Origin of the sequence: Aquabacterium sp. (assembly GCF_035476535.1) — a bacterium.
Classification (GTDB): Bacteria; Pseudomonadota; Gammaproteobacteria; order Burkholderiales; family Burkholderiaceae_C; genus Pseudaquabacterium.
Map to the genome: position 1 here is coordinate 1 of NZ_DATILJ010000240.1, position 48,820 is coordinate 48,820.

Here is a 48,820-nt window from a genome sequence, read left to right on the forward strand (position 1 = left end):
TGCCGCCACTGGCGCTGCAGGACTGCGCGTGCGGAGGCACAAATGAACGTTTGGTTTTCTGGCTCTCTTTCTTGGTGACTTCTTTCTGAGCCAGCAGAAAGAAGTTACCCGCCCGCCGGGGCGGAATCCCGGCCACTCCGCGGGACTCAACAATTGAATGTCGGCTCTCAGAACAACAACCAAACGACCGCAACGGGCCGATTGCAGACCCCGACGGCACGCCTCCAGGCGCGAGTCCAAGCCGCCGCGCCGAGAGGGCGGGGTTCATCCGAACGCCTGTCATGCATCAGGCCCCACGGTTTCAATGCCCGCGCGCACCACGCGCAAGCAGGGGTTGCGGCCGAACCAGTAGGCCAGCTCGTTCGGTGCGTCCAGGTCCCAGGCCACGAAATCGGCCCGGCGGCCGGCTTGCAGCTGGCCATGCGTGGCGCCCAGGCCCAGCGCCTGCGCGGCATGCACCGTGACGCCGCGCAAGGCTTCTTCCGGCGTCAGGCGGAAGAAGGTGCAGGCCATGTTCAGCATCAGCAGCAAGGACAGGCCGGGTGAGGAGCCGGGGTTGTGGTCGCTGGCGATGGCGATGGGCACACCGGCATCACGCAAACCCGGGATCGGCGGCACCCGGGTTTCGCGCAGGAAGTAGAACGCGCCCGGCAAGAGCACCGCCACGCTGCCGGCCGCGGCCATGGCGCGGATGCCGTCGCTATCCAGGTGCTCCAGGTGGTCGCAGGACAGCGCACCGAACTCGGCTGCCAGCGCGGCGCCATGCTGGTTGCTCAGCTGCTCGGCATGCAGCTTGACCGGCAGGCCCAGGCCGCGTGCGGCCTCGAACATGCGGCGGGTCTGGGCCGGGGTGAAGGCGATGCTGTCGCAGAACGCGTCCACCGCATCGACCAGCCCTTCGGCCTGCAGCTCGGGCAACCAGGCGCAGGCCGCGGCGATGTAGTCGTCGGGGCGGTCGGAGAACTCATGCGGCAGCGCATGGGCGGCCAGGCTGGTGCAGCGCACGGTGAGCGGCAGTTCGCGGCCGATGCGGCGCGCCACGCGCAGGCAGCGCGCTTCATGCTCGGCCGACAGGCCATAGCCGGACTTGATCTCGATCGTCGTGACGCCTTCGCCCATCAGCACCGCGGCGCGTTCCGACGCCTGCTTGAACAGCTGGCCATCGGTGGCCACCCGCGTGGCCGACACGGTGGAGCGGATGCCGCCGCCGGCGCGGGCGATCTGGTCGTAGGTCGCCCCTTCGAGCCGCATCTCGAATTCACGTGCGCGGTGGCCGCCGTAGACCAGGTGGGTGTGGCAGTCGATCAGGCCGGGGGTCACCAACGCGCCGTCCAGCGAGATGCTGTGCTCGGCGCGTCGCGCCAGGGCGGTGGGCAGGGCGCTTTCCGGGCCGACCCAGCGCAGCAGCTCGCCTTCGACCAGCAGGGCGCCGGCGTCGATCAGGCCCCAGGGCGCGCCGGGGCACATCGTCGCCAGGCGGGCGTTGCGCCACAGCGTGACCGGGCCGCTCATGGGGCTTCCCTGCGCGCTACGCGTTGCGGAATCAGCGCATTGAAGCGACCCTGCACGCTCATGCCGACCTCCCCAGCTCGATCGCCAGCCACCAGGCGGCGGGGGTATCCGACTCGGCCTGCACACGCCAGCGCTGATGGGCCGCGTGCTGGCTGACCACCAGCGACATCGCCGGCAGGCGCGCCGCATCGGCGTCGTCGATCTGCAGCCGCATCGGCTCGGCCGCGAACAGCGCGCGCGTGGCCAGCGGGCTGAACCACTCATCGTCGGCCGTCGCGCGCTGCATCGTGCCGCGGCAGACGCCGTCACGCGTCATCAGGTTCAGGTCGCGCGTGCTGCCGTGCTGCAGGTGGCAGTCGGGCTGCAGCGCGCCGTCGAACTGCAGCGGCGCGCTGTGGCTGTCCAGCACCTGGCGGGCAGCGTCGAACTGCAGCACCACGCCGGCGCCCTGGACCACGGTGAACCAGCGCGTGATGCCGGGGTAGGCGGAAAACGGGCCGTCCTGTTCCACATCGGCCAGGCTGACGCGCCAGGCCCACGCGTCAGTCGCCGGCGCGCTGAACAGGTCGCGCGTGATGCCGCCGCCATTGCGCCAGCGGCGCGGCGCTGTGTGCTCGGCCTGGATGACTTCGAGGGTCACGGTGACAACGATCCTTCCAAGCTTAGGGCGCGAACGCGCCTTCCAACATGTACAGCGAACCGGGATGCACCAGTCGCGCGATGGTGATCGGCGTGTCGCGCTGCTGCGTGCGGCGCACCACCACCAGGCAGGGCGCGGCAGGGCTGATGCCGAGCAGCCGCGCTTCTTCGGCACTGGGCAGCGCGGCTTCGATCGAATACTGCGCCTGCCACACCGGTGCCACCTGCAGCAGGTAGTGCGTGGGCGTGGTGCGCGTGAAGTCGACGCCCAGGTAGTCGGGTGCGGCGGCGGGGTTGACGTAGCGGTCTTCGCACTGGATGGGCACGCCGTTTTCGCGGTGCACGATGAGGGTGTGGAAGACCGCATCGCCGGTGTGCAGGCCCAGCCGGGCGGCCAGTGCGGCGGGCGCGCGTTCGCGGCGGGCCAGCTGCACCAGCGCGTCGTGGCGGTGGCCGCGCGCGGCAATCTCGTCGTGCAGGTCGCGGATCGTCAGCTGCGAGGACACGCGGTGCAGCTGGGCCGCGAAGGTGCCGACACCTTGCACGCGGTCGACCAGGCCTTCGGTCTGCAGTTCGCGCAGTGCGCGGTTCACCGTCATGCGGCTGACGCCGAACTGCGCCACCAGCTCGGCTTCCGAGGGCATCAAGGCCCCGGGCGGGTACTGGCCATGGGACAGCGCCTCCTTCAGGAACTGCTTGACCTGCGCATACGGAGCCAGAGTGGGCGGGGGCAGAGAGCGGCGCGGCATGGTGGCAGATCCTACTTGCATTGACTTGTCTAGACAAGTACAGTGCGCGGCGTTGCACAGCCTTTCCGGAGCACGAGATGACCGATCTGTCCGCCGTTCACCACATCGCCCAGCCGCACCCGGTGAAGGCGCCCACCGGCACCGAACTCAGCTGCCGCAACTGGCTGATCGAGGCGGCGTACCGCATGCTGCAGAACAACCTGGATCCGGCGGTGGCCGAAAACCCCGATGCGCTGGTGGTCTACGGCGGCATCGGCAAGGCGGCACGCAACTGGGACTGTTACGAGGCCATCCTGAAGGCGCTGCGTGAGTTGAAGGAAGACGAAACGCTGCTGGTGCAATCCGGCAAGCCGGTGGGCGTGTTCCGCACGCATGCCGATGCGCCGCGGGTCTTGATTGCCAACTCGAACCTGGTGCCCAAGTGGGCCACCTGGGAGCACTTCCACGAACTGGACCGCAAGGGCCTGATGATGTACGGCCAGATGACGGCTGGCAGCTGGATCTACATCGGCAGCCAGGGCATCGTGCAGGGCACCTACGAGACCTTCGTCGAAGCCGGCCGGCAGCACTACGGCGGATCGCTCAAGGGGCGCTGGATCCTCACCGCCGGGCTGGGCGGCATGGGCGGTGCGCAGCCGCTGGCGGCATCGTTTGCCGGGGCCTGCTCGCTGACCATCGAGTGCCAGCAGTCGCGCATCGACTTCCGGCTGCGTTCCCGCTACCTGGACGAACAGGCGCGCAGCCTGGACGATGCGCTGGAGCGGATCAAGCGCTACACCACCGAGGGCAGGGCGGTGTCGATCGGCCTGCTGGGCAATGCGGCGGAGTTGCTGCCGGCGTTGGTGCACCGTGCCAGGCGCGGTGACATCCGGCCTGACCTGGTGACCGACCAGACCTCGGCCCACGACCTGGTGCATGGCTACCTGCCGCCGGGCTGGACGGTCGAGCGCTGGCAAGCCGCGCAGGCCGATGCCGGCCAGCACGCCGCGTTGCGCGACGCCGCGGCACAAGGCTGCGCGCAGCACGTGCAAGCGATGCTGGACTTCCAGGCGATGGGGGTGCCGACGGTGGACTATGGCAACAACATCCGCCAGGTCGCGTTCGACACCGGCGTGAAGAACGCTTTCGACTTCCCCGGCTTCGTGCCGGCCTACATCCGCCCGCTGTTCTGCCGCGGCAAGGGGCCGTTCCGCTGGGTGGCCTTGTCGGGCGACCCGGAAGACATCCGCAAGACCGACGCGAAGATGAAGGAACTCTTCCCGGAAGATGCCCACCTGCACCGCTGGCTGGACATGGCCGGTGAGCGCATCGCCTTCCAGGGCTTACCGGCGCGCATCTGCTGGATCGGCTTGGGCGAGCGCCACCGCGCGGGCCTGGCCTTCAACGAGATGGTGAAGTCCGGCGAGCTGAAGGCGCCGATCGTCATTGGCCGCGATCACCTGGATGCCGGCTCGGTGGCGTCGCCGAACCGCGAAACCGAAAGCATGCGCGATGGTTCGGACGCGGTGTCCGATTGGCCGCTGCTGAACGCGCTGCTGAACACCGCGGGCGGCGCCACCTGGGTCAGCCTGCACCACGGTGGGGGCGTCGGCATGGGCTATTCGCAGCATGCCGGCGTGGTGGTCGTCTGCGACGGCGGCGAGGCCGCGGCCCGGCGCATCGAGCGCGTGCTGTGGAACGACCCCGGCACCGGCGTGATGCGCCATGCCGATGCGGGTTACGACGAAGCCATCGCCTGCGCGAAAGAGCAGGGATTGAACATGCCGATGTTGGGGGCCTGAGTTGAACCTGATCCTTGAACCGGGCGGTTTGACGCTCGACAGCCTGCTCGCCATCCACCGCGGCGGCGTGCACTTGGAACTGCATGCTTCGGCCTTGCCCGTCATTGCCGCCAGCGCGGCCGTGGTGCAACGCGCGGCCGAGGGCGATGCGCCGGTCTATGGCGTCAACACCGGCTTCGGCAAGCTGGCCAACCAGCGCATCAGTGAATCCGATCTGGCGCTGCTGCAGCTGAACCTGATCCGCTCGCACTCGGTGGGTGTCGGTGAACCGTTGCAGCCAGCAGTGCTTCGGCTGATGCTGGCGATGAAGGCGGCCTCGTTGGCGCGGGGTGCGTCAGGCGTGCGGCAGATCGTGATCGACAAGCTGCTGCAGCTCTTCAACGCCGGCCTGGTGCCGTATGTGCCCAGCCAGGGCTCGGTGGGTGCGTCGGGCGACCTGGCGCCGCTGGCGCACATGACGCTGGCGCTGATCGGCGAGGGCGAATTCCTGGTCAGCGATGAGAGCCGGCCCGGGGCCGGCGTGAGCCAGCGCCGGCCCGCGGCCCAGGTGCTGGCCGAAGCCGGCATCGAGCCGCTGCGGCTGGCCGCCAAGGAAGGCCTGGCGCTGATCAATGGCACGCAGACTTCCACCGCGCTGGCGCTGCATGCGCTGCTGAGCTTCGAGCCGGTGCTCGAAGCGGCACTGGTGATCGGCGCGCTGACCCTCGACGCCGCGCGTGGCAGCGATGGCCCGTTCGACCCGCGCATCCACGCCTTGCGCGGCCAGCCCGGCCAGATCGACGTGGCCCAGTACTACCGTGCCTTGCTGGCCGGCAGCGCGATCCGGCGCTCACATGAATCCGATGACGACCGCGTGCAGGATCCCTACTGCCTGCGCTGCCAACCGCAGGTGGTGGGGGCCTGCCTCGATCAACTGCGCCATGCCGCGCTGGTGCTGCTGCGCGAGGCGAATGCGGTGACCGACAACCCGCTGGTGTTTGCAGACACCGGGGACATGATCAGCGGCGGGAACTTCCACGCCGAGCCGGTGGCGCTGGCCGCCGATGGCATGGCGTTGGCGATCGCCGAGGTCGGCGCGATTGCCGAGCGCCGCATTGCGATGCTGATCGATGCCGGCGTCTCGCGCCTGCCGCCCTTCCTCACGGCCAACGCCGGGCTGAATTCCGGCTTCATGATCGCCCATGTCACGGCAGCGGCCCTGGCCTCCGAGAACAAGTCATTGGCGCACCCGGCCAGCGTCGATTCACTGCCGACGTCGGCGAACCAGGAAGACCATGTGTCGATGGCCACCTTCGCGGCGCGGCGCCTGCAGGCGATGATCCGCAACACCGCACACATCCTCGGCATCGAGCTGCTGGCCGCCGCGCAAGGCGTGCAGTTCCTGCGGCCGCTGACCAGCAGCACGGCGCTGGAACAGGCCCATGCGCTGCTGCGCGAGGCCTGCCCGTCGGTGGACGAAGACCGCTACCTGGCGCCGGACATCGAACGGGCCACTGCGCTGGTCACCGGGGGCGCGCTGTCCCGCGTGTTCCGCACGCTGCCGGGCCTGCCGGCCCTGTGGGTCGCTGCCTGAAGCGACTCGATGCCGCGATGCCGCGATGGCGCGATGGCGCGAGACTTGCTGGGTCGGCCTGCGGGCTTGCCCGCGTTGTGAAACCCGGCCCGCGAACGCAACATCGCGGGTCCCCAAGACAGCACTGGAGAGCGCATGAAGTCGTTGATCACCCTGGCCGCCATTGCCCTCGTGAGCACGGGCGCGCTGGCCCAGGACACCAAGGTCGCCATCGGCATGTCCGGCTGGACCGGCTTCGCGCCGCTGACGCTGGCCAGGGAGGCCGGCCTGTTCAAGAAGCACGGGCTGGACGTGTCGATCAAGAAGATCCCGCAGAAAGACCGCCATCTGGCGATCGCTTCGGGCGATATCCAGTGCGCCGCGACGACGGTGGAGACCTGGGTGGTGTGGAACGCCAACGGCGTGGCTACGACGCAGATCTTCCAGCTCGACAAGAGCTACGGCGCCGATGGCATGGTGGTCAAGCCCAATATCACGAAGATCAGCGACCTGAAGGGCAAGACCGTGGCCGCCAGCGCGCCCGGCACGGCGCCGTACTTCACGCTGGCCTGGATGCTGAAGAAGAACGGCCTGTCGGTGAAGGACGTGAAGGTGGTGAACCTGGAGCCGCAGGCCGCGGCCAACGCGATGATCGCCGGCACCGACGGCATCGACGCCGCGATGACCTACGAGCCCTACCTGGGCGCCGTGCGCGCCAAGCCTGAAGCCGGCAAGATCATCGCGACGACGCTGGACTACCCGATGATCATGGACACCTTCGGCTGCACACCGAAGTTCCTGGCCGACAACCCCAAGGCCGCCAAGGCGCTGGCCGACGGCTACTTCGACGCGGTGGCGATGATCAAGGCCGACGCCAAGAAGAGCTTCGAGATCATGGGCGCCGACGTCAAGCAGACCGGCGAAGCCTTCGAGAAGAGCCAGGCCTACCTGCGCTGGCAGGACCGCGATGCGAACCAGAAATTCTTCGCTGGCGAGCACGCCGCGTTCAGCAAGGAAGCCGCTGACCTGCTGCTGGAGATCGGCATCATCAAGACCGCGCCGGACATGAGCAAGCTGGCCGACACCCGCTTCTTGAAGTGACCCCCCCGAAGCGGCCTGCGGCCGCCTCCCCCCAGGGGGCAACGCCAGCGGCCCGGCAGAGCCGGTTCCGCGGCGTTCGCTTGTGTGCACCGTGCCGTGCAAAGTCACGGCGCGAAATCGGGCCGTTGGTGGCATGAAGCCTCTCGTACCAGTCCAGCCGGGCGCGCGCATCGCGCTCGGCGTGGCCTTCTTCGTCGTCTTCGTTGCGCTGTGGTCGCTGGCCACCTTCGGCGGCTTCGTGCAGAAGACCTTCCTGGCCGACCCCGTCACGATGCTGCGCAGCGGCTACACGCTGCTGGCCGAGATGGGCTTCATCGGCGACATCGGCATGACGGTGTGGCGCGTGCTGGGCGGCTTCCTCATCGCCGCAGCGCTTGCGCTGCCGCTGGGCGTGTTGATGGGCGCCTACAAGCCGGTGGAGGCCTTTTTCGAGCCCTTCATCTCCTTTGCGCGTTATCTGCCGGCCTCGGCCTTCATCCCGCTGCTGATCCTGTGGGCCGGCATCGGCGAGGCGCAGAAACTCTCGGTCATCTTCATCGGCAGCTTCTTCAACCTGGTGCTGATGATCGCGGTGACGGTGGGCAACACCCGGCGCGACCTGGTCGAGGCGGCCTACACGCTGGGCGTCAGCGACCGCGGCCTGATCCGGCGTGTGCTGATTCCCGGCGCCGCGCCGGAGATCGCCGAGATCCTGCGCATGGTGCTGGGCTGGGCCTGGACCTACGTGATCGTGGCCGAGCTGATCGGCGCCTCCAGCGGTATCGGCCACATGATCACCGACAGCCAGGCGCTGCTGGCGACCGACCAGATCATCTTCGGCATCATCGTGATCGGGTTGATCGGCCTGGCCAGCGACCTGCTGTTCAAGGCCGCCAACCGCCGTGCCTTTCCTTGGGCCCAACTGGGAAGATGAGCGGCCGATGAATGCCCTTGGCAAGACCCTGCTGACGGTGCGTGGCGTGTCTCGCCGCTTCCAGTCCAGCCATGGCGACACCTTGGCGCTGCAGGCCACCGACCTGGACGTGATGGAGAACGACTTCATCACCATTCTCGGCCCCAGTGGCTGCGGCAAGAGCACTTTGCTGCGCATCGTCGCCGGGCTGGACCGCCAGACCACCGGCGAGGTGCTGCTCGACGGCAGGCGCATCGACGGCCCCGGCGCCGACCGCGGCATGGTGTTCCAGAGCTACACGCTGTTCCCCTGGCTGACGGTGCTGGACAACGTCTGCTTCGGGCTGCGCGAGCGCGGCATGCCTCGCGCGCAGCAGCTGGAGGTGGCGCAGGGCTACATCGCCAAGGTCGGCCTGAAGGGTTTCGAGCGGCACTTCCCGAAGCAGCTGTCCGGTGGCATGCAGCAGCGCACGGCGCTGGCGCGAGCACTGGCCAACCAGCCGCGCATGCTGCTGATGGACGAGCCCTTCGGCGCGCTGGACCACCAGACCCGCGAGCTGATGCAGGAGCTGCTGCTCGGCATCTGGGAGGCCGAGCGCACGACGGTGCTCTTCGTCACCCACGACATCGACGAAGCCGTGTTCATGGGCAGCCGCGTGATGGTGATGAGTGCACGGCCTGGCCGCATCAAGCTCGACCACGAGGTGCCGCTGCCGCACCCGCGGCACTACTCGGTGAAGACCACCGTGGCGTTCGCCGAGCTGAAGGCCGAGCTGACCGAGAGCGTGCGGGTGGAGGTGCTGGCGGCGCAGGCGGCGGTGGCCTGAGCGCCCGGCCGTTCACCAGGTGTTGCGCAGCTCCCGCAGCTTGGTGAATACGGTCTGCGGGTCCGGATTGGCCGGCAGGTCCGGGAAGTTCTGGCGCAGCTGGGCGATGACGCCGGGGCTGGTCAGCCGCAGGAAGGTGTTGAACTGCTTCTCTTCGCCCAGGGTCGTGACGATCGTGTTGGCCGGATCATGGCCGCTCACTTCAGGTAGCAGGGCCTTGGCGGCGGCATTGTCGGGCTCGCGGGCCAGCGTGAACTTCAGGTTGTTCTCGATGTAGTCGTGGCCGGCATAGACCTGGGTGTTGTCCGGCAGTTTCGACAGCTGCTCGGCGAAGCTGGTGTACAGGTCGACCACGTTGCCGCCGTTGTGGCAGTTGCCGGCGCCGGCGTTGAACAGCGTGTCGCCCGAGAACAGCGCGGGCTGTTCGGTGTGCGAGCGCAGGCAGATGTGGCACATCGTGTGGCCGGGGGTGTCCAGGCACTCCAGCTCGACGGTCTTGCCCACCTTGATGATGTCGCCGGCCCGCACGCCGCGGTCCATGCCCGCGATGCTTGAGCCCGCCAGGTGGTGCGCGATCACCTTCGCGCCGGTGGCGGCCACCACCGCGGCATTGCCGCCGGTGTGGTCGTGGTGCTCGTGGGTGTTGAGGATCTGCGTGATCTGCCAGCCGCGCACGCGGGCGGTGTTCAGCGTCTTCTCGTGGTCCAGCGGGTCGATCGCCAGCGCCTCGCCGGTCTCGGGGCAGGCGATCAGGTAGTTGTAGTTGCGGTAGCTGTTACCGGTCCAGATGCGCTCGACGATCATCGCGGGCTTTCGAGAAAGGGGAATCGGGCCATTGTAGGAAGCGGCTTCAGCCCTGGCGCAGCAGTGCCATCACCGCGTCGGCGAAGACCTGCGGCACTTCTTGCGGCATGTTGTGCCCGACGCCCGGAATCCAGCGGTGCGTGCGCGGCCCGGCAAAATGGTGGGCATGCTGCGCGGCCTCGGCCGGCGGGCGCACGCCGTCGGCCATGCCGTCGAAGCTGAGCGTGGGCACGCTGATCGTCGGCTGCCGGGCCAGGCGCTGCTCGATCCCGGCGTAGGCCGGGTCGCCGGCCGCCAGGCCGAAGCGGTGCCGGTAGGAATGGATCACCACCTCGACGAAGTCCGGGTTGTCGAACGCGGCGGCACTGCGCTCGAAGCTGGCGTCGTCGAAGGTCCAGGTCGGCGACCACAGCCGCCACAGCAGCCGGCAGAGGCCGCGCCTGTCGCGGGCCAGGCCATCGTGGCCGCGCTGGCTGTGAAAGTAGTACTGGTACCACAGGCGGTGCTCGTTCTCGGGCAGGTCGGGGCGCATCGCGCTGGCGATGTCCTGGATGTTGTAGCTGTTGAAGCTCAGCAGCCCGGTGCAGCGCTGCGGCCACAGCGCGGCGACGACACAGGCCGCGCGGCCGCCCCAGTCGTAGCCGGCCAGCACTGCGCTCGGCAGGGCCAGCGCGTCCATCAGCGCCAGCAGGTCGGCGCCGAGCGCGGCCTGCTCGCCGGAGCGCGGCGTGTCGGCCGACAGAAAGCGCGTCGGCCCGAAGCCCCGCAGGTAGGGCACGATCACCCGGCAGCCCCGCGCCGCCAGCAGCGGCGCTAGCTCGGCATAGGCATGGATGTCGTACGGGAAGCCGTGCATCAGCAGCACCGGCGGCCCGTCGGCCGGGCCGGCCTCGTGGTAGGCGATGTTCAGCACGCCGGCGTCGATGTGCTGCAGGGGTTCCAGTCGGGTCATGGCAGAGGGCTGGCGGCGGTGCGACGAGCGAGCGTAGCCCAATCGCGCGGCGCCCCTGATTCGGCCAGGGTCAGCCGCCAGCGGTAAAGGTGCGGCCCGCCCCGCTGTTGGGGCGAACCCCGCGGACCAAGCACCCCTGAAACAAGACGATGCGCCTCCTTCCCCTCCTGAGCTGTTTCGCGGCGGCTCAGGCCTCGTAGAGTTCGTAGGCCAGGCCTGTCTCGGCCAGCCCCACCAGGTCGATGCTCTCGGCATTGAGCGGGTGGTTGGCGGCGAAGACGGTCAGTGAGCCCTGCGTGAAGGCGCCGTCGACGATCATCTGGACCAGGGCCGCGGTGGTCGCGGCATCCGGTGCCTCGCCGACGACGTTGGTGTAGAGCAGTTCCACCAGGTCGGCGTTGTCGATGTCTTCGCCCAGCGCGGCATGGATGGCCAGCTCGGCGAGGTCGCCGTAGCTCATGCCATCGTCGAGCAGGCCCAGGCCGATGCCGGCATACACCTCGTTGCTCACCTGGTTGGCGCCGAACACCGCACCCAGCAGGCGGGCGGTGTGGTTGGCCGCGCCGTCGGCGCCGAAGTCGAAGGCCAGGTTCTGGTCATTGAAGCTCAGGCGCTCGACGCCGGACAATGAGTCGGTGCCGGTCGTCGACCCGCTCACCGTCAAGCCACCATCACCGATGACGTAGGCCGAGCGATTGCCGGCATAGAGCGCGGTATCGATGCCGTCGCTGCCGTTCAGCAGGTCGTCGCCGCCGGCGCCATCGAGCATGTCATTGCCGCTGAGCGCCTCGATGCGGTCGCGGGCGGCCGTGCCGGTGAGCTGATCGGCGGCGTTGCTGCCGATGATCGGGTTGTACTCGACTAGCTCGATCTCGGCGGTCTGTCCGGCGAAATTCGTCGGCGTGCCGGCGAGCTGGGTCAGGTCGCTGGTCAGTGAGTGCATGCCGTCGGTGGGCAGGCTGGTGTAGCTCAGGAAGTTGATGCTGGCGTAGTTCACCGTACCACCGTCGGTGAACAGAAAGCCGGCCGGGATGATGTAGTCCGGCGTCACCAGCCCCAGGTCGGCAAAGCCCTGGGTCGCCAGCAGCACCTTGGTGTTGGCCGTGGCGGTGCTGGGCAGATCGCGGTTGAAGCCGAAGGTGTGCGTTGGTTCGCCGTCCTGGGTCACGCGGATGGTATGGCCGGCCAACTCATTCTCGCCAGTGAACCGGCCACAGGCCAACTCGATGTACTGGATCGTGCCGTCCGCGTTGCTGAAGAGTTCGTTGATGGTGTAGCGGTGGTAGCTCATGGTGTGTTCGCCTTTGGTCTGGTGAGGGCGCCAACGGGGCAGCCCGGATCATGGAATATCAAACGGCGGCGGACGCGCTATCACTCGGAAAATCCGCAACATGTTGTACACCATGGCAAGCCGCGTACCTGCCGCGGCCCGACCCGGCCGCAGCAAGCGATGCGACACTGCGATCCGTAGTCCCGCTTCCGGCCCATGAACGACAGCGTTGCCAGCATTGAATCCACCATCGCCGCGCTGCAGTGCCAGCGCGCCACGCTGGGCGACGCCGTGGTCGACATGGCCATTGCCGCGCTGCGTGAACGGCTGGCCCGGCTGCCGGCCGCCGCCGGGCCGGGTGTGCCCGAGCAGCAGCAGCTGCGCCAGGTCAGCGTGCTGTTTGCCGACGTCGTCGATTCCACCGCCTTCAGCCGCCGCCTCGACCCCGAGGACGTGCACCAGGTGATGGACGGCGCGCTGGCGCGCTTCGCGGCTCAGGTTCGTGCCCACCAGGGCGTGGTGCTGCAGTACGCCGGGGACAGCCTGCTGGCCGTCTTCGGCATGCATGGCGCGCATGAAGACGACGCCGAGCGTGCGCTGCTGGCCGGCCTGGCCATCCTTGAGGAGGGCCGCCGGCATGCCAAGCGGGTGCATGAGCGCTTCGGCCACGAAGGCTTCGATGTGCGGGTGGGGGTGCACACCGGCGGCGTGCTGCTGGGCGGTGGTGTCGATGGCGAGCACAGCATCCGGGGCAGCACCGTGAACATCGCCGCCCGCATGGAACAGACGGCGCCGGCCGGCACGCTGCGCATCAGCCACGACACCTGGCGCCATGTGCGCGGGCTGTTCGATGTGCTGGAGCAGCCGCCGTTGCAAGTCAAGGGCCACGACGAAGCCTTGCTCACCTACCTGGTGCAGCGGGCCAGGCCGCGGGGTGAGCGCCGCGCGATCCGCGGTGTCGAAGGGCTGGAGACGCCGATGGTCAACCGCGTGGCCGAACTGGCCGCGCTGCAATCGGCTTATGACGCGGTGTGCGCAGGCGGCGCCACGCCGCTGGCTGCGGTGACGGTGGTGGGCGAGGCGGGCATCGGCAAGTCGCGCCTGAGCGGCGAGTTCCGCCGCTGGGTGGCGCAGCGGCCGCAAGGCGGCTTCTGGCTCGAAGCCTATGCCGGCGAGCGCGACAGCGGCCAGCCCTACGGCATGCTGCGCGAGCTGTTCATGCGCTGGCTGCGCATCCTCGACAGCGACCCACTGCCGCTGGCGCGCAGCAAGTGGCTGGACGGCATGGCGCCGCTGCTGCGCAGCACCGGCGACGCGGCGGTGCTGGGCCACCTGCTGGGGCTGGACTTCTCCGAGCATGCCGAGCTGCGCGGCCTGCTGGCCGACGCACGCCAGCTGCGCGACCGCGGCTTCTTCCACGCCACGCAGGCCTTGCGCGGCATCGCCACGCCGGGCACGCCGGTGCTGTTGTTGCTGGACGACCTGCACTGGGCTGACGAAGGCTCGCTGGACTTCATCGAGCAACTGCTCGCCGCGCATGCCGACATGCGGCTGCTGCTGATCGGCCTGACGCGGCCGACGCTGTTCGAGCGCCGCCCCGGCTGGGCACGGGGGGCCGGCCTGCCGCCGCAGCACGGGCGCATCGACCTGCTGCCGCTGGACGGCCAGCGCTCCGACGAACTGGCTGACGCGCTGCTGCGCCGCCTGCTCGACGTGCCGGCGCCGTTGCGGGCGCTGATCACCGCTGGCGCCGAGGGCAACCCGTTCTACATGGAAGAACTGGTCAACATGCTGATCGACCAGGGCGTGATCGTCACCCGGGCCGTCCCGCTGACAGACCCACCGACCGACCCACCGACCGACCCACGGACCGACACACGGACCGACACACGGACCGACACACCGACGCAGGGCTGGCAGCTGCTGCCCGAGCGCCTGCAGGCCCTGGCCCTGCCGACCACGCTGACCGGCGTGCTGCAGGCCCGCCTGGACGCGCTGCCGGGGCAGGAGCTGCACCTGCTGCAGCTGGCCGCGGTGGTCGGCCCGGTGTTCTGGGACGATGCCTTGCGCGCGCTGGGCATCGTGGACCTGGCCGCGCTGCACGCGCTGGTCGAGCGCGAGCTGGTGGTCCTGCGCACCCACAGCAGCCTCGAAGGCCGGCGCGAATTCGCCTTCCGCCACCACACGCTGCACCAGGTGGCCTACGAGCGCCTGCTCAAGCGCTTCAAGCAGCCGGCGCATGCGCAGGTGGCGCAGTGGTTGCTGGCGCAGCCCGGCGCCGCGCCCGAACTGGTGGCCGAGCACTTCGAGCGCGGCAGCGAGCCGGCCCGGGCACTGGACCACTGGCAGCGCGCGGCCGAGGCGGCGCATGGCCGCTATGCGCTGAGCGAAGCGCTGGGGCACTGCGAACGCGCGCTGACGCTGGTGCGGCAGGATGATTCGGCTCGGCGCTGGGACCTGCAGTACCTGAAAGTGCGCGTGCTCGACCACCTGAGTGCGCAGCAGCCGCTGGCCGCGGCGCTGGATGAACTGCAGGCCATGGCCGCGCAGATCGGCGCGCCGGCTCACCGCGCCCGCGCGATGGAGCGACGGGGCCGCTTCCACTACGAAAGCGGCGATGCCACGGCCGCGTTGCAATGTGCTGAACAGGCCGTGGCGCTGGCCGAGGACCCGGATGCCGCGCAGGCCGATGCCGAATGTGCCGTCAGCGCGCACGCACTGCGTGTGTTTGCGCTGGGACGGCTCGGGCGCTATGTGGAGGCGCGCGGCGCGGCGCCGGTGGCGCTGGCGCGCGCACGCACGGCGGGCCTGCTGCGCGTTGAGGCCATGGTGCTCAACGAGATCGGCAACTACCACATCTACGAGGGTGATTTCGGTGCCGCCATCGAGCACCTGAACCAAGCCCTGGCGCTGCACCGGCATGGCGGCGATCGGCTGAATGAAGCCGGCACGCTGGCGAACCTGGCCTTCGTCGCGATGACGCTGGGTGACTACGCCATGGCGCAGCAGCAGTTTGCGCAGGCCATGAGTCAGAGCGCGGCGGTCGGTCAGCGCAAGAACGAGGGCATCATCCTGGTCAATCTGGGCCTGGTGCTGCTGAACCAGGGCTTGGTCACCGCGGCCCAAACTCACGCGCATCAGGCGCTGGCCTTGCTGCGCGCCACAGGCAATCGGTGGGGCGAAGCGGCGGCGCTGCGCGTGGCCGGCCAGGCTGCGTGGGCCTTGGGTCAGGCGGCTGTGGCAGCGGAGTTGCTGTCGGCGTCGCGCAACCTGTTCGATCAGCTGGAAATGCCGCACCTGGCCATCGAAGCCATGGCGGCGATGGCCGGCGCGGCGCTGGCGCGTGGCGACCCGGCAGGCGCGCTGCACGAGGTGCAGGCGATCCTGGATCGGTTGGCCACGGGTGCCGGGCTGGAGGGCACCGATGAGCCGATGCGCGTCCGCCTGACCTGCTGGCAGGTGCTCTTGGCCGCGGGCGATGCGCGCGCCGACGTATGGCTGGCCGAGGCGTGGCGCGAGTTGAGCGAACGTGCCGCGCGCATCGGCGACGAACAGCGTCGTCAGGCCTTTCTGCAGGCCGTGCCTTTTCACCGCGAGATCGGGGACGCGTGGCAGGCTCAGCAGGCGAATCGGCCGGGCGATGCGCAGGCAGCAGCGGGGAAACTCACTGGTTCGTGATCAGCGGGTCGATCAGCCCGAGATCGCCTTCTGCGTTCTGGATCAGCAGCAGGAAGTCATAACTGCTGTTGGTGGGGTCGTTGTCGGCCAGCGTCAGGCCGTTGGCATTGATCAGCGCTGTCGGGAAGGCGTCGCGGACCGTGCCGCCACCGCTGACCGGATCGATCGCGATGCCGACCACGGCACAGGTTGCACCGCTGCTGTCGGTCACGCTGAACTGGATGTTCACCGGCAGCCGCCCGCTGACCACCAGGTCGTAGGACCCTGGACTGGCCTGCGCGATGTTGTTGCCGTTGGGTGTTAGCGTGATGCCGGTGGGATGGATCGTCAGCACCTGGGACTGGCTGCTGGTGTAGGCGGCGACGGTGTAGGCGACGAGGGCGGCAGGCATGCAGGCAAACTCCAGTAGGAACGCGGGAGCCGCATGTTCGCTGCTGATCCGGCCTGTGTAAACCGCAAGAATGCACTCAAGACCCTGCGCTACTTCAGCCGCTGCAGCATCTCGCCCATCTTCTGGTGGACCAGGTTCACCGCCTTCAGCGGGCGCAGCATGACCTTGAAGTCGGTGATGCGGCCGCTGTCGTCCCAGCGGATGAGGTCGACGCCGTTGATCTGGATACCGTCGATCTCGGTGCTGAATTCCAGCAGCGCATCGTGCGGGCCGACGATCTCGCGCTCGTAGCGAAAGGCCGCCGTGTTCAGCACGTGCAAGGCGCCGGTGAGGTACTGCGTGGTGATGGCCTTGCCGCGCTGCGGCGTGTGCACCACCGGCGAATGGAACACCACGTCGTCGGCGAGCAGCGCATCCAGCTTGCGCATATCGCGGCTTTGCACGACCTCGTGCCAGGCCTTCAGGGCGTTGCTCATCGTGCTTCCTTTGTCGCTGTGGGCTGAATCCGTCGGGCGGACCCGCGAGATTGTGCAGTGCTTCGGCTTCAGGCTGAGTTGGCTTGGCCCGCGGCCAGCACGCGGCTGCGGCCCAGCTGCTTGGCGGCCAGCAAGGCCTGGTCGGCGGCCTTCAGCAGCGCATCGGGCGTGTCGGCCGGCCCGCTGGAATCGGTGACGCCGGCCGAGAAGCTCAGGCCTTGCAGCGTCAACCCATCCAGATCGAAGCTCTGCTGGCGCCAGCGCTGCAGCAGCTGGCTGACCTTGCGGTGCGCCACGCCCGCGCTGGTGTGCGGCAGCAGCAGGCAGAACTCTTCACCGCCGTAGCGGCAGGCGACATCGCTGCCGCGCACACTCTCGGCGAGCAGGCGGCCGAAGGCCATCAGCAGCTCGTCGCCGACGTCGTGGCCGAAGCGGTCGTTGACCGACTTGAAGTGATCCAGGTCGATCAGCACCACGGCCAGCGGCTGCTGCTCGCGCCGGGCCAGCGCGAACATCGCCGGCAGCGTGTCGTTGAGGTGGCGGCGGTTGTGCAGCGTGGTCAGCGCATCGCGTGTGGCCTGCTGGCGCAGCGCTTCCTGCAGCGCCTGCACTTCGTCGATGCGGCGCGACAGCTGGGCGTTGGCCTCGGCCAGCTCGGCGCGGGCGCGCTCGGTGGCGCGGCCTTGCGCCTCCCGTTCCGCCAGCGTGTGCTGCAGGCGCAGCAGTTCGGTCTGCAGGGCTGCAGCCTGATAACGTGCACGTGACGCGTGCAGCGATTGCTGCTGATGCAGGCGCTGCCACCGGCGCAGGTCGGCCAGCGCCGGCCCCGGCTCGCCGCGTGCCTGCTGCAGGCCGGCCGAACAGTCGAAGAAGCGGCAGCGCACGCGCAGGCTCAGGCCGATGACGGCATCGTCTTCGGCCAGTGCGCGGTCTTCGGCCAGCCGCTGCGCGGCCTCGTCGAGCCGGCCCTGCTGCTGCGCCAGCATCGTGCGGGCCACCGCCAGTTCCAGGCGTTCGTCCGGCAGGCTGGCGGCAGGAGGCTGCAATGCCTGCGCGACCAGCTGTTCGCCCAGCACCAGGTCGCCGGCGGCCAGCGCGGCGATGGCCAGCGTTTCGAAGTGCTTGGCGTTCGCGCCGCGGCCGCTGGGGTCGGTCGGTAGCGCCAGCACCTCGGCCACATCGGGCAGGGCTTCGGCGGCGCGGCCCAGCTCGGTCAGGCAGACCACGCGGTTGATCAGCAGCACGCTGCGCAGGAAGGGGTTGTGGGTGCCGGCGCTGCGGGTGATGCCCTGGGCCACATGGCGCAGCGCCTGCTCGAAATCGCCCAGCTGCATCAGCTCATGCGACAGGTTGGCATGCAGCACCGCGTCGAAGCCATGGCCGCGCGTGGGGCTGGCATCGCGCAGCGCCTCGTACATGTAGGCGAAGGCCTGCTGCGAATCACCGGCCGCCGAATAACAGCCGGCGATGGTGTTCAGCAGCATGCCGCGCTGCTCGTGCTTGAGCACGCGCAGGCCTTCGTCGCGCAGCGGCAGCACGGTGTCCACCGCGGCGCGGAACTCGCCGCCGCGCCACAGGATGCGGGCCTGGCCGGCGACGGCCAGGATGTGGCCGGCGCGGTCGCCCAGGGCATCGAAATGGGCTTGCGCGGCTTGCAACGCCTGCGCCGCCTCCGTCAGCGTGCCGAAGTACTGCAGGTGGTAGCCGCGGGCCAGCTGGGCCCAGGCCTGGGCCAGCACGTCGCCGCGGGCCTGGGCCAGCGCCAGCGCCTTGTCCGCGCTGCTGATCGCGCGGGCCGCATCGATGCGCAGCAGCCGCCAGGCGCTGCGGGCGAGGCGCAGGGACACCTAAGCCCCGCCCAAGCGGAGCGCGGGGCACCCCTGAGCTCTCGGGGTGGCCGCAACGCCGTCGGCGCGTGCCATCACTGGACGAGCCGCACCTCGACGCGGCGGTTCTCCGCGGCGTCCGGGCGTTGCGTGTCCAGCAGCTCTTTCGGGCCCTTGCCGTCGGCGGTCAGCCGTTCGGCCGGAATGCCTTGCTGCATCAGGTAGGCCACCACGGCGCCGGCGCGGTCGCGCGAGAGTTTCATGTTCAGCGCCAATGGGCCCACCGCATCGGTGTGGCCGACCACCTGGTAGCGGTACTCGCGCAGCGATTCACTCTTCAGCGCATCGGCCAGGCGGTCCAGCTTGACCACGTCGCGCGGGATCACCGTGGCCGAGCCGAAGTCGAAGCCGACCTGCATCGAGGCCTTGGTGCGGGTGGCCGACGAGGCGCCGACGATGGCGATGCCGCGCGTGCGTTCCGGCGGCTTCAGCGCATCGACCAGTTCCTTGACTTCGGGCGTGCGCTGGCCGAAATCGGTGGCCTGGGCCGGCACGCCGGCCAGCACGAGCATCGCGGCGCCGATCAAGGCCCGGCTGCGGATGAAGGGGGTGATGCGGTTGCTCGGCATGTGAATCTCCTGTCGGTCCTGCAATGCGGTCTCGACACCGCAAAAATGCGGCGTCGCGGCGCTCATCGAATGATGAAGTCGGCTGGCTGGATCGACAGTGTCTTAGGACACGCCGTGCCAGTCGGCGGCCCGCCGGCCGTGCAATCGGGCACACCCAGCAGGCGCCCGGGCCGGCCCTCGGCGAAGGCGCGCACGGCGTCCTGCAGTGTCAGGCCCTGGCTGAGCGTGGCGGGCAGCTTGATCGGCTCGGACGTCACGACGGCAATCATCCAGCTGCGGCCCAGCGGCGGCCGGGCCTCGATGTGCCAGGTGGAGGCGGGCCGGGGCAGCTGCAGTGGCCGGCCGGCGCGCACGCGGTTGTTGCCGTCCAGCGCGTTCGGGAAGGCCAGGATCAGGCCCGCGCCGGGCGCTTCGTCGACCGCCAGGATCTGCAGCACGCCATCGTTGCGCGAGGTGACATCGACGGTGATCCTTTCGCCGAGCTTCACGGTGGCCGGCCGGACCCGCAGCGCCACGCCGCCCGGCGCGGTGGACAGCCGGGCCAGCCCGTCCAGCACGCAGGGCCAGTCGGCATCGGCGGCAGGGCAGGCCAGGCCGGGCACATGGGCGGGGTTGGCGGTGCCGGTGGGCACGCTGGCACTGGCGCTGATCGGGCCGGCCGAGGCCGCGACCGTGCTTGCGATCGCAGCTGTTGCGACCGACGCCGGGGGCGGTGCCGCCGAGGCTGCCTGGGCAGCCGATGCGGCCGGGTCCGTGCCGGTAAGGCCGCCACCGCCGGGTTCGTCCGGCGGGCCCCAGGGCACGAGGGCGATGATCGCGGCAGCCAGCGCCGCCCCCGCCAACCCGCCGGCCGCGAGCCGCGCATTGCGGCGCGCGAAGAACGGCAGTGCCGGGGCGGGCGGCGCTGGCGGCACCGCCGCGCCAATTGCCGTGGGCGTTGCCGGTAGCGCCGCCGCCGCGGCAGTGGCCTGCGTCGGACCCGGCGCCCAGGTCTTGGTTGGCGTGCTGTTGTCGACCTGGGTGGTGTCCTCGTCTGGGGCCACGCCCTGGTCGGCATGCGTCAGCGGCGTGGTCGCCGGCGGCGCCACGAAGGTGGCGGTGGGCGCGGCCCGGGCCTGGGTCGGGCTGGGCCAGGCGCCGCTGCGTGCGGCCGGCACTGAAGGCAGTTGCGCCAGCGCTGCGCGCATCTCGTCGGCGCTCTGGAAGCGGTGCTCCGGCATGATGGACATGCCCTTGTCCACCAGCGCCAGGAACTCCGGCGAGAAGCGGTCTGTGCCCTTCTCGGCGGCGGTGACGAAGGCGGCACCGGCATAGCGGTCCACCGCCGGCATCGGCGACTGGCGTGCGATGGCGAAGTAGGCCACGCCGTTCAGCGCGTACAGATCGGTCCAGGGGCCTTGCTTGATGGCGTCGGTGTACTGCTCGATCGGTGAATAGCCGGGCTTGTAGATCAGCGAGGTCTGCGCATCGCTGGCCTTGCGCGTGGCGCCGAAGTCCAGCAGCACCGGGCGCCCGTCGGGCTGCAGGATGATGTTGTCGGGCGAGACATCGCGGTGCACCAGGTTCTCGCCGGGCAGCGAATGCAGCGCATGCAGTGCGTCCAGCATGCGCTGCAGCAGCGACACCAGCCAGGCTTCGCTGACTTTCTCGGGCGCGCCCAGCACCGTCTGGCGCAGGGTCTGGCCCTCGTACAGCTTCATCGCCATGAAGGCCGTGCGATTGGCCTGGAATACGCGGTACACCGCGACCAGCGAACCATCGGCGCGTGTGCGCTCGTTGAGCATCGACAGCAGCCGCGCCTCGCGAATGAAGCGCGTCATGCCGGAGCCGAACATCTCCACCGAATCTTCGTCGGCCGGGTGAACCTCCAGCGCTTCGCGGCGCGAGAAGCCCTGCAGGAAATACTCCTTCAGCGCCACACGGCGGTCGAGCATGGGCTCGTAGGCTTCGTAGACGATGCCGAAGCCGCCCTGGCCCAGCACGTGGCGGATCTCGAACTCGCCGATGACCGTGCCGGCCGGCAGCGTGTCGCGCAGGCTCATTCTCTTTCCCCGGACGGTGGTGATGGAAGTTTCACGGTGTTGATGCGTTCGATCCTGAAACCGGCCGCGGCCAGCTGCGCCAATACGCCGCCCGGGCCGACCAAGTGGGCCGCGCCGATGGCGGCAAACACGCCGTTGTCTGCCAGCAGCGGCTGCAGGCGCTGGGCGAAGCGCTGGTTGCGAGCGTCGATGATGCATTGTGTCTGGCGCGCGGCGGCTTCCCGGACCGGCGCAGAGATCGGGTAGCGCTCGGCCATCAAGGCCACCAGCGCGCCGGTGCGCTGGGCACGGTACAGCGCCAGCGCGTCGCGGTTCAGGGTTTCGAAGAAGCCGTCGGGCATGGCCAGAGTGTCCTTCAGCAGCAGCAGGTGGTCGGCCGCCGAGAGGCATTCGAAGGCGCCGAACTGCTCCTGCAGCGTTTCGAGCGACAGCACCGGCAGCCGCTGCTGCCTGGCCTGCCAGACCAGCCGGTCGTCCAGCGTCTCCAGCGTTAGCGGCGACGCGGCCTGCAGCAGCTGCGTCAGCACCCAGGGCCGGTAGCGCTGCGGGTCGCGCAGCGCCAGGCCGATGCGCGCCAATCGGGCCTGCAGGCGCTGCAACTCCCGGCTGTCGAGCCGGCCGGCGAGCGACTCACCGCCCGACAGGCGTTGCAGCCGCTCCAGTTGCGCGGGGTCGACGCTGCCGGGCGCCAGTTCCACCACCAGGCGGTTGGCCGTCAACAGCAGCGACCAGGTCTGCGGCGGCACCGCCAGCTCACGCGTCTGGCCGATGTGGATGGTGCCCAGCAGATGGCCCACCGCGCCGGTGGCAGCGTGGATGCGCCACAGCGTGCCGTGGTCGTAGGCTTCTTCGGCGGGCTGCGCTGCCGGGTTCGCGCCGGCCCGCTGCACCAGCGCCAGCCACAGCCCCAGCAAGCGCCCGGCGGCCGCCCGCCTACCTGCGCGAGACAGCGACCAGTTCCTGCCGGTCATGCTGTTCGATCTGGCCGTTGCTCAGGCGCACATAGGTCTCGTGCGCGATGTCGGCATTGACGCCGGGCGTGACCCAGATCGTGCGATTGACCACCGCGCCCAGGCCGACATTGAAGCCGCGGGCCTCGATGCGGTAGGCCTCGAAGCTGCCGGCCGGCACTTGCACGGTTTCCTTGGCCGCTACTTTCACGTCATAGCTGAAGGTGTAGGTCATGCCGCTGGGCCGAGCCTGCTTGAACATCGTGCGCCAGCGCTTGCCCACCACCAGCTCGGCCGGGTAGAACTGCCGCGGCGTGCTCAAGGCCCCGCGTGCATTGGCGGTGGTGTTGCCCATCAGGTCGGAGCTGGCCTCGCCGTCGTTGAACTCGACCCGGTCGGCGCCTTCGTCGACTGCGGTAACGCGCATCGTCAGCGGCTTGCTGGCCTTGCTGAACTGGTCGACGACGCGGAACTCGTAGGCATCGCCGACACGGTAGTCGCGCCGGTGCGGGTTCAGGCCGTGAAAGTAGGGCGTGGCGGCCAGGCTCGCGCTGGGCGACAGCGGGGCCTGCGCAGCGACGATGCGCTGCGCGTCGGCGGCCGAGGCCAGGCGCTCGATTTCCACGCGCGCGGTGTCGGCCTTGTGGGCCTGCGCCGCTGCGGCGTCGCGTTCCTGCTGCTCGGCGCGGCGCTGGCGGGCTTCGGCATCGGCGGCGCGCTGTTGCGCGATGCGCAGCGCGTCACGGCGGTCGGCCTCCCGCTTCTGCGCTTCAGCCTGTTCGTGCGCCAGCTTCAGGGCCTTGGCCTCGGCGGCGGCCAGGCGCACGGCTTCTTCGCGCTCGGCGGCCAGGCGGGCGGCGTCGCGCTGCGCGGCCTGCTGGCGCTCACGCTCGGCGGCTTCGGCCTTCAGGCGCTGCGCCTCGGCTTCGGCGGCGCGCTGGCGCGCGGCGTCGCGGCGCAAGTGGTCGCCCTTGCGCAGTTCTTCTTCCAGCAGGCGGTTCAACCGGGCCTGCGCCAGTTCGCTGGCGTTGCCGCTGGGGTAGGCGCGGATGAAATCGGTCAAGCCGGCGATGTTGTTGCTGTTGCGCACCTTGGACCAGTCGGCCTGTTCCTGCTCGAAGCGGCGCTCCAGTTCGGCGTCGCTCAGCTTGGCCTTGCGCTGCGGGAACAGCATCACGTCCTGTTCCAGCGAAGTGCTCTCCCAGGGGATCTGCCGGCCTTCGGATTCCATGCGCACGTTCAGGCGCACGCGCTTGAAGGCATCTTCGAGCGAGACATCGGGCGCCGCCAGTTCACGCACCAGGTGCTTGGTGTACAGGCCGTTGCTGCCCTTGCCGTCGTAGGCCAATTGGCCCGGCGCGGTGGCATAGGCCAGCAGGCTGCCGGACGGCGCATCGAAGGGGCTCAGGCCCTTGGCCGGCGGGCGGTACATGCCGACGAAGGGGTCTTCGCGGCAGGCGTCCAGGATCACCAGGTAGCTGCGGCCGCGGGCCTCGTTCATGTAGCGCATCAGCTCGCTGACATCGACCGTCTGCTTCTGCACATCGGTCGCGCTGCCAACCTTGGCGTCCACCGGCACCAGGTAGTTGCGCCAGTCCTGCTGCAGGCCGTGGCCGGCGTAATAGAACACCGCGAACTTGACCTGCGGATCCCGCAACGCCAGGCCGAAGCGGCCGATGGATTGCACCAGGTCGCCGCGCGCGGTATCGATGCGCATGTCGACCTGGAAGCCGGCCTTCTTCAACAGCTCGGCCACCGCGCGCGCATCGTTCTTCGGATTCGGCAGCGAGGCGGCGGGGTAGGCGGAGTTGCCGATCACCAGGGCCATGCGTTCGGCGTTGGCGGCCAGGGCGGGCAGGGCCAGCGGCAGCAGCGCGGCCAGCGCGCTGCACAGCGCGACCAGGCGCCGATGGGCGCCGCGCCGGCGTGCCGCCGGACGTGCGGCAGGGGCGGGCCGGTCAGGCGTGGGCAAGGTCATGCAGGCCCCTTGGGCTCCGGAGGGGAACATCGTCCGGAATTTTAGGAGGGGCGGTTTGCACCGTGGGGGCGATCGGCTGTGCCGAAAGTCAGGTGGTATGTGTTGCCTGCGTGCTGCGTCTAAGATGGCGCATGCCGGTCATCCTTCGATATCGTGGCTTTCGATTCTTCTTTTATTCGAACGAAGGCAGCCCACGCGAGCCCGTGCATATCCATGTTCGGGGCGAAGGTGGCGAGGCGAAGTTCTGGCTCCGGCCGCAAGTCAGAGTGGCTGACAGTGATTCACTCGATGCGCGCACCTTGCGAGAACTCGCGTCCGTCGTGGAACAGAATGTTGACATGATCGAGAGAGCCTGGAATGAGTACTTCGCCTAAAGCGGTTCGCTTCGACGACGACAGCATGTGGGTGGACTTGACCGATGGTCGCGTCATCGCTGTTCCACTGGCCTGGTTTCCCCGCCTGCTGCACGCCACGCCGGCTCAGCGGGCACAGGTCGAACTCAGTCGTCACGGGCTGCACTGGGACGATCTCGATGAAGATGTTTCAGTGGCCGGCTTGCTGGCAGGTGCCGGAGATTTGACTCGCAAGTTGCCCACCGTCGCGTAGCGCACTTCACGCCCTTTACAGACGAGAGTTCACATGCTGCGCCGGTACTGCCCCCCCACCTCGAACAGCGCGCTGGTGATCTGGCCCAGGCTGCAGCATCGCACGGCCCGCATCAGCACCTCGAACACGTTGTCGTTGGCGATCACCGCCTGCTGAAGTTGCTTCAGCATCGCCGGCGATTCGGCGGCGTGGCGCTGGTGGAAATCGGCCAGGCGCTGCAGCTGCGACTGCTTCTCTTCGTCGGTCGAGCGCGCCAGCTCGATGGTCTGGGGCGTCGCGTCGCCATGCGGGTTGCGGAAGGTGTTGACGCCGATGATGGGGTATTCGCCGGTGTGCTTCTGCATCTCGTAGTGCATCGACTCTTCCTGGATCTTGCTGCGCTGGTAGCCGGTTTCCATCGCGCCCAGCACGCCGCCGCGTTCGGCGATCTTTTCGAACTCGGCCAGCACCGCTTCTTCCACCAGCTCGGTCAGCTCGTCGATGACGAACGCGCCCTGGTTCGGGTTCTCGTTCTTGGCCAAGCCCCATTCGCGGTTGATGACCAGCTGGATCGCCATCGCGCGGCGCACGCTCTCTTCGGTCGGCGTGGTGATCGCTTCGTCGTAGGCGTTGGTGTGCAGGCTGTTGCAGTTGTCGTAGATCGCGATCAGCGCCTGCAGCGTGGTGCGGATGTCGTTGAAGGCGATCTCTTGCGCATGAAGTGAGCGGCCGCTGGTCTGCACGTGGTACTTCAGCTTCTGGCTGCGTTCGTTGGCGCCGTACTTTTCCTTCATCGCCACGGCCCAGATGCGCCGCGCCACACGGCCGAGCACGGTGTACTCCGGGTCCATGCCGTTGCTGAAGAAGAAGCTCAGGTTGGGCGCGAAGTCGTCGATGTGCATGCCGCGCGCGAGGTAGGCTTCGACGAAGGTGAAGCCGTTGCTCAGCGTGAAGGCCAGCTGGCTGATCGGGTTGGCGCCGGCCTCGGCGATGTGATAGCCCGAGATCGACACGGAGTAGAAGTTGCGCACGTTGTGGTGCACGAAATACTGGGCGATGTCGCCCATCACCTTGAGTGAGAACTCGGTCGAGAAGATGCAGGTGTTCTGGCCCTGGTCTTCCTTCAGGATGTCGGCCTGCACGGTGCCTCGCACATTGGCCAGCGCCCATTCGCGGATCTTCTCGCCTTCGGTGTCGGTCGGTTGTCGGCCGTTGTCGGCGGCGAACTTTTCCATCTGCTGGTCGATCGCCGCGTTCATGAACATCGCCAGGATGCTCGGTGCGGGCCCGTTGATCGTCATGCTGACGCTGGTGTTCGGCGCGCAGAGGTCGAAACCCGAATACAGCACCTTCAGGTCGTCCAGCGTGGCGATGCTGACGCCGGAATTGCCGACCTTGCCGTAGATGTCGGGCCGCAGATCCGGGTCGTTGCCGTACAGCGTGACCGAGTCGAATGCGGTAGACAGGCGCTTGGCCGGCATGCCTTCGCTGACCAGCTTGAAGCGCCGGTTGGTGCGGAAGGCGTCGCCTTCGCCGGCGAACATGCGGGTCGGATCTTCGTTCTCGCGCTTGAACGCGAAGGTGCCGGCGGTGTAGGGGTAGCTGCCGGGCACGTTGTCCAGCATCAGCCACTTCAGGATCTCGCCGTGGTCCTCGTACTGGGGCAGGGCGACCTTGCGGATCTTGCTGCCGCTCAAGGTGGTGTGGACCAGGCGGGTGCGGATCTCCTTGTCGCGAATCTTCACCACATAGTCGTCGCCGGCATAGGCTTTCTGCATCTCCGGCCACTGCGCGAGAAGCTTGCGCGCGGCGGGGTCGAGGCGGGCGTCGCGCTCCTCGGCGAGCTTCAGGACGGTGTTCTTCGCGCCGTCGCGGGAGGCGTCGTCTTCCTGCAGCATCCGTGCGGTCTCGCGCAGTTGCTGCAGTTCGCGGGCCAGGCGGGCCTGAGCGCGGGCACGGGCCTTGTAGCCGCGCACGGTGTCGGTGATCTCGGCCAGGTAGCGCACGCGGGAACCGGGCACCACAGGGGTCTGGTGGGTGCTGTGTCGGGTGTTGACCGGCGGCAGGCGGCCATCCGTGAGCGACAGACCCAGTGCGCCGAGACGCGGCTTGAGCGCCTGGTACAGGGCGGTCACGCCATCGTCGTTGAAGCGGCTGGCCATGGTGCCGTAGACCGGCATCTGGTCGGGCATCACGTTGAAGGTGCCGCGGTTGCGCTGCACTTGCTTGGCGACATCCCGCAGCGCATCGGCCGCACCCTTGCGGTCGAACTTGTTGATCGCGACGAACTCGGCGAAGTCCAGCATGTCGATCTTCTCGAGCTGGCTGGCAGCGCCGAATTCGGGTGTCATCACGTACATCGGGATGTCGACCAGCGGCACGATCGCGGCGTCGCCCTGGCCGATGCCGGAGGTCTCGACGATGATCAGGTCGAACCCTGCGACCTTGGCGGCGGCCAGCACGTCGGGCAGCGCGGCCGACACTTCGCTGCCGGTGTCCCGTGTGGCCAGGCTGCGCATGTAGACCCGTTGGCCGGAGTCGGCTGAGCCGACCGGCTTGGACCAGGGCGCGATGGCGTTCATGCGGATGCGGTCGCCGAGCAAGGCACCGCCGCTCTTGCGCCGGCTGGGGTCGATCGAGATCACCGCGATGCGCAGCGCGTCGTCCTGGTCCAGCCGCAGCCGGCGCACCAGTTCATCGGTCAGGCTGGACTTGCCGGCGCCGCCGGTGCCGGTGATGCCGAGTACCGGGGCGGTGGTGTGCTTTGCCTGTTCGTGCAGCGCGGCCACGAGACTGGCATCGGCCTTGCCGTTCTCCAGCGCGGTGATCAGCTGCGCCAACTTCCGCCACGCGGCTTCGCTGTGGCCGGTGATCGCGTCCAGCGCGCTCGGCGCATGGCCCGACAGATCGCGGTCGGCCCGCATCATCATCTCGCCGATCATGCCCTGCAGCCCCATGCGCTGGCCGTCTTCCGGGCTGTAGATCCTGACGCCCTGGTCGGCCAGCGCGCGGATCTCGCTCGGCACGATCACGCCGCCGCCGCCGCCGAAGACCTGGATGTCGTCGCCGCCGCGGGCCCGCAGCAACTCGACCATGTAGGCGAAGTATTCGGTGTGCCCGCCCTGGTAGCTGCTGACCGCGATGCCCTGCACGTCTTCCTGCAGCGCGGCGGTGACCACCTCGTCCACCGAGCGGTTGTGGCCCAGGTGGATGACCTCGGCGCCCATGCCCTGCAGGATGCGGCGCATGATGTTGATCGCTGCGTCGTGGCCGTCGAACAGGCTGGCCGCGGTGACGAAGCGCAGCTTGTGCGTCGGGCGGTAGTCGGCAAGGGCTCGGTATTCGGCGGACAGGTCGGTCATCGGGTGTCTCCGGCAGCGGGTGGCCAGCCGGAAGTCTAGGCCTCCCGGCACGTCCCGTGCATGGCCGAAGCGCTCACACCCGTGCACGGATTTGCCAGATTCAGACAGAATCGGCGGACCATGCCCGCCATCGCCCGCAGCGTGTCCATCGCTTTCGTGCGCAGCGCGCTGCAGCGCGTGCCCGAGCTTGGGCGCGCGGCGCTGCTGCAGCGCTGCGGCATTCCGGCGGCCGCGCTGGCCGACGATGCCGCACGGGTGAGCGCCAGTGCCTTTGGCGCGCTGTGGCTGGCGGTGGCCCGCGAGATCGACGATGAATTTTTCGGCCTGGACGCCCGCCGCATGAAACCCGGCAGCTTTGCCCTGCTGTGCCATGCACTGGCCGGCGCCGCCACGGTCGACCAGGGGCTGCGCCTGGCGGTACGCGGCTTCAACCTGTTCTTCGACGACGTGCAGGCCTCGCTGGCGCTGCAGGGCCGCGAGGCCCGGCTGGTGCTCACGCCGGCCGCGCAGCCGGCGGATACCCAAACCGAGGCCCAAACCAAGGTCCAAACCGCGGCCGAGGCCGATGCCCGGCGCTTTGCCGACGAGACCTTGCTGATCATGCTGCACGGCCTGCTGTGCTGGCTGGCCGGCGCGCGGGTGCCGGTGGCGCGCCTGGAGATGGCTCACCCGCGGCCGCCGCATGCCGACGAGTACCGGCGCATGTTTTCGCCGCAGATGCGTTTCGACGCGCCGCGCACGCTGCTGGCCTTCGACCCGCGCGCGCTGGGCCAGCGGGCGGCGGTGGATGCCGGCGCGCTCAAGGCCTTTTTGCGCGATGCGCCCAGTTCGGTGTTCATGAAGCAGGTGGCCGACGCACATGCCGCTTTCGGCGAACGGGTGCGCCGACGGCTGCGCCGTGCCGGCAGCCACTGGCCGACGCTGGACACGCTGGCCGCCGAGCTGCGCCTGTCGCCGGCCACGCTGCGCCGGCGCCTGCAAGCCGAGGGCACCAGCTGGCGCCGGCTGAAGGACGAACTGCGCCACGAGCGCGCGGCATTGCTGCTGGGCGAAGGCCGGCTCAGCGTGGCTGAGGTCGCGTCCCGGCTGGGTTATGAAGATGCCAGCGCCTTCTACCGCGCCTTCCGCCGCCGCATGGGCGTTGGACCCGGTGCGTTCCGGCGCTCGGCCAGCGCGGAAAATGCATCCCCATGAACAAGGCCTTCACCCGCGAACCCGACGGCGACACCGACGACGATGACGAAGCCGGTGCCGGCCTGCCGCCGCTGCCCGCCGGCAGCAAGAACTACATGACGCCGCGCGGCTACCAGACGTTGCGCGACGAGCTGCTGCAACTGATCGACACCGAACGGCCGAAGATCGTCGAGATCGTGCACTGGGCCGCCAGCAACGGCGACCGTTCGGAAAACGGCGACTACATCTACGGCAAGAAGCGGCTGCGCGAGATCGACCGCCGCATCCGCTTCCTGACGCGCCGGCTGGACATCGCCGAGGTCGCCGACCCATCGGCCCACCACGGCAGCGACCAGGTGTTCTTCGGTGCCACGGTGACCTATGCCAACCAGAAGGGCGAGGAACGCACGATCACGATCAAGGGCATCGACGAGGCCGACAACCTGCAGGGCGAAGTGAGCTGGGTCTCGCCAATCGCCCGCGCGCTGCTGAAGGCCAGGGAGGGAGACGAGGTACGGCTGCAGACACCGGGCGGTGTCGAGACGATCGAGGTGCTGGCGGTGACGTACCCGGCGCCGCGCGCGGGCTGAGGGTCGTTGTGTGCGGCGCGAACCGCACAGGCTGGGGGTCTGGCAGTGCTGCAAGGCGGGTGGCAGCTTTTGCCACCACCCGCCGCAGCGTCCCTGAGCCGGTGCCGTTGTGACGGTCTGCACGCACTGTAGAGGCCAAGTTCCCTTTTTCCATCGGCACAATGCACCTCGGCCGAGTGACAAATTCCCCAACGGACAAGCGCCGCGGCCCACGCCGCAAGGCCTTGGCCATAATTGAAGAGCATGACCGTGACATCTGCCGCTGACGATCGCCTGCCCCACAGCCTGCTGGTCGCGATGTCGCGCCATGGCGGCACCCGTTCGTTCGCCGCCAACACCGTGCTGATCCATGAGGGCGATGAAGGCGACGCGCTCTACATCATCCTGAGCGGCCGCGTGAAGGCCTATTCGGCCGGCGCCCAGGGCCGCGAGATCGTGCTCGACGAACTCGGCCCCGGCCAGTTCGTCGGCGAACTGGCGATGGACGGCGAGCCGCGCTCGGTCTCGATCAAGACGCTGGAGCCCACCGCCTGCTGCGTGGTGCAGCGCGAAGGGCTGGATGCCTTCCTTGTCGAGCACCCCGAATTCGCCGGCCACCTGACACGCAAGCTGGTACGCATGGTGCGCCGGCTCACCGAGCAGGTGAAGAGCCTGGCGCTGCAGGACGTGTATGGCCGCGTGGCACGGGTGCTGATGGAGTTGTCCGACGTGCAGCCGGCCGGTGGCGAGACCCGCACCGTGCGGCAGAAGCTGACGCAGCAGGACATTGCCGACCGCGTGGGCTCATCGCGCGAGATGGTGCACCGGGTGATGAAGGAACTGGCCATCGGCGGCTACGTCACGCCGGATGAAAACAGCAAGTTGTTGGTGATTCGCAAGAAACTGCCGCACGCCTGGTGACTGCAGCAAGACCGCGCAGCATGCAGCGCGGGGTGGGGCGGCTCGTCGTGTTTCAACACATCCCGGCATGGCCCGGGCAGGGGGAGCAAGCATGTGGCGCAGAACTGCCAAGCAGCGTGAGCGGCTGCAGAAGATTTCCGGCTGGGCCGGTGTGGTCGAAGGCTTCGGCCTGCCGTTCACATCGGACGAACTGGGCGATCTGCAATCGGCGCTGCAGGGCGAGGTGGTGCTGCCCTCCGACCCGTCCTACGCGGCCTCGCGCCAGCAGCAGAACCTGGCCTTCCAGTATTTCCCGCTGCTGATTGTCTACTGCGAGGTCTTCAACGACGTCTACCAGTGCCTGCGCTTCGCGCACGCGCACAAGTTGTGGGTCACCACGCGCTCGGGCGGCCACAACACCGCCGGCTATGCCGTCAACGACGGCATGGTGATCGACGTCTCGCGGCTGAACAGCATCGTCGTGGACCCCGACCAACGCATCGTCACCTGCGGCCCGGGCACCGACTGGGCCAAGCTGAACGCCACGCTGGTCGACTACCAGCTGCATGTGCCCACCGGCATCTGCGGCAGCGTCTGCGTGGCCGGCTTCATGCAGGGCGGCGGCTTCGGCCAGACCTCGCGCAAGTGGGGCATGAACTGCGACAACGTCAGCGAGCTCCTGGTGATGCTGGCCGACGGCCGCATGGTGCGCGCCAACGAGTCGGTCAACGCCGATTTGTTCTGGGCGATGCGCGGCGGCACCGGCAACAACTTCGGCGTGCTGCTGCAGGCCACCTACCGGCTGCAGCCGCAGCCCGAACTGTGGGGCTGGGGCCTGCAATGGTCGATGAAGGAAGCGCCGCAGGCGCTGGCCGCGATGCAGGCCGGCTACATGGCCGCGCGTGGCAAGGACACTGCGCCGGACGAACTGGGCTACATGGCCGCGCTGACCTTCCTGGGCGACCCGGCCGAGCCCTGCCTGGTGATGCGCGGTATCTGGTGGGGCGACAAGGCCGGCGGCATGAAGGCGCTGGCGCCGCTGATGCGCGAGACCGGGCTGAAGGCGCTGTCGCTGGACAAGACCGGCACCTATAACGAACTCAATGAATGGCTGTGGACGGGGGTGCCGAACTGCCCGGACCTGGCGCGCGAAGACAAGCAGTCGACGATCATCGCCAGGCAACTCAAGGTCGCCGACTGGAAGAAGATCTGCAAGCGCTTCGAAGCCAGTCCGAACCCGTGGAGCTGCGTCGCGATCGAACCCTACGGCGGCGCGATCAACCGCGTGCCGCGCGATGCAACGTCGTGGATCCACCGCGATGCGGACATGGACCTGTTCGTCGATGTGTTCTGGATGGACGAGCCGGAGCGCATCCGGATCGAGGCCTACCTCGACGGCTTCAACGAACTGCTCAAGCCTTACGGCAACGGCCAGTCCTACCAGAATTATCCGCGCGCGTCGCAGAAGGACTACCGCGAGCTGTACTGGGCCGACCAGTTCCCGAAGCTCTTGAGCATCAAGCGCAAGTACGACCCGAAGAATTTCTTCCACTTCCAGCAGAGCGTATCGCCGAAGCCGGGAGAGAAGTGGCCGAAGCCGGCGCCGGGTCCGATCGTGCCCGAGCCCTACGGCCCGCCGCCCATCGCCACGGAGCGCTGAGATGCGCGCGTTGGTCGAAATCTTCTTCAATCCCCCAATGGCCGTAGCGCGCTTCGGCGCCAGCCCGACGCCGCTGGAGGCCTTCGAGTGGCGTGTCTCGCGCGACGCCCATGGTCGCGTTCTTACCGTGGTAGAGCCGGCTTTGAGTTTCCGCGTCGCCGACGATGGCCGCCTGCAGCCCTACAAGCCTACCGACATCCGTTTCAAGGAAGACGATGGCAGCGTGCGCCCGGTGGCGCCGTTCTTCGAACTCTGGGCCCGCATGCAGGGCGCTGATGGCGGCATCGAGGAAGAGCCCTTCACGCTGGCCCTGCTGGCCGAGCTGAAGATCACGCTGCGCCACCTGTCGGTCGAAGTGAATGCCGCGAACCTGAAGGCTGCGCGCCGTACCAACGACGATGCCTGCGGCTTCCAGGCGCGCGTGGCCTTCGGCGGCGACGACCACACCGTGAAGCCGCTGCTGGCCTGCAGCCCGCACACCTCCGGCCTGCAGCCGCTGGTGCTGCCGGACAAGCCGGTGCCGCTGGGCTGCGTGCAATGGCTGAAGCCGGTGGCCGAGCGCGACCCTCAGCACCCCGCGGCCGACCTGTCGGTGTTGCGCCTGCGCTTCACGCCGGCGGCCGGCAAGGTGTATGGCCCGCCGCGGGCCGTGCAAGGGCCGGATCGCCTGACCATCACCGGCCCGGTCGATGTGCTGCAGCTGAAGAACACCATCGAAGGCCGCGTGCACACCATCGTGCCGCCGGACCAGCGCATCCTGAGCGACGACACGCCCTGGTCGACCTACCGCATGGTCACCGGCCTCTACGAAGACCCGCAGCCGCAGGACGGCTATGACGGCTCCGACGACGGCAACAGCCAGAGCTGGGGGGTGGTGGACGACAGCTGCGACGCGCTGGTCGCCGTGACCGTGGCCTGGCGCGGCAACCGCTATGTCGCGCAGGGCCGGGCCTTCGTCGGCCCGCCGGCCTTTGCGCCGGACCGCCGGCCGTTCTATTCGGTGGCCGACGACCTGGCCGATCGCGACCTGCCGCTGGTGCCGGTGACACCCGAAAACTACCACCAGGTCAAGGCCGAGGTGGTGCAGTTGTTCCGGCGCGTCTTCGAAACGGCCGCGTCGATGAACATGGACGCCGCACGCACCGAAGCCTTGCAGGACAACGAGGCGATGAGTGCGCCGCCATCGCCGCGCCTGCCGCAGACCGGCCCGGCCAGCATGACCGAGGCCGACCAGCCCTACATCGACCGCACGCCGGACCTCACGCTGAACCAGCCGCCGACCGAGTTCACCACCAGCGTGCGCGGCGACCGCCTCAGCTACACCCAGGCCGTGCCCTTCGTGCATTCGCAGCTGATGGAAGAAGCGGTGCTGATCGACTTCCTGCGCCGCCGCCATGCCCATGTGCGCCGGCTGCTGCGCCCGGCCTTCGGCCTGATCACCGAATGGCATGCCGAGGCGCTGCCGCCGCCGGATCCTAACTTCCGGGATCCCCGTGTCGTGCGCGATCTGATGCACGACATGCGCATGCCGCCGTACATGCGGGATGCCTACTACGTGCCCTTGTCGCTGACGCGCCGGCAGTACCGCATGATGATTGACTTCCTCGATCTGCTGGCCAAGGAAGAGGGAGCGACCGCATGAGCAGTGTCATCAAGCCGCGCAACCTCACGGCCCGCGCCGCGCACCGCGTCCTGGGCAACCCCGCCAGCGCCGGCCTGGACGCCAGCGTCGGCAACTGCTTCCCCGGCCTCGAGATCGATGTGCGCAACCTCGATGGCCGCTTCTTTCCCGGGTTGGTGTTCTGGGTCGTCACCGCGCCGGCCGCCCCGGTGCCGGAAGCCCCGACCAACCAGGCCGGCATCCGCCTGCACCAGATGGATTTCCTGCAGGACCCGATGCTGTCGCCGACCAGCCCCGAGCCCTGGGCGCAGACGCTGCTCTCGCAGTTGTCGGGTGATGTCGGCATCACACTGTCCAGCGGCCGCTGGTACCTGAGCTGGATCGAACAGGACGGCCAGCGCATCAGCTGCGACCAGGTCGACGGCACGCCCTACGACGGCGAGTTGGTCTGGCGCTTCCTGCGCTGCATCGCGGCTGAACCGCTGGTGACGATCGGTCTGGTCGAGCGCGGCGTGCCGCAACCGGCACCGCAGATCGTGCTGACCGGTCGCCGCCGGCGCTACACCGCCGAATCGGGCGTCATCGACACGGCCTTCAAGCCCGGTGAATTGACGCAAAGCCTGTGCAACCCGTGGCAGCATGATTTCCGCGATTGCGCCTGCTACTACTGGGCCTCAAACCATCCGGATGTCGTGCTGTCGGCGTCGCAGGATCCGGAGACCGCGAACACCTGGCTGGACTGGCTGCGCCGCGACCGCAGCCCGGCCGGCGAGGTCGCCGCACCGGCCAGCCGCGCCGAGGCCAGGCCGCTGCAGATCGACCATTTCGAGATCAACCAGACCTGGCAGGACCTGGCCTTCGTGATCGGCGGCCACGAGATCGGCGCGGTCTACCAGCCCGCAGAGCCGGAGCAACTGCGGCCGTACAAGAACGCCACCGAGATGATCGACGACCTCGAGCAGCGCCTGGCGCCGCTGGAGCTGCGGCTGGCCTTCGAGTACCTGTACAGCCTGTTCTCGCTGCGCCAGCCGGGCGAGGTCGACGCCGCCCGCTGGCCGACGATGCCGGCCGACCTGATCGCCACGCGCCAGGCCATCACCATCGTCGCGATCGGCGAGATGACGCACCTGCGCTGGGCCAACCAGCTGCTGTGGTCACTGGACCAGGCGGGGCTGTTTCCGAAGGGCCGGCACTACCGGCCCATCCTGACGACGCCGCCCGGCAAGCTGCGCCCGCTGGACTATGCCGCGCTGGACGACTACATCCACATCGAGCGACCCGCTGGCGCGATCGACCGGGCCTATGCCCGCTGCGTGGCGACGCTGGAACAGCCGAAATACCCGCGTGCGCTGTGGCAGCTGGCGGTGAAGATCGATTCCGACGGCATGGACCACTTCAACCGCTTCACCGAGATGAAGCAGACCTTGCTGGCCTACGGCGGTGCCGCCGGCGGTGGTCCGGAGCTGCCCTATCTGCGGCCGGTGAAGATCGGCACCCCGGCGCAGACGCGCGAGGCGCTGGTGCGGATCAAGGCCATGCTGGCGGCGCTGAACGACGCGTACATTGCGCAATATCGCAATGAGCCCGAGCGAGCCCAGGCGGCGATCACGCAGTCCCGCGATGCGATGGACCTGCTGCGCGTGCAGGCCGAGGCGCTGGCGGCGCAGAGCATCGGCATTCCCTTTTTCGCGGCGCTGAAGTGAACCACCCCCGTAGCGCCTTCGGCGCTTCCCCCTCAAGGGGGCGGCGCCAGCGGACCGGCAAAGCCGGATCCGCGGCCCCTGCTTGGCTCCGGGTTCATGCGTCGAGGGTATCGCTTCGGCGCCATGGAGGCCTGACATGAGTGTGATCGCCAGCGTGCTGGTGTCCGCCATTTCGCGGCGGCCGGCCGCGCCGCGCGGGCCGTCGCAGGCCTTCAGCTTTCGCACCGCGTCCAGCCACCACGTGCTGGTGGCGGATGGCTCGCGGATCTACGACGTCGATGCCGGCTTCGCGCAGGCGCTGGCCGACGCTGCTGCGCGTGGCGGCCCGGCGGCCGAGCGCGCGCTGCTGGCTTCGCTGGGCCTGCTGGGTGTGCCGGCGATCGGCACGTCCTTCGACGCACCGCTGGTCAACGCGCTGTCGCTGGCCATTGCGCAGCGCTGCAACCTGGCCTGCGGCTACTGCTATGCCGACGGAGGCAGCTTCGGCGGCGAGGCGAAGGCGATGGACTGGGAGGTCGCGCGCCAGGCGGTGGAGGGCCTGCTCGACAGCATCGATGCCGGCGGCCGCGCCAGCCTGGCCTTCATGGGCGGCGAGCCGCTGACCGAACGCGCCTTGCTGCGCCGGGTCACGCGGCATGCGGCCGAGCGCGCCGCGCAGCGCGGCATCACGCTGAACTTCGCGCTGACGACAAATGCCACGCTGCTGAACGAGGACGATGCGGCGTTCCTCGCCGAGCATGGTTTCACCGTTACCGTCAGCCTGGACGGCGAGGCCGAGCTGCAGGACGCCTTGCGCCCGACGCTGGGCGGCACCGGCAGCCATGCGCGCATCCTGTCGCGCTTGCAGCCCCTCCTATCGCGCCAGGTGAGCGGCGGACTGCAGGCCAGTGCCCGGCTGACGGTGACGACGCGCCACCACGACCTGCGCGCCAGCGTCGAGCACCTGATGTCGCTGGGCTTCCACAGCGTCGGCGTGTCGCCGGCCCTGCATTCGCGCGACGGCCAGCTGGCGCTGAACGCCGGCCACATGGCCGGCCTGCTGGCGCAGATGACCGGGCTGGCGCAGGAGGCGGAACGCCGCTGGCTGCGTGGCGAAGCCTATCCCTTCGGCAACCTGATGGCGGCGCTGCAGGAGATCCACCGCGGCACGCACCGGCCGCTGCCCTGCGGCGCCGGAGCCGGCTACCTCGGTGTCGCGGCCGATGGCCAGCTGAACGCCTGCCACCGCTTCGTCGGCGACGACACGGCGGCCTTCGGCGATGTGCAGCAGGGCCTGGACCAGGCGGCCCGATCACAGTGGCTGTCCGAGCGCCATGTCGACCGCCAGCAGCCCTGTGCCGGCTGCTGGGCACGTTACCTCTGCGGCGGCGGTTGCCACCACGAGGTGCAGCACGGCGGCCGCCAGGCCTGCGATTTCATTCGTGGCTGGCTGGCGCATTGCCTGGGCGCCTATGTGCGCATTGACCATGCAAGGCCCGGCCTCTTCGACTGAGATCCTGGTCATCGGCGCCGGCCCGGCCGGCTGCGCCTGTGCGCTGCGCCTGGCCCGCCTGGGCCATCAGGTGACGCTGGTCGAGCGCGGTGGCCCGGGCCGGCCGGCGGTGGTGGAGTCGGTGCCGGCGGCGGTGCAGCCCTGGCTGGCCACGCTGGGCGTGCAGCAGGTGGTCAACGGCGCGGGCTTTCTGCGCCCGACAGGTGCCTGGGTGCAGTGGGCCGGCCCGGCCCAGCGCCAGCAGGACCCGCAGCCCGGCTTCCAACTCGAGCGCTCGCGCTTCGACGCGCTGCTGCGGCATGCCGCGCGCACGGCAGGCGTGCACTGGTACCCGGCCGCGGCGCGGCCGGCCGAACGCACGGCCGATGGCCGCTGGCGCGTGCCGCTGCATGACGGCCGCACGCTGCTGGCCGATGCGCTGGTGCTGGCCACCGGCCGCGCCGGGGCGCCGGTGCCGGGTGCGCTGCGCAGCGCGGCGCTGGTCGGCTCGTGGGCGGCCACTGGGTTGCGTGGTGACACCGACAGCCGCGTGCAAGCCCAGCCCGAGGCCTGGGCCTGGGCGGCGCCGCAGGCCGATGGGGGCTGCACGGCGGCCTTGTTTCTTGCCGCGTCGCGGCTGGCGGGCCTGGATGCCGCAGCCCGCCTGCGGCTGTACCGCGACGAGCTGTTGCGCTGCGACCTGCTGGCGCCGATGTTGCGCGGCCAGGGTCCGCTGCAGCTGCGCATCGCCGATGCCACGCCGCGCCTGGCCGAACCGGTGATCGCCGCCGGCCTGCTGCGCGTCGGCGAGGCGGCGCTGAGCCTGGACCCGCTGTCCTCGCAAGGCGTGGTGTCCGCGCTGCGCAGCGGTGTGCAGGGCGCCGCCTGCCTGCACACGATGCTGCGCCGGCCGGCCGATGCCGCACTGGCCCTGGCCTTCTACCAACAGCAGCTGCAGCGCGAGCAGCAGCGCCACGGCCACTGGCGCGCCGGCTTCCTGGCGCAGGCGGCCGGGCAGTTCGGTTCGCCGTTCTGGCAATGGCAGGCGAATGACGCGGCCAGGGCCTATCCGCCGGATGAGTCTGAACCCCTCGGCCTCCGGCCGCCGCTGCCGGCGCTGGAACAGCGCATCCAACTCGACCGGCGCATCCGGTTCCACCCGGCGCCGATGCTCGATGGCGACTGGGTGGTCGCCGCGCCGGCGCTGCTGCACCCGGGCCTGCCGGCACCGGTGGGCTATGTGCAGGGGCAGCCGGTGGCCGGCTTGCTGGCCGCGCTGGCGCCACATAACACGGTGGGCCGGGTGCTGCAGGCCTGGTCGGCGCTGCTGGGTGCGCAGGCCGCGGTCACGCTGCTGCAGGCCTGGTGGCGTCAGGGCGTGGTGGTCGAGGGCGGGGCGCTGTCGGCAGACGGCGCGGCGGGGTCGCCCAAGGTGGACGCCGCGTCACCGACGGCGGACACCCCATCATCGACGGCGGATGCCGCGTCACCCACGGCGGATGTCGCATCGGCCGGCGGACCACCCAGGCCCGCCAATGGCAAGTCCTGAGCGGCCAGCGCCGCGGCGCTGCGCCGTTGCCACATCAGCGCGCCCTGGCGTTCGGCCAGCGCCAGTGCGTCGGCCAGGCGCCGGCGGCAGGCGGCAGGCCCTTCGGCCTCTTGCAGCAGCAGCGCTTCGACGCGGCGCAGTTCGGGCTCGGCCCAGACCTCGCCGGTCAGCGTGATGCCTTCATGCGCGGCCATCAGCAGCATGCGCGCATCGTCGAGCCGGCCCAGCGCGGCTTCGGCCTGGGCCATCAGCATCTCGCCGTGCGCGCGGTAGTTGCGCGCGCCGGTGCCCCACCAGGCGGCGGCGCCGTCGCGCATAACCGGCAGCGCGGCAGCCGGCTGGCCCTGGTGCAGCAAGGCTGCGCCCTGGAAGAACTGGCCGGCGCCGGCCATCAGTGCAAAACCGTGTTCGCGTCCGACCTGCACCGTGCGTTCGGCCAGCAGGGCCAGCGCCGGCCCCTGTTCACGCAGCGACAGCAGCAGGCAGCCGAAGATCAGCGATTGGGCCAGGCTGTGCGCATGGCCGATGGCTTCGGCATGCGCGATCAGCTCTTCCTGCAGCGCCTGCGCCGCGGCTTCGTCGCCGAGCACGAACAGCGTCAGCGCCAGGAAATTGCCGGCCATCACCTTGTGGTCGATGCCCTGGGCATGGGCCAAGCCGGCATGGCGTTTGTGGTCGTACATCGCCAGCGCGCGCTGCAGGTGGGCGCGGGCGGTGGCCGGGTCGCCGACATGGAAGGCCACGGCGCCCAGCGCGCGGTGGGCGATCATCTCGATCGTCGGATCGGCATTGGTGCGCGCCACCGACAGCAGCTGCCGCGCCGGCGCCAGTGCCGCGGCGCACTGGCCACGCACCATGTGGTAGGCATACAGGCCGTTCAGCGCGGTGATCATCGCGCCTTCGTCGTAGAGGGCGCGGGCCAGTTCGACGGCGCGCTCGCTGGCGGCGCCGGTGGCGGCGGCGGCCACGCCCTGCGATGCGCGCAAGGCGGCCAGTCGCAGCACCTGCAGGCCGAGCTCGGCGCGCTCGCGCTGTTCCCCCTCCGGCAGCGATTCGAGCAGCGCCATGCCCTGGTCCAGGTCGGCCAGCGCTTCGATCACCGCCGAGCGGGCCAGCGCACGTTCACCGGCGCGGCGCCACAAGGGCAGGGCGCGCAGCGGCTCGTCGCCCTCGCTGAAATGCCGCGCCACGGTTTCCGGCTCCAGTTCCAGCACGCCGGGGAACTGCGCGGCCAGCACGGTGGCGATGCGCTGGTGCAGCGTCTTGCGGGCGCTGCGCAGCAAGGACTCTTCAGCCGCCGTCTGCAGCAAGGCGTGGCGGAAGACGTAGCGCGCCTGCGGTGCGATGCCGCGCCGCAGCAGCAGCCCGGCGCTGACCAGCTGGTGCAGGCCCAGGCTCAGCTCGGGCGCCGGCCGCTCGCTGACCGCGGCCAGCAACTCGAAGGAAAACTCGCGGCCCAGCAGCGCCGCGGTCTGGGCCAGCGATTTGGTGCTGCCCAGCCGGTCCAGCCGCGCCATCAGCGAGGCGTTCAGCGTGGTCGGCATCTGCGCCGGCCACGCTGCACCGCCGTCCGGCCCGCTGCCCGGGCCGGCGGCAGCGGCGGCCTGTTGGCCATCCAGCACGGCACGCAGGATTTCTTCGGCATACAGCGGCACGCCATCGGCGGTTTCGACAATGCGTTCCAGCAGCGGCGCCGGCAGCTCGCGCGGCGGCTGACCGGCCGGAAGCGCTTCTTGCACCAGGCCCCGCACCAGCAAGCGCATGGCGTCGGCCGGCAGGCGCTGCAGCTCGATCAGTTCGCGCTCGGTGTTCAGCAGCCAGGGCGGGTCGAAATCGGGGCGCTGGGTCAGCAACAGCATCAGGCCGCGGGTCGTCGCGGCGCGGGCCACCAGGCGCTCGACCAGTTTCAGCGTCGACGGGTCGGCCCAGTGCAGGTCTTCGCACAGCAGCAGCACCGGTTTGCGCGGCGAGGTGCCGGCCAGCCAATCGAGCAAGACCTGCTGCGTGCCCTGCATCAGCTCGGCCGGGCTCATGCCCGCGGCCGGCTGCGCCGGCACCGACGCAGGCACCACCAGCGCGGCCAGCAGGGCCAGTGCGTCGTCGCGCTGGATGCCGGCGTCGGCGAGCAGCGTGCCCAGGCGTTCCTGCACCTCGTCGTCGGCCGATTGCGGGTTCAGGCCGCTGCGCCGCGCCAGGTGCTGAGCCAGCGGGTACAGCGCGCTGTGGCGGTGGAACGGTGAACAGCGCAGCACGATGGTCTCGGCGCCGGAGGCCTGCAGCGCGGCCCGCAGCTCGTTGGCCAGCCGTGTCTTGCCCAGGCCTGGCTCGCCGCGCAGCGTCACCACCCGGCCGGTGCCGCTGCGTGCCGCTGCCCAGGCCTGGTGCAGCAGCGCGAGCCGGCCTTCGATGTCGATCAGCGGCGCGCGGGCCCCGGGCTGGCGCTCGCCGGGGTCGCGCTCGCCCTGCACCCAGGCCAGGCGCATCGGCTGCGCGCTGTCCTTCAGCCGGTGCAGGCCCAGGTCTTCGGTGATGAAGGCGTCGCGCAGCAGGCGCAGCGTGGTGTCGCTGACGACCACCGTGCCGGGCGCGGCGCGCTGCTGGATGTGCGCGGCGAGGTTCGGCGCTTCACCCAGTGCCAGCGATTCGCGCCGCTCGGCGGTGCCCATTTCGCCGACCACCACCACGCCGGTGTGGATGCCGACGCGGATGCGCAGGCCGCCCGGTAACGCGGCGGCCAGCTTCACGGCGCTGGCGCGTTGTACGGCGGGCTGCAGCGCCAGCGCGGCCCGCACGGCGCGTTCGGCGTCGTCTTCATGGGCCTGCGGCCAGCCGAAGTAGGCCAGGATGCCGTCGCCCAGGTACTGCGCGATGTGGCCGCCCAGCGGCTGCAGCACGGCGGCGCATTGCTGCTGGTAAGTGCGCAGCAGGTCGCGCCAGTCCTCGGGGTCCAGCCGGCCGGCCAGGCGGGTGGAGCCGGCGATGTCGCAGAACAACACGGTGATCAGCCGACGCTCGGCCTCGGCTGTCGGTGATGCTGTGTGTGGTGTTGCGGACGGGAGAGCCGCTGAACCGGCCGCTGCGGCCCAGCTCAGCACACCGGTGTCATCGAGCTGCGCCACGCGCAGCACCGTCACCAGTTCGTGGACCAGATCGGCCAGCGCCGCGTCGTCGAGCGCGTATTCACGCTGCAGCGCGCGGCCCGAAACCCGCTGGCGGCGCTGCAACAGCTCGGACGCTGCATCCAGGATTTGTTCGAATCGCACCGCCGACGCCCGTTCCCGGCCCAGAGCGGGCTCGTGGCCCGTAACGCGGAAGTATAGGCATGGGGAAGGTCAGGCCCGCGGGGCCCGCGGCTCAGCCCGGGAACGGCGGCAGCAGCAGCAGGTGCAGCTGCACCATGTCGTCTTCTTCGGGGTGCGGCGTGCGGGTGAAGCCGCAGTGGTGCAACAGGGTCAGTGCCGCACGGTTGCTGCAGGCCACATCGCAGCGCAGCCAGCGCAGGCCGCGACGGGCGGCCGCACGGGCGATGGCCAGCAGCGCCTGCGTGCCGATGCCATGGCGCTGCCAGGCGTCGGCCACCACCAGCGTGATGTCGGCGCTGCCGGTGTTGCCGTCGACCATGAAACGCGCTTCGCCGATGATGCGCTCGCCGCCTTCGTCGGGCACGGTGATCACGAATCCGACATGGTGGTCGAAGTCCAGCTCGGTCAGCTCGGCCAGCTGGGCGGCCGACAAGGCTTCGGCGGCGCCAGGAAAGCGCGCATGCCGGCTGGCCTTGGACAAGCCGGCGACAAGATTCGCCAGGCCCGGGCCGTCCTTGGGCAGCACCGGCCGCAGCTGCACCGGCGTGCCGTTGGCCAGGCGCCAGCTGGCCGCCAGGTCGGACGGAATGCGGCACAGCGGCTGCGCGAACGGGGCGGCGAACGGTGCACGCAGGATGGGCGAGGTCATCATTGGCGTCGTCTCGGGGTGAATGGGGCCACTTTAGGGCCCACCCCTAGTTCGAGGTGATGAACAAATCGCATGCCGGCGAGTGACATTTTTCGCTCTCCCCGGCGTCGCGCGGTGATCTGGCCGGTTCGATCGGGTCACTGCTGCCGGGCAATCCAGGCGCGGTAGCGGGCGGCGTTCCTGGAGAAGCGCCTGGGTGGCGCGACAGTTCAGGGCTTGACGCGGGAAGCCCTCAGCACCGGCGCCGAGCGCTTCACGGTGCGCAGCAGGTCGGCCAGGTGCAGCCGATCCCGCACAGCCACCAGCAGGCGCAACTCGGCGACATCGGTGTCGCGCTCGTTGTCCATGTCGATGTGCGTGATGTCGGCTTCGGCCGACGACACCGAAGCCGCCACCTGCGCCAGCGCGCCCTTGCCGTTGCGCACCAGCACCAGCACCATGGTTTCGAAGGGCCGGGTTGGCTGTTCGGCCCATTCCACCGCCATCCAGCGCTCGGGGTCACGCTCGGCCAGGCGCTTGCCGTTGTGGCATTCGGCGGTGTGCACCAGCAGGCCTTCGCCGCGGCCCAGGTAGCCGACGATCGCATCGCCCGGAATCGGCCGGCAACAGGTGGCCAGCTGCACCGAGGCGCCTTCGCTGCCGTCGATGACGACGCCACCCTGCGTCGGCGCGTTGTCGTCGGCTGCACCGTAGCGGCCCAGCGTCAGCGTCAAGGCGTCCGGCCGGGCGCCGCGCTCGGTCATCAGCTGGGCCAGGCGCTTGGCGACGATGGTCGCGATCTTGCGGCCCAGGCCGATGTCGGTGAGCAGTTCGCCGCGGCCGCGATTGCCGCTCCAGCGCGTGAGTTGCTGCCACACCTGGCCGGCATCGGCATCGGTGGGGTCGGTGGAGGGCAGGGCCAGGCCTTCGCTGCGCAGCGCTTGCGCCAGCAGTTTCTCGCCGAGGCTGCGCGACTCTTCCTGCTCCATGGTCTTCAGGAAGTGGCGGATCTTCGAGCGGGCCCGGCCGGTGCGCACGAAGTTCAGCCAACCCGGGTTGGGCTTGGCGCCGGGCGCGGTGATGACCTCGACCACATCGCCGCTCTTCAGCTCGGTACGCAGCGCCACCGGCTCGCCGTTGACCTTGGCGGCGACGCAGTGGTCGCCGACGTCGGAGTGGATGGCGTAGGCAAAGTCGACCGCCGTGGCGCCGCGCGGCAGGGCCATGATCTTGCTCATCGGCGTGAAGACGTACACCGCCTCGGGCACCAGGTCGATCTTCACGTGCTCCAGGAACTCGGCCGAATCGCGGGTTTCGTCCTGGATGTCCAGCAGCGACTGCAGCCACATCGCGCCCATCGGCTGCGCTTCGCCGCCGCCCTTGCGGTCGTTCTTGTAGAGCCAGTGCGCGGCGATGCCGGCTTCGGCCACCGCATGCATCTGCTCGGTGCGGATCTGGAATTCCACCGCCGTGCCCAGCGGGCTGACCAGCGTGGTGTGCAGCGACTGGTAGCCGTTGGGCTTGGGAATCGCGACGTAATCCTTGAAGCGCCCGGGCACCGGCTTGTACAGCTGGTGCAGGACGCCCAAGGCGAGGTAACAGTCCGGCAGCGTCGGCACCACGATGCGGAAGCCGAAGATGTCGCTGACCTGCGCGAAGCCGGCATGCTTCTCGCGCATCTTGCGGTAGATCGAATACACGGTCTTCTCGCGGCCGGAGACCAGCGTCTTCATCTTCGCAGTGGCAAAGGCCTTCTCGACTTCACCGTGCACACGCTCGACGATGTCGCGCCGGTAGCCGCGCGAGCGCTTCACCGCCTTGGCCAGCGCACCATGGCGCCAGGGGTACAGGTGCTCGAAGGAGAGTTCCTGCAGCTCGCGGTAGATCTGGTTCAGGCCCAGGCGGTGGGCGATCGGCGCGTAGATGTCCAGCGTTTCGCGGGCGATGCGCTGGCGCTTGTTCGGCGCCATCGCCGCCATCGTGCGCATGTTGTGCAGCCGGTCGGCCAGCTTGACCAGGATGACGCGTACATCGCGCGCCATCGCCAGCAACATCTTGCGAAAGCTTTCGGCCTGGCTTTCTTCACGCGTGGAGAACTGCAGCTTGTCCAACTTCGTGAGGCCATCCACCAGTTCGGCGGTGGGGGCGCCGAAGCGTTCGATCAACTCGACCTTGGTGACGCCGCAGTCTTCCATCGCGTCGTGCATCAGCGCGGCCATCACCGCCTGGGCATCGAGCCGCCAGTCGGCCACCATGCCGGCCACCGCCAGCGGATGCGTGATATAGGGTTCGCCGCTGGCGCGGAACTGGCCCAAGTGTGCTTCGTCTGCGAACTTGTAGGCTTCGCGGATCAGCTTGTTCTCGGCCTTGCCCAGGTAGGCCAGCTTGTCGGCCAGCGCTGCGAACGAGGCGGCCTCGGCCTTGGGCGTGATGTCGGGGGTGTTGTTGCGCAGGCGTGGCTGCAGTGCGGCAGGCAGCAGCAACTCGGCGGCGAATGATCGAATCCCCATGGCCCGAATTTAGCGTGCTTTGCTGCGCTGAACTGTCACGTCCCGAAAAAGCCGGGGCTTGTTGCTGAAGGAACGGCCACAAGTCCTGCGCGGCTTGCATCAGCACATGGATCGGCGCATCCCCGGCCCATGAAAAAGGGCACCCCTGGGGTGCCCTTGTTGTTCAGCAGCCTGATGCTGCTGGTGCCAGCCTGCTTTACAGCGGCACGCGGCGCAGCATCTCGATGCCGATTTCGCCTTCGGCGATTTCGCGCAGCGCGGTGACACCGGGCTTGTTCTTGCTGTCGATCTTCGGCGCGTGGCCTTGGCTCAGCATGCGGGCGCGGTAGGTAGCGGCCAGCACCAGCTGGAAGCGGTTGGGGATTTTTTGCAGGCAGTCTTCGACAGTGATGCGGGCCATGGGCTTGCCTTGTTTCTACTAAAGGGTGAGCCGAAGGGATTCAGCTCAGGTCCAGTGCGGCGAATACGTGCGACCGATTGCGCAGTTGTGCGGCGTATCTCAAGCGCTGGGAATGAACGACGGTTTTCAGATCGAAAAGCGCCGTCTCGAACAAGGCGTTGATTATAACGAAATCGAAGTGTCGGGCCTGCGCTACTTCTTCGCGGGCATTGGCCATGCGCTGTTCGATGACCTCGGGGTGGTCCTCGCCGCGGCGCATCAGGCGCTGACGCAACTCTTCCCAGCTGGGCGGCAGGATGAAGATCAGCACCGCATGGGCAAAGATCTGCTTGATCTGCAGCGCACCCTGGAAATCGATCTCCAGCACCACATCGTCACCGGCGGCCAGGCGCTGCTCGACCGCGCTGCGCGAGGTGCCGTACAGGTTGCCATGCACCTGCGCCCACTCGAAGAAGTCGCCCTGGGCCACCATCTGCTCGAACTCGGGCTTGGTGATGAACCAGTATTCGCGGCCATGCTGCTCCTGGCCGCGTGGGGCCCGCGTGGTGTGCGAGATCGACACGCGCAGGTGCGAATCCAGTTCCAGCAAGGCCTTCACCAGGCTGGACTTGCCGGCGCCGCTGGGCGCGGCAACGACAAACAGGTTGCCGGGAGCTTCGATCACGGCGGGGCTGGCAGGGGCCTCGTTCATCGCGGCAGTCTTGGTGATCATGGAGCGCGGGAAGTCTAGCAGTGGCGGCCGGCAGAGCCGGCCATGGCTGCTCTATCGGCCACTGGGCGCCCGATCTTGAGGGCGGCCCCATGCGCAAGGCCGCAGCATGCCGGATCCGCCTGCTCCCGACCAAGCCTGCTTCCGGCCGTGCCGACGGGCGACCGCGCTGACGGGGCGACCGTGCCAAGACACGGGAAAACCCCGGCATGAAAACGTTTTACTGCGCCATGAGCTGCGTGATAACGTTTACATCACGCCATCCGGACGCTATCGCCCATGCCCTCGAACTTTCGATTCCCGCCCCGTTTCTTGTGGGGCGCTGCCACGTCCGCCTACCAGATCGAAGGCTCGCCGCTCGCCGATGGCGCGGGCCCCAGCATCTGGCACCGCTTCGTGCGCACCCCGGGCCTGGTGAAGGACGGCGACACCGGCGACGTGGCCTGCGACCACTACCAGCGCATGGCCGCGGACGTGGCGCTGATGAAGTCGCTGGGCCTCACCGCCTACCGCTTCAGCATCGCCTGGGCGCGGGTGATGCCGGAAGGCCGCGGCCGCGTCAACGAAGGTGGACTGGGCTTCTACGAGCGCCTGGTCGACACGCTGCTGGAAAACGGAATCGAGCCGATGGCCACGCTGTACCACTGGGACCTGCCGGCCGCGCTGGACGACCGCGGCGGCTGGCTGAACCCTGATGTGGCCGACTGGTTCGCCGACTACGCCAGCGTGATGTATCGCCGCCTGGACGACCGCGTGAAGCTCTGGGCCACGCTGAACGAGCCCTGGGTCGTCACCGACGGCGGCTACCTGCATGGCGCACTGGCGCCCGGCCACCGCAACCGTTTCGAGGCGCCGATCGCCTCGCACCAGCTGCTGCGCTCGCATGGCAAGGCGGTGCAGGCCTATCGTGCACACGGCAAGCACCAGGTCGGCCTGGTGGTCAATATCGAGCCGAAGTACCCGGCCACGAACGCCCCCGAAGACCTGGCCGCCACGCGCCGTGCGGACGCGTACATGAACCGTCAGTACCTGGATCCGGTGTTCCTCGGCCACTATCCGGACGAGATGCACGAGATCTTCGGCGAAGCCTGGCCCGAGTGGCCGGCCGAGGACTTCGACCTGATCAAGCAGCCGATCGACTTCCTCGGCATCAACTGGTACACCCGCAACGTCGTGCGGCACGACGCGCAGCAGTGGCCGCTGCAAGCCGTGCCGGTCCGCCAACCGCTGTCGACCTACACCGAGACCGGCTGGGAGGTCTACCCGCAGGGCCTGACCGACACGCTGACCTGGGCCCGCGACCGTTATGGTCCCATCCCGCAGTACGTGACCGAAAACGGCGCCGCCTTCTTCGACCCGCCGGTGGCGCAGGGCGGCCGCGTGCGGGACCCCCTGCGCGTGGACTACTTCCAGAAGCACCTGAAGGCCGTGCATGCGGCCATCGGCCAGGGCGTGGATGTGCGGGGTTATTTCGCCTGGTCGCTGATGGACAACCTGGAATGGTCGCTGGGGTACTCCAAGCGCTTCGGCATCGTGCATGTGAACTTCGCGACCTTGGAGCGCACGCCCAAGGACAGCGCACGCTATTACGCCCAGGTCATCGCGTCGCATGGCGGCGTGCTGGACGAAGCGCTCTGAGCCGAACCGGTACCCACCATGGCCGTGACCATCAAGGACGTTGCGCGCGAAGCCGGCGTGTCGGTGGCCACCGTGTCGCGCGCGCTCAACGGCCATTCGAACGTCACCGAGCAGACCCGCGAGCATGTGCTGAGCATCGCCACCGCGCTGCGCTTCATCCCGTCGCAGGCGGCGCGTTCGATGATCTCGCGCCGCACGCACACGGTGGGCGCGCTGCTGCCTGATCTGCACGGTGAATACTTTTCCGAGCTGATCCGTGGCATCGACCTGGCGGCCCGCGCACGCGGACTGCACCTGCTGGTGTCCAGCTCGCATGGCGACGCCACCGAGGCCGCCGCCGCGCTGCGCGCGATGAATGGCCGCGTCGACGGCCTGCTGGTGATGAGCCCGCATGCCAATGCCGACTTCCTGTGGGGCAATGTGCCGGACGGCCTGCCGGCGGTGCTGATGAACACGCAGGTCGTCGGCGGCAAGCATTCCTCGTTCGCGGTGGACAACTACAGCGGCGCGTTCGCGATGGTGCGCCACCTGGTCGAACGCGGCCACGTGCGCATCGCCTTTGTCGCCGGGCCTGAGAGCAACTTCGAAGCCCACGAGCGCCTGCGGGGTTATCGCTCGGCGCTGGCCGAGCTGCGGCCGGGCCAGGACGAGCAGGTGCTGCAGGGCGATTTCACGCAGGAATCGGGCTTTCGCGTCGGCAACCAGATCGTCGCGCTGACCGAGCGGCCGACGGCCGTCTTCGCCAGCAACGACGCGATGGCCATCGGCTGCCTTTCCGCGCTCAATGAAGCGGGCCTGCAGGTGCCGGCCGACATCGCGCTGGCCGGCTTCGACGACATCCCGATCAGCCGCTACGTCAACCCGCCGTTGACCACCGTGCGTGCGCGCATCACCGAGCTCGGCGCGCTGGCGCTGGATCGGCTGGCCTCGTGCATCGAAGAGCCCGAGCACTGCACGCCGCAGCACCAGATGCTGCGCGCCGACCTGGTGAT

General features: G+C 69.2%; 36 protein-coding genes and 1 pseudogene. 18 read left to right on the forward strand and 19 right to left on the reverse strand.

Translation table 11 applies throughout. From position 1 onward, the window contains the following. Window positions 1–279: 279 nt before the first annotated feature. The 3 genes from hutI to hutC are packed head-to-tail and all read right to left on the reverse strand — an operon-like array spanning window position 280 to window position 2,900. Entirely contained in the window at window positions 280–1,512 is a 1,233-nt protein-coding gene (hutI, locus tag VLK61_RS23610; protein WP_325424563.1) for an imidazolonepropionase, read from the reverse strand. Window positions 1,513–1,570: 58 nt separating this feature from the next. After that, on the reverse strand, window positions 1,571–2,152 hold the full coding sequence (locus tag VLK61_RS23615) for a HutD family protein (protein WP_325424565.1): 582 nt from the start codon (window positions 2,150–2,152) through the stop codon (window positions 1,571–1,573). Between the two features lie 22 nt (window positions 2,153–2,174). Then, window positions 2,175–2,900 carry a histidine utilization repressor gene (hutC, locus tag VLK61_RS23620; RefSeq protein WP_325424567.1) on the reverse strand — a complete coding sequence of 242 codons (726 nt, stop codon included), beginning with the start codon at window positions 2,898–2,900 and terminating at the stop codon, window positions 2,175–2,177. Window positions 2,901–2,977: 77 nt separating this feature from the next. Between hutC and hutU the strand changes: the two genes are divergently transcribed. The 5 genes from hutU to VLK61_RS23645 all read left to right on the forward strand — a co-directional run bounded on the left by hutU (window position 2,978) and on the right by VLK61_RS23645 (window position 9,052). Next, entirely contained in the window at window positions 2,978–4,681 is a 1,704-nt protein-coding gene (gene hutU, locus VLK61_RS23625) for a urocanate hydratase (RefSeq protein WP_325424569.1), read from the forward strand. A gap of 1 nt (window position 4,682) precedes the next feature. After that, the gene (gene hutH / locus VLK61_RS23630; RefSeq protein WP_414636850.1) at window positions 4,683–6,254 is read left to right on the forward strand and encodes a histidine ammonia-lyase; all 1,572 of its coding nucleotides are present in this window, start codon (window positions 4,683–4,685) and stop codon (window positions 6,252–6,254) included. 135 nt (window positions 6,255–6,389) lie between these two features. After that, window positions 6,390–7,334 carry an ABC transporter substrate-binding protein gene (locus tag VLK61_RS23635; RefSeq protein WP_325424571.1) on the forward strand — a complete coding sequence of 315 codons (945 nt, stop codon included), beginning with the start codon at window positions 6,390–6,392 and terminating at the stop codon, window positions 7,332–7,334. 133 nt (window positions 7,335–7,467) lie between these two features. After that, window positions 7,468–8,247 (forward strand): ABC transporter permease, encoded by a 780-nt coding sequence (locus VLK61_RS23640; RefSeq protein ID WP_414636851.1) that lies wholly within the window; start codon window positions 7,468–7,470, stop codon window positions 8,245–8,247. Between the two features lie 7 nt (window positions 8,248–8,254). Further along, entirely contained in the window at window positions 8,255–9,052 is a 798-nt protein-coding gene (locus tag VLK61_RS23645) for an ABC transporter ATP-binding protein (RefSeq protein WP_325424575.1), read from the forward strand. Between the two features lie 12 nt (window positions 9,053–9,064). On the opposite strand, the gene VLK61_RS23650 is transcribed toward VLK61_RS23645, so the two are convergent. From VLK61_RS23650 to VLK61_RS23660, 3 genes are all read right to left on the reverse strand, one after another. Continuing rightward, window positions 9,065–9,856, reverse strand: a complete 792-nt coding sequence (locus VLK61_RS23650; protein WP_325424577.1) for a hydroxyacylglutathione hydrolase — start codon at window positions 9,854–9,856, stop codon at window positions 9,065–9,067. Window positions 9,857–9,902: 46 nt separating this feature from the next. Beyond that, a complete protein-coding gene (locus tag VLK61_RS23655) occupies window positions 9,903–10,808 on the reverse strand; it encodes an alpha/beta fold hydrolase (RefSeq protein ID WP_325424578.1) in 906 nt (301 codons plus the stop codon). 187 nt (window positions 10,809–10,995) lie between these two features. Beyond that, window positions 10,996–12,099, reverse strand: coding sequence for a calcium-binding protein (locus VLK61_RS23660; protein ID WP_325424579.1), 1,104 nt, complete (start codon window positions 12,097–12,099; stop codon window positions 10,996–10,998). A gap of 195 nt (window positions 12,100–12,294) precedes the next feature. On the opposite strand from VLK61_RS23660, the gene VLK61_RS23665 reads away from it, so the two are divergent. Beyond that, entirely contained in the window at window positions 12,295–15,756 is a 3,462-nt protein-coding gene (locus VLK61_RS23665) for an ATP-binding protein (protein ID WP_325424580.1), read from the forward strand. Here VLK61_RS23665 and VLK61_RS23670 read toward each other — a convergent pair. The 7 genes from VLK61_RS23670 to VLK61_RS23700 all read right to left on the reverse strand — a co-directional run bounded on the left by VLK61_RS23670 (window position 15,743) and on the right by VLK61_RS23700 (window position 24,042). After that, window positions 15,743–16,147 (reverse strand): hypothetical protein, encoded by a 405-nt coding sequence (locus VLK61_RS23670; protein ID WP_325424581.1) that lies wholly within the window; start codon window positions 16,145–16,147, stop codon window positions 15,743–15,745. The two genes, VLK61_RS23665 and VLK61_RS23670, sit on opposite strands and share 14 nt — an antisense overlap. Before the next feature lie 89 nt (window positions 16,148–16,236). Beyond that, window positions 16,237–16,623 carry a nuclear transport factor 2 family protein gene (locus VLK61_RS23675; protein WP_325424582.1) on the reverse strand — a complete coding sequence of 129 codons (387 nt, stop codon included), beginning with the start codon at window positions 16,621–16,623 and terminating at the stop codon, window positions 16,237–16,239. 68 nt (window positions 16,624–16,691) lie between these two features. Continuing rightward, a complete protein-coding gene (locus VLK61_RS23680; RefSeq protein WP_325424583.1) occupies window positions 16,692–18,470 on the reverse strand; it encodes a diguanylate cyclase in 1,779 nt (592 codons plus the stop codon). A gap of 74 nt (window positions 18,471–18,544) precedes the next feature. Then, window positions 18,545–19,078, reverse strand: a complete 534-nt coding sequence (locus tag VLK61_RS23685; protein ID WP_325424585.1) for an OmpA family protein — start codon at window positions 19,076–19,078, stop codon at window positions 18,545–18,547. A gap of 62 nt (window positions 19,079–19,140) precedes the next feature. After that, window positions 19,141–21,120, reverse strand: a complete 1,980-nt coding sequence (locus tag VLK61_RS23690) for a serine/threonine-protein kinase (protein ID WP_325424587.1) — start codon at window positions 21,118–21,120, stop codon at window positions 19,141–19,143. Beyond that, window positions 21,117–22,091, reverse strand: coding sequence for a TraB/GumN family protein (locus VLK61_RS23695; protein WP_325424589.1), 975 nt, complete (start codon window positions 22,089–22,091; stop codon window positions 21,117–21,119). Before VLK61_RS23695 ends, VLK61_RS23690 begins: the two co-directional genes overlap by 4 nt. Next, window positions 22,054–24,042, reverse strand: a complete 1,989-nt coding sequence (locus VLK61_RS23700; RefSeq protein ID WP_325424591.1) for a caspase family protein — start codon at window positions 24,040–24,042, stop codon at window positions 22,054–22,056. The genes VLK61_RS23695 and VLK61_RS23700 overlap by 38 nt, the downstream gene beginning before the upstream one ends. A gap of 137 nt (window positions 24,043–24,179) precedes the next feature. On the opposite strand from VLK61_RS23700, the gene VLK61_RS23705 reads away from it, so the two are divergent. Continuing rightward, entirely contained in the window at window positions 24,180–24,422 is a 243-nt protein-coding gene (locus tag VLK61_RS23705) for a DUF4160 domain-containing protein (protein ID WP_325424593.1), read from the forward strand. Next, window positions 24,406–24,654 carry a DUF2442 domain-containing protein gene (locus VLK61_RS23710; RefSeq protein ID WP_325424597.1) on the forward strand — a complete coding sequence of 83 codons (249 nt, stop codon included), beginning with the start codon at window positions 24,406–24,408 and terminating at the stop codon, window positions 24,652–24,654. Before VLK61_RS23705 ends, VLK61_RS23710 begins: the two co-directional genes overlap by 17 nt. Window positions 24,655–24,683: 29 nt before the next feature. Here the strand turns inward: VLK61_RS23710 and icmF are convergent, their stop codons facing one another. Beyond that, window positions 24,684–27,995 (reverse strand): fused isobutyryl-CoA mutase/GTPase IcmF, encoded by a 3,312-nt coding sequence (gene icmF / locus VLK61_RS23715; RefSeq protein ID WP_325424599.1) that lies wholly within the window; start codon window positions 27,993–27,995, stop codon window positions 24,684–24,686. A gap of 120 nt (window positions 27,996–28,115) precedes the next feature. Here icmF and VLK61_RS23720 point away from each other — a divergent pair, with 120 nt between their 5' ends. The 8 genes from VLK61_RS23720 to qhpG all read left to right on the forward strand — a co-directional run bounded on the left by VLK61_RS23720 (window position 28,116) and on the right by qhpG (window position 38,641). Beyond that, window positions 28,116–29,189: an AraC family transcriptional regulator gene (locus VLK61_RS23720; protein ID WP_325424602.1), complete on the forward strand. Its 1,074-nt coding sequence runs from the start codon at window positions 28,116–28,118 to the stop codon at window positions 29,187–29,189. Then, entirely contained in the window at window positions 29,186–29,758 is a 573-nt protein-coding gene (greB, locus tag VLK61_RS23725; protein ID WP_325424604.1) for a transcription elongation factor GreB, read from the forward strand. The genes VLK61_RS23720 and greB overlap by 4 nt, the downstream gene beginning before the upstream one ends. 249 nt (window positions 29,759–30,007) lie before the next feature. After that, the gene (locus VLK61_RS23730; RefSeq protein WP_325424606.1) at window positions 30,008–30,658 is read left to right on the forward strand and encodes a Crp/Fnr family transcriptional regulator; all 651 of its coding nucleotides are present in this window, start codon (window positions 30,008–30,010) and stop codon (window positions 30,656–30,658) included. A 91-nt stretch (window positions 30,659–30,749) separates the two neighbouring features. Beyond that, window positions 30,750–32,297 carry an FAD-binding oxidoreductase gene (locus VLK61_RS23735; RefSeq protein ID WP_325424608.1) on the forward strand — a complete coding sequence of 516 codons (1,548 nt, stop codon included), beginning with the start codon at window positions 30,750–30,752 and terminating at the stop codon, window positions 32,295–32,297. Between the two features lies 1 nt (window position 32,298). Continuing rightward, a complete protein-coding gene (locus VLK61_RS23740; protein WP_325424611.1) occupies window positions 32,299–33,939 on the forward strand; it encodes a hypothetical protein in 1,641 nt (546 codons plus the stop codon). After that, window positions 33,936–35,621 carry a ferritin-like domain-containing protein gene (locus VLK61_RS23745; RefSeq protein WP_325424613.1) on the forward strand — a complete coding sequence of 562 codons (1,686 nt, stop codon included), beginning with the start codon at window positions 33,936–33,938 and terminating at the stop codon, window positions 35,619–35,621. The genes VLK61_RS23740 and VLK61_RS23745 overlap by 4 nt, the downstream gene beginning before the upstream one ends. Before the next feature lie 136 nt (window positions 35,622–35,757). Next, window positions 35,758–37,113 (forward strand): radical SAM/SPASM domain-containing protein, encoded by a 1,356-nt coding sequence (locus VLK61_RS23750; protein ID WP_325424616.1) that lies wholly within the window; start codon window positions 35,758–35,760, stop codon window positions 37,111–37,113. Continuing rightward, complete coding sequence (gene qhpG, locus VLK61_RS23755; RefSeq protein WP_325424618.1) at window positions 37,088–38,641, forward strand: flavin-dependent monooxygenase QhpG; 1,554 nt, start codon at window positions 37,088–37,090, stop codon at window positions 38,639–38,641. Before VLK61_RS23750 ends, qhpG begins: the two co-directional genes overlap by 26 nt. A 1,868-nt stretch (window positions 38,642–40,509) precedes the next feature. Here qhpG and VLK61_RS23760 read toward each other — a convergent pair. The 5 genes and pseudogenes from VLK61_RS23760 to gmk all read right to left on the reverse strand — a co-directional run. Continuing rightward, window positions 40,510–41,904, reverse strand: a pseudogene (locus VLK61_RS23760) (adenylate/guanylate cyclase domain-containing protein); the annotation flags it as partial. A 91-nt stretch (window positions 41,905–41,995) separates the two neighbouring features. Further along, window positions 41,996–42,595 carry a GNAT family N-acetyltransferase gene (locus tag VLK61_RS23765; protein WP_325424619.1) on the reverse strand — a complete coding sequence of 200 codons (600 nt, stop codon included), beginning with the start codon at window positions 42,593–42,595 and terminating at the stop codon, window positions 41,996–41,998. 206 nt (window positions 42,596–42,801) lie between these two features. Further along, complete coding sequence (locus VLK61_RS23770) at window positions 42,802–45,081, reverse strand: RelA/SpoT family protein (protein ID WP_325424621.1); 2,280 nt, start codon at window positions 45,079–45,081, stop codon at window positions 42,802–42,804. A gap of 196 nt (window positions 45,082–45,277) precedes the next feature. Beyond that, complete coding sequence (gene rpoZ / locus VLK61_RS23775; protein WP_325424623.1) at window positions 45,278–45,481, reverse strand: DNA-directed RNA polymerase subunit omega; 204 nt, start codon at window positions 45,479–45,481, stop codon at window positions 45,278–45,280. A gap of 40 nt (window positions 45,482–45,521) precedes the next feature. Further along, window positions 45,522–46,142 carry a guanylate kinase gene (gene gmk, locus VLK61_RS23780; protein WP_325424631.1) on the reverse strand — a complete coding sequence of 207 codons (621 nt, stop codon included), beginning with the start codon at window positions 46,140–46,142 and terminating at the stop codon, window positions 45,522–45,524. Between the two features lie 327 nt (window positions 46,143–46,469). Here gmk and VLK61_RS23785 point away from each other — a divergent pair, with 327 nt between their 5' ends. Then, window positions 46,470–47,828, forward strand: a complete 1,359-nt coding sequence (locus VLK61_RS23785; protein WP_325424625.1) for a GH1 family beta-glucosidase — start codon at window positions 46,470–46,472, stop codon at window positions 47,826–47,828. 18 nt (window positions 47,829–47,846) lie between these two features. Next, on the forward strand, window positions 47,847–48,820 hold a 974-nt coding region (locus VLK61_RS23790; protein ID WP_325424627.1), incomplete at its 3' end, for a LacI family DNA-binding transcriptional regulator.

Coding starts and splice junctions, on each gene's coding strand:
- hutI (WP_325424563.1), bottom strand. CDS start 1,512: ATGAGCGGCCCGGTCACGCTGTGGCGCAACGCCCGCCTGGCGACGATG.
- hutC (WP_325424567.1), bottom strand. CDS start 2,900: ATGCCGCGCCGCTCTCTGCCCCCGCCCACTCTGGCTCCGTATGCGCAG.
- hutU (WP_325424569.1), top strand. CDS start 2,978: ATGACCGATCTGTCCGCCGTTCACCACATCGCCCAGCCGCACCCGGTG.
- VLK61_RS23635 (WP_325424571.1), top strand. CDS start 6,390: ATGAAGTCGTTGATCACCCTGGCCGCCATTGCCCTCGTGAGCACGGGC.
- VLK61_RS23640 (WP_414636851.1), top strand. CDS start 7,468: ATGAAGCCTCTCGTACCAGTCCAGCCGGGCGCGCGCATCGCGCTCGGC.
- VLK61_RS23645 (WP_325424575.1), top strand. CDS start 8,255: ATGAATGCCCTTGGCAAGACCCTGCTGACGGTGCGTGGCGTGTCTCGC.
- VLK61_RS23650 (WP_325424577.1), bottom strand. CDS start 9,856: ATGATCGTCGAGCGCATCTGGACCGGTAACAGCTACCGCAACTACAAC.
- VLK61_RS23655 (WP_325424578.1), bottom strand. CDS start 10,808: ATGACCCGACTGGAACCCCTGCAGCACATCGACGCCGGCGTGCTGAAC.
- VLK61_RS23660 (WP_325424579.1), bottom strand. CDS start 12,099: ATGAGCTACCACCGCTACACCATCAACGAACTCTTCAGCAACGCGGAC.
- VLK61_RS23665 (WP_325424580.1), top strand. CDS start 12,295: ATGAACGACAGCGTTGCCAGCATTGAATCCACCATCGCCGCGCTGCAG.
- VLK61_RS23670 (WP_325424581.1), bottom strand. CDS start 16,147: ATGCCTGCCGCCCTCGTCGCCTACACCGTCGCCGCCTACACCAGCAGC.
- VLK61_RS23675 (WP_325424582.1), bottom strand. CDS start 16,623: ATGAGCAACGCCCTGAAGGCCTGGCACGAGGTCGTGCAAAGCCGCGAT.
- VLK61_RS23685 (WP_325424585.1), bottom strand. CDS start 19,078: ATGCCGAGCAACCGCATCACCCCCTTCATCCGCAGCCGGGCCTTGATC.
- VLK61_RS23690 (WP_325424587.1), bottom strand. CDS start 21,120: ATGAGCCTGCGCGACACGCTGCCGGCCGGCACGGTCATCGGCGAGTTC.
- VLK61_RS23695 (WP_325424589.1), bottom strand. CDS start 22,091: ATGACCGGCAGGAACTGGTCGCTGTCTCGCGCAGGTAGGCGGGCGGCC.
- VLK61_RS23705 (WP_325424593.1), top strand. CDS start 24,180: ATGCCGGTCATCCTTCGATATCGTGGCTTTCGATTCTTCTTTTATTCG.
- VLK61_RS23710 (WP_325424597.1), top strand. CDS start 24,406: ATGAGTACTTCGCCTAAAGCGGTTCGCTTCGACGACGACAGCATGTGG.
- icmF (WP_325424599.1), bottom strand. CDS start 27,995: ATGACCGACCTGTCCGCCGAATACCGAGCCCTTGCCGACTACCGCCCG.
- VLK61_RS23720 (WP_325424602.1), top strand. CDS start 28,116: ATGCCCGCCATCGCCCGCAGCGTGTCCATCGCTTTCGTGCGCAGCGCG.
- greB (WP_325424604.1), top strand. CDS start 29,186: ATGAACAAGGCCTTCACCCGCGAACCCGACGGCGACACCGACGACGAT.
- VLK61_RS23735 (WP_325424608.1), top strand. CDS start 30,750: ATGTGGCGCAGAACTGCCAAGCAGCGTGAGCGGCTGCAGAAGATTTCC.
- VLK61_RS23740 (WP_325424611.1), top strand. CDS start 32,299: ATGCGCGCGTTGGTCGAAATCTTCTTCAATCCCCCAATGGCCGTAGCG.
- VLK61_RS23745 (WP_325424613.1), top strand. CDS start 33,936: ATGAGCAGTGTCATCAAGCCGCGCAACCTCACGGCCCGCGCCGCGCAC.
- VLK61_RS23750 (WP_325424616.1), top strand. CDS start 35,758: ATGAGTGTGATCGCCAGCGTGCTGGTGTCCGCCATTTCGCGGCGGCCG.
- qhpG (WP_325424618.1), top strand. CDS start 37,088: ATGCAAGGCCCGGCCTCTTCGACTGAGATCCTGGTCATCGGCGCCGGC.
- VLK61_RS23765 (WP_325424619.1), bottom strand. CDS start 42,595: ATGATGACCTCGCCCATCCTGCGTGCACCGTTCGCCGCCCCGTTCGCG.
- VLK61_RS23770 (WP_325424621.1), bottom strand. CDS start 45,081: ATGGGGATTCGATCATTCGCCGCCGAGTTGCTGCTGCCTGCCGCACTG.
- rpoZ (WP_325424623.1), bottom strand. CDS start 45,481: ATGGCCCGCATCACTGTCGAAGACTGCCTGCAAAAAATCCCCAACCGC.
- VLK61_RS23785 (WP_325424625.1), top strand. CDS start 46,470: ATGCCCTCGAACTTTCGATTCCCGCCCCGTTTCTTGTGGGGCGCTGCC.